This is a genomic window from Bifidobacterium castoris (assembly GCF_003952025.1).
Lineage (GTDB): Bacteria > Actinomycetota > Actinomycetes > Actinomycetales > Bifidobacteriaceae > Bifidobacterium > Bifidobacterium castoris.
On record NZ_QXGI01000009.1, the window covers coordinates 1 to 57,671 of the forward strand.

A 57,671-nucleotide genomic window follows, 5' to 3' on the forward strand; every position below is an offset into this window, starting at 1 on the left:
AAACGACCATCCGAATACCCATTCGTGACACCCACAGCCGCCAGCCACTCGATCTCATCATGGAACGCCACACCAGCCGGCACATCCGAGAACCGATCAGACGACGAACCGTTCTTCGACACCGTCAGCACAATCGAGGAATGCTTGTCGCCGGCCGTAGCCGTGATGACGGCCATGCCTTCGGCCTTCGCCGTGACCTTGCCATTGCCATCAACCGTCGCAACCGCCGTATCCGACGAATCCCACGTCACGGCACCGATCTGGGCGTTGGCAGGCGTCGCCGTCACCGACAACTGCACCGAGTTGTTCTGTGCCAGCGTCAGCTTGTTGCTCGACACGCCGGAGCCAGTGATCTGGATCGACTGCAGCGCCGGGCCGGCGTCCTCGACCGTCACGATGATGGAGGCGGACTTACCGCCGACGGTCGCCATGATGACGGCCATGCCGACCTTGACGCCACGGACGGCGCCCGTCGAGGAGACGGTCGCGATCGAATCATCGGAGGAGATCCACGTCACGTTCTGATCGGTGGCGTTCGACGGGGTGATGGCGGCGTTGAGGTTCAGGCCCGCGCCGACGTTGATCGACGCCTTGCCGTTCGCCACACCGGTACCCGAAATCGCAACCGACTGCACCGGGATGTCGACGATCTCCGGGGTCACCGTCACGTTGACCGTCGTCGACTTGCCGCCAGCCGTCGCCGTGATCGTCGCCGTGCCGGCCTTGACCGCCGTCACGTTACCCGAGGCATCCACCGTCGCCACCGACGCATCCGACGACTTCCACGAGACCGCACGATCCGTCGCGTTCGCCGGAGCCACCGTCGCCGACAGCTGCTTCGATGCACCCTCCTTGAGCTCGAAGTCGCCGCCCGCAATCGACACCGACGTGACGGGGACCACGGTCACGCACGGAGCGACCGAGCCGATCGTACCGTTCTCAACGACGATGTTCGCGCCGCTGGCCTTGTAGTTCTTCTCGCCGTTGTTGTCCCAAGTGCCCGAGCCGTTGGTGAACACGAACTCGACCTCGTCGCCTTCGGTGCCGGCGATCGTGTACTTGACGTAGCCGTCGCAGGCCGCCTCCATCTTGACGCCCGGAACGGTCGTCCAGGTGCCGGCCGCGCCGCCCTTGTTCACACGGTAGTGCAGATAGGTGGAGTTCGCGCCGAACTTGGAGGCCGGATAGTAGACGGTCGTGTCGTGGACGACCGGCGCCTCACCGGTGACGTTGACGGTCACGGTGTCCGACTTGCCGCCGACGGAGGCGGTGATCGTCGCTGTGCCCTTGGCGACGCCCTGCACGACGCCGTTCTTGACGACGGCGACGCGCTCGTCCGACGAGGTCCACTGGACCGGCTTGCCGGCGGCCGCGGCCGGTGCCACGGTGGCGGTCAGCTGAGCGGTGCCCCCGTCGGCGAGGTCGATGTTGACCGTGCCCGCCGGGCTGATCGTGACGGAGTCAACGGTCACGGCGAGGCAGGAGGCTTCCTCCCACTTGCCGCTCGTGACGTTGCCGTCCCAGACGTAGGAGCCGTCGATGAGCAGGCCCGCGGCGTCCACATGGTCGTCCGGATCGGTGACCGCGGAGTCAGCGGGGAACTTGTTGCCCGGGATCTCGCCGGCACCGCCGTTGTTGAAGATGACGCGGATCGGATCGTCACCGGCCTTGTCGATGATGTCCTCCGGAATCTCGTAGACCTGATCGGCGGTGCCGTCGCAGGCGCCGGATTCGGCCGTCATCAGCACGCCGGGCCAAGCGGCGTTCTCGATGACGGAGCCCGCAGCGGCGTTGTTGTCCACATACACATAGGCGTAGATCTTGTCCCATGCCACCGGCTTCTTCGCGTAAGCCGTGTAGGAGACGACCGCGTTCGGATCCTTCTTCGTGAAGGTCTCGGTCACGGTCAGCGACTTGCCGTCCTGATCAGTACCGGTCAGCGTGACGGTGATCTGCGTGTTCACAGGGCTCTTCGCACCGATCGTGATCGTCTGGCCGTCGGTGAACGAGCCGGCGTCGCCTTCGGTGGTGCTGTAGCGCGCGTTGTTGACGTTGCGCGCGGTGAGCGTCACCTGCGTCGTGTCGGTCTTGAAGGACTTCGCGCCGGTCGCGGCGAGCGAGGCGCGCGGCGTGTTCGACGCGTTGTAGAATACGTGGATCTTGCCGCTGTTGACCGAACCGGAGGTGATCTTCTTGCCGGAGACGGTGAGCTTGTTACCATACACCTGATCGACGTATTCGCCGTCGTCAAGCATCGTGTCCATACCGGCGAGGTTCTTGTCGCCGTCCATGTTCACGACGGTCACGCCGTCATTGTTGCTGTTGCCGTCGGTCTTGTAACGCTCGATCATCAGGCAGTTGTTGTTGCCGTTGCAGTTGCGCAGATATTCGGCGTTGCCTTCCATCGCATTGCGGAACTTGTTGACCGCGACGACCTCGGGATGCTTCCACTCGTCATCGCCAGCATCGCCAAGCGACGAGATCTCTGCGAATCGGGGATTGTTGCCGCCCGAACCCTGCGGACGGTTGAAGAACAGCGGCGCGCCGCCGGCACGGGAGGCGACGATGCCCCAGCCCATGCGGATCTGCCATGCCGTCAACTGGGACGAATACTCGTTCGTGTTCGCATAGGTGTCATGCGATTCGACCCATGTGACGAGCTGGTTGTCGTTCACACCGGTGCCCTGCAGGCTGCCGAGACGACCGGAGTTGATGTTCTTGTCCTGCAGTGCGGCACGGATCGTGTTGCCATAGTTGGACGCCGTGTTGCCGCCGCCGTTCGTCGAATACTTGTCGAACAGGGCCGGATACGCCGGGGCGTTCAGGCCCTGATCGCCCTGCAGGACCTCGCCGTACTGGTACTGCGCGCCATTCGGCAGGATCGTGTCATAATACGGCGAATACTGCGCGAATTCATTCGGGAGCTCGATGTGCTTCGCCGCATCATAACGGAAACCATCCACACCATCCGCGACCGCACGCGTCAGATAGTCCTTCATGCGATCGGCGACGGTCTGGCTCTGGGTGTTCAGATCGAGCAGGCTGAGCAGATGGCACTGCGTGACCTGCCAACGGTTGTCGTAATTGATTGCATCGCCACGAATGCTGTACTCATCGGAAGCGCCGCAAATACCCCAATCAGGATGGAAGTTGTTGGAATCCTTCCAGCTGGATTCAACCGCGTTCCAGTCGGCGGTGAAGTGGTTGATGACGGCGTCGGCAATGATGCGAATGCCGTGCTTGTGAGCCTCTTCGGTCATCGCCTTGATCTCGGCCTCGGTGCCAATGACCTTGTTGCCGATGCCGGTGCCGGACGGCTGGTACACGTAATACCAGTTCTCAGTGAACACGCCGCCATGTTCCGGCCCCTTGATTGTACTCATCGGCACCGTCTGGATCGAGGTGTAGCCGGCGTTCGCGATCTCCTCCATATGAGCCTTGATCGTATTCGCCGACCACATCCACGCATGCAGGATCGCGCCGTAATCCATCTCCTTGGACAGGCCGTAGGATTCGCGGGCCGCTTCGAACTGCGCGTTGCCGAGCGTGCGATCGTAGCTCGTCGTCGGCGCGTTCGCCGCGGACGCCGCCGGAGCGGTGACCATGCCGAGGGCCATGCCGCCGGCGAGCGTCGCGAGCGCCGAGACGCTGGCCACCGCCTTGGCGATGAGGCCGCGCCCTCCCGAGCGCTTGGTCTTCCCGAGCTGCTGCCCGGTCTCAGACAGAGGAACCATACCACTGTCTCCTTTTCTTCTCTAGAATAAGGTGCTTTCTTTCCTTATGACCACCCGTTCGCATAGCCGGATGGCACTGCACATGTCTGTCCGCCGCGAACATAAGGCATGTTCTCTGAGCGAACAGACACTTCAGTCGGCACAATCATTGTGCAACCGTTCGCATGCCGTCTATTATATGCAAAAACTTCCGCAGAACCAACACGATGCTTTCATATAGCAAACGCTGTCATCTGCATATTGAACGATACCATTCGACATATGCGGTTGATTCGCCCATCCCCCAACGACTTAACCGATTAAGTTCCCGGGCACAGCCGCCCCGCTACGGCAATGCGGAAACACGTCCCTCCGACACGCCGAAGGCGTCGGCGGCATATCACTCTGCCGCCGACGCCTTCGGTGTCCCGTCCGTCGGAATCGTTTACTTCGCCTCGCATTTCGGCGCGAGATAGGTGACGCCGTCGTCGGCCCAGCCCATCGGCGTCTGGTCGATTGTCAGCGGCGCCGTCGCCTTCTTCGAGACGCGCACATCGAAGGTGTAGGTTGCGAGCTGCCCCGGATTGATCTGCACGTAGGCCTGATAGGCCTTGACGCCGTCGATCGTCGTCTCCTGTGCGGCGTCGACCTTGCCGCCGAGCTGCATCAGATTGGTGATCGAGCCGCCTTCGGGCGCGTAGAACAGGATCTTCTCCATCGCCTTGCCGGTGTTGGCCTTGTTGTTGCCGGTGATGTACATCGGCAATGTCTTCGCCTCGTCCTCGGTCATCGTGTTGCGGATCGTGAACTCCACATGGTAAAGGTCGCCGTCATCGCAGTTCACCCGCTGGATCTTCGCCTCGCGCTTGATGTACCAGCCCATCTTCGACGGGTTCTGCTCGGTCAGGTAGATGCCGACGGACGGGTCAGTCTCGCTGTTCGGGGTCTGGCCGGTGAATCCTGCGGCGACGATGTCCTGCTCGATCTGCTCGTCGAAGGCGTACATCGTGAAATGGCGTCCTTTCGCCATCGTGCCCATCATCTCGCCGGTCCGGTACAGCTTGCCGATGCTCATATCGGAGAACATCGACTCCATCGCCTGGTTCGCGACGACGCCGAACAACGCATCGGTCTCGTTCTCCGGATACTTCTGGTAGACGGTGTTCATCAGGAACTCGGCGGTGTTGTCGCCGGTGAGCACGGTGCCGTCGGGCAGCGTCACGTCGCCGTTGATCGCGATGAGTTGCTGCAGGAACAGCGGATCGACCATGATGACGCCGTCGAGCGGCTGTTCCTTCCCCCACGGCGTGCGGTCCCAGATCGAACGCATCGCGACGGCCGAATCGGCGGTATTCGGGAACACGGCCAGATCGCGGATGTCGAAGGACATATGCAGCGGTCCTTCCTGCGTGAACACGCGGTCCATGTCCTGCGAGTGGTCGCCGATGCCGTAGGACAGGTAATCGCCGTTCGAACGGAATTCGCCGACATGGACGGTGCCGTCCGAGGTCGTCAGTTCACCGACCGAACCAATCAGACCGCCCGACGAACGCATTTCGGAGGGCGTCATCGCCATGACGGCGTAGGTGCGTGACTGGCCGTCGCCCAGCAACGCAGGCAGAACGCGAAACGCGTTCGACAACGCGTCGATGCGGTCGGCAAGGACGCTGAGTTTAGCAGCACCGTCGTCATAGGCGTTGCGGATCATGCCGATGTTTGGTTCCTTGAGATCGTCATAGGCGCTCACCTGCTCCTGGAACGATGCGTTCGCCTTGTCGAGCGGTTCGGACGCCGCGATGATCGGCTGCAGGTTGATGCCGTCGCCGCCATTGGCGATCTGCGCCTCGCTGAGCGTCTTCATGACGTCGACGAACTGCGGCATCGATTCCTGAACGATGCCGTCGATCGTCGTCGTCATGCCCTGGACGGTGGCGATGTCGTCGCCGACGAACGGCATCTTCGCGACGAAGTTCCATAGTCCCCCATGGGCGATGGCCGAGGCCTGCTTCGTCTCCTGCGCGATCTGCGGCAGCACATCGCCGGCGTCGGCGAGCTTGTCGGCGTCGGAGGAGGCGAGCTGCGACAGCATCGAGACCGCCTTCGATTCGTGGGCTTGCACCTGCTTCGCCTGACGGAACAGCTGGAAGCCGACGACGCCGCACGCAACGAGCGCGAGCACGAGAACTGTCAGCACGCCGACGACCCATGGCCAAATCCTGCGACGCCGATGATGGTGATGATGGTGATGGCGGTGTGGCTGCGCGTGCGTGTGCGACATGGCGCTCCTTAGGCCCAATGAAAAGCGCGGATTCCTTGAGGTTCAGGAATCCGCGGGACGAATCGGAATCGGTTACTTGAGCGAGAAGCGGCGCTTCTTGCGGTGGTCGGTGCTGCGGCTCGAATAGTAATAGTAATAGTTGGTGTGTTCGAGCGACTTCTTCGAGTCGCGCGCGCAGTTGAAGACGATGCCGGTCGTCGACAGGTCGAGCGTCGTGAGCTCCTCCGAGATGTCGCGCAGATCGCGCTTGAGCGTCTGGTCGCGGCGGCAGACCATGATCAGCGAGCCGCCACGGCGCACGAAGATGACGGCGTCGTTCGCGACGACCATCGGCGCCGTATCGATGAGCACGTAATCGTACTGCTCCATCGCGTTGTTGAGCAGCTCCTCCATGATCGGCGAGTTGAGCAGCGTCGACGCGTTCGGCGGTTTCGGGCCGGCCGGCATGACATGCAGGTTCGGCTTCCAGTAGCGCTGTACGACGTCCTTGACCGAAGCCTGGCCGGACAGGACGTGGGTCAGGCCAGCCGAACCGTCAAGGTCGAGTTTCTTCGCGACCGACGGATGGCGCAGATCGGCGTCGATGAGCAGGACCTTCGCGCCGTTCTCGGCGAGCGCGGCGGCGACGTTGACCGACATCGTCGTCTTGCCTTCGCTCGCACCGGTCGACGTGACGACGATGAGACGGCAGTTCGTGCCGTCCACCGGCGCCATGAAGGTCAGGTTCGTGCGCACGCGGCGGAAGTCCTCGGCGACCGGGCTGCCCGGTTCGCTGACGACGGCCGGCTTCGTGCCCTTGAGCAGCTCCTCCTCGGGGATGCGGCCGATGATCGGCGCATCGAGGTATTCGCCGACCTCATCGTCGTCCTGCACGCGCTTGGACAGCACATCCTTGAGCAATGCGGCGAAGACGCCGAGAATCAGTCCGCCGACAATGCCGATGAGGATGTTGAGCTTCCATTTCGGCGAGCTCGGCGAGCTCGGCGCCGTAGCCGGCTGCACAATCGAAAGCTTGACCGACGAACGTGAACCGGATGCGTACAGCGTGTTCTCGACGACGGAGCTGAGCGACTTCGCGACGGCGTTCGCGATGTCGGCGGCACGTGCGGGGTCGCCGTCGGTCACCGTGATGTTGACGAATGCGGTATTGGCCGGATTGGTGACGCTGATCTCGCCCTTCAGCTGGCCGACCGACATCTGCAGTCCGAGGTCCTCGATGACCGGCTGCAGCACCGACTGCGTCGTCGTCAGCGCCGGATACGACTTGATCTGGCTCATGATGTACGAGCTGCCATTGTTCTGCTCGGACGAGTTCGCAGTGCCGTCCGAAGCGTCGTTGTAGGTCGCGAACAGCTGGGACGTCGTCGAATACTTCACCGGGGACATCATCGTCATTCCGATCGCGGCACCGAGCACGACGGCGAAGGTGACGATGATCGTGATGACGTGCTTGCGTATGATGCCGAACAGGCCGGACAGCGTCATGCCGTCGCTTTCCGGTTTCGCGGCGACGGCACCGGGTGCCTGCTGCTCGATAATGTTTTCAGCCATCTAGGTTTGTTCCCCTCTGAGAGGTGAGACCGTACCACACCGGGCGCCCCTCACGGCACGGAACGCGGTCGTCGGCCTGTCTCGTAAAATCAGCTTCTTTATCGTATCTTTTGCGCTCGACGCAATTACAGACGCGCCACCTGCACGCCGAGCGTGTCGACGCCTAGATGCAGGACGCGCCAATGGCCGGAGGCGAGTTCGTCGGCCGCCACAGCGTCGATCTCGCCGGCGGCGTCGCCCGCATGGAGCACGATCACGCAGGGGCCGGCGCCGGAGACCATCGCCGCATAGCCGTTCATGCGCAGCTTCGCGATGAGGTCGGCGGAAGGCCGCATCAACGGGCCGCGGTACTGCTGGTGCAGCCGGTCCTCGGTCGCATCCATCAGCAACGTGTCGGCGTCATGCGCGGCGGTGAGCGCGCCCGGGTTCATCGCGCCGATGAGCAGCGCCGCGCGGGACACGTTGAACACGGCGTCCTTGAACGGCACGAGCGCCGGAAGCGCCTCGCGTGCCGCGCTCGTCGACAGTTCGAAATCGGGGATGAACACCGACGTCGTGATCGTCGGGTCGACGATGTAGTTGACGGTGCGGTAACCGGCGTTGATGACGGCGCCGTTCTCGAGCGTGCGCCGCATACCGTCCTCGGTCCAGGACACGGTCATGCCACCGTAGACGGCGGGCGCCACGTTGTCCGGATGGCCTTCAAGCTCCGCGGCGAGCGCGAAGATCGCGTCACGGTCGAGTTCGCCCTCATGGCTGAACGCGTAGGCCGCGCTGATGCCGGCAACGATCGCCTCGGCCGACGAGCCCATGCCGCGCGCCTGCGGGATGTTGTTGTGCGCCTCGAGGATGAAGCCGGTCTTGCTCAGTCCGAATCGCGAGCATGCGCGGCGGAACGTGGAGACGACGAGATGGGATTCGTCACGCGGCAGCGTGTCCTCGCCTTCGCCGTCGATGAGCACCTGGGCCGCCATGTTGAGCGGATCGGAGCTCAGTGTGAACTCCAGTTCGTCGTGATAGTCCAGCGCGAGCCCCACGGTGTCGAAACCGGAGCCGAGATTCGCGCTTGTCGCGGGCACACGGACGTGCACCTTACGCGTTACCGGATCCATCGGATATGTCCTGCCTTACTTCGTCTCTCCAAGTCCGCCGCCACATGCGACGCGCAGACCACCGCCCCGGCCAACGGCACGGACGGCAAACCATCGTTCATGATACACAGAAGGCTGGTCGCGTCCGTTGACGCGGCCAGCCTTCCATTGTCTTAAGCCGGGCCGGGAATCAGTCGAGCACGCGGATGATCGACGGTTCGCCGGTCACGCAGTCGAGTTCGCACACCTCGGCGACGGTCGCGCGCAGCGTCGTCTCGTCGGTCATGTGCGTCACGAGGCGCAGCTGCTGGATCTCGCCGTCGTATCCCGGATCCTTGAGCGTCGGCTTGAGGTCCTGGTTGACGCCGTTGATCGAAACGCCGTTCTTCGCGAAGACCGCCGAGATCTGCGCGAGGACGCCCGGATTGTCATGGATAAGGAAGCGCACGGCGAAGGCGGCCTTCGACGTGCTCAGCGGCGCGATCGGATAGTCGTTGTACATGCGGATCGCCGGGCCGGTGCAGCCGGACGCGATGTGGCGCGCGACGGTCACGATGTCGCCGACGACAGCGGACGCGGTCGGAGCGCCGCCGGCGCCGCGGCCGTAGAACATCAGATCGTCGGCGTATTCGGCGCGCACGAAGACGGCGTTGAAGGAGCCGCGCACCGACGCGAGCGGATGCTCGTTGCGGATGAGCGCCGGATAGACGCGAGCGGAGACGCCATGCTCGTCCTTGCTGACGACGGCGAGCAGCTTGACGACCTTGCCTTCGGCGGTCGCGGCGGCGATGTCGTCGGCCGTGATGTGCGTGATGCCCTCGACGGTCACGTCGTCGATGCCGACGTTCGTGTGGAAGCCGAGCGTCGCCATGATCGCGGCCTTGTTCGCCGCGTCGTGGCCTTCGATGTCGCCGGTCGGGTCGGCTTCGGCGTAGCCCTTCGCCTGCGCGTCCTTGAGCGCGATGTCGAAGTCGAGGCCCTTCGTCGTCATCTCGTCGAGAATGTAGTTCGTCGTGCCGTTGACGATGCCGAGCATATCCTTGACCTGGTCGCCGACGAGCGACTCGCGCAGCGGGCGCACGATCGGGATCGCGCCGCCGACGGCCGCCTCGAAGTAGATGTCGACGTCGTTGTCCTCGGCCGCCTTGTACAGCTCCGGGCCGTACTTCGCGAGCAGCGCCTTGTTGGCGGTGACGACGGACGCGCCGTTGTTCATCGCCTCGAGCACGAAGGTGCGCGCGACGCCGGTGCCGCCGATGAGTTCGACGACGATGTCCGCATTCTTGACGACGCTCATCGTGTCGCTCGTCAGCAGCGACTTGTCGATCCACGGGAAGTCGACCTCTTCCGGGTCGAGGCAGGCGATGCCGGACAGCTCGATCGGACGGCCGATGCGCTGCGCGAGCTCATCCTTCTGTTCGACGAGCAGGCGCGCGGTCTGCGAGCCCACCGTTCCTGCGCCAAGCAGACCGACTCGAATCGGTGCGTTCTGTTCTGCCACTGTCCGTTCCTTTCTTTGCGGCGGTCACTACGCGCCATATTGTACGGGCAAGTCGTGAACGGGACGGCCACGCTTCCCCTATATGAAATCGTCGGGGAATCACTCGCTCACGTCGTAGGAGAGCAGGTCGTCGACGCTCTCGCGGCGCATCATCAGATGCGCGCCGTGCGCGTCTACGCCGACGACGGCCGGGAAGAGCGCCATGTTGTAGTTGCTCGCCATCGTACGGCCGTAGGCTCCGGTCACCGGCACGGCAATCAGGTCACCGCGGCGCACGTCGCCGGGGAGCCGCACCTCGTCGACGACGATGTCGCCGGACTCGCAATGGATGCCGACGACACGCGACAGCCGCGCCGGCTCATCGGAGACGCGGTTGGCGAGGACCGCCGTGTACTGCGCGCCGTAGAGCGCCGGGCGGATGTTGTCGCTCATGCCGCCGTCGACAGCCACATAGCTGCGTTCGCCGATCGACTCGCCGGCGTGGTCCGTGAAGCCCTCCCCCAGATGCACGGTCTTGATCGCGCCGACCGTGTACAGCGTGACGCCCGCCGGGGCGACGATCCAGCGGCCGGGTTCGAAGGAGATGATCGGCGCGGGCATCCCGAGCAGACGGTTCGTCTTCGCGACGGCGTCGGCGAGGCGCGCGAGCTCCCTGTCCACGTCCATGCGGTCCTCGTCGTCGGTGTAGGCGACCGAATAGCCTCCGCCAAGATCGACTTCGGGCAGCGTGTAGCCGTTCGTCGCGTAGAAGGTCTTGCGCAGCAGCATCATGCGGCGCCCGGCCTGGATGAAGGCGCCGGCGTCATGGATGTTCGAGCCGATATGCGAATGGACGCCGACGAGTTCGAGATCGTCGTAGGTCGCGATGTCGCGCAGCACGGCGATCGCCGGGCCGTTCGCGACGAGCTCCATCGCCGCGGCGAGCCGGCGGTCGCCTTCGGTCACGTCGGCCGCGTTGAGATCGTAGGGGTACCGCACGTCGTAGCGCAGCCGACGATCGGCCTGCCGTGTCTCCTCGCCGGACTCCTCGAGCGTGTTCTCCTCCATCAGCGCGTTCGCGGCCGCCGGCGTGACGCCCTCGAGCGCGTCGATGCCGTCGACGATCGCCGTGTCCGCGCCGACGGGCAGCAGCGCGACGCCGAACTTCTGGTCCTCATGCGCCGTCGAGATGAATTCATGGCCGCCGGCGTGGATGCCCGAAGTCACGCGCAGCATGACGCGCGCGCGCTTGCCGAGCCGTGCGGCGATCTCGGCGATGCGCGCCGGCTCGTCGGGCGAATCGACGACGATCTTCGAGAAGCCCTCGTTGATCGCCAGCTCGATCTCCTCGTCGCTCTTGTTGTTGCCGTGCAGCACGAGACGGCGGCCGGGCACGCCGGCCGCGAGCGCGATCCGCATCTCGCCGAGCGTGCAGGTGTCCACGTACATGCCCTCCTCGGTGACGATGCGCGCCATCTCCTTGCTCAGGAACGCCTTCGCCGCGTAGCTGACATGCGTCGTGCTGGTGGAGAAGGCCTGCGCGGCGGCCTTGACGAAGTGGCGTGCGCGGGCGCGCACCTCGTCAAGGTCGTAGACGTAGAGCGGCGTGCCGTATTCGTCGGCGAGCGCGCTCGCCGTGATGCCGTGGAAGGTCAGTTCGCCTGCGGCGTCGCGCGCCGTGTCCTGCGGCCAGATCGGGCTGATGGCCATGTCGGTTCCTTTCGTCGTGTCGTCTCATGCTGCGCGTGCGGTCGTCGCAGCGTCTCGTGCGATATACGGCACGCCGGCGCCACCGTGTGGTGGTCGCCGGCGTGCGGAGGGTCACATCTTGTCCGGTGCGGAGACGCCGAGCAGGTCGAGACCGCTGGCGATGACGGTCTGCACGGCGTCGTTGAGCCGCAGGCGTGCGGCTGCGCGCGCAGGTTCCGGGCATTTCGCGATGCGCGTCGCCTCGCGGGTCGTCTCGTCGGCGCGTTCCTCGGCTTCGGTGAGCGCCATCGGCACGACGCGTTCGACGTTGTACCACTTGTGATAGGCGGCGGCGAGGTCCTCGAGGTAATGCGCGATGCGATGCGGCGCGCGCAGGTCGCCGGCCTGGGCGAGCACGGACGGCCACTGGGCGAGCATCGCGATGACCTCGCCGTCGGCCGCAGTGTCGAGCAGCCCCATGTCGGCGCCGTCGCGCGTGATGTTCGCGGCGGCCGCGTTGCGGTCGACGTTGCAGGAGCGCGCGTGCGCGTACTGCACGTAGTACACCGGGTTGTCGTTCGAATGCGACGCGAGCAGGTTGAGGTCGATGTCGACCGGCGAGTTGTAGTCGGTGCGGGCGAGCGAGTAGCGCGAGGCGTCCACGCCGATCGCGTCGATGAGGTCGTCGATCGTCACGACGTTGCCGGCGCGTTTGCTCATGCGCACGGCCTTGCCGTCCTTCATGACGTTGACGAGCTGGCCGATGAGGATCTGCATGTTCTCCCCCGGCTTGTCGCCGAAGGCGGCGCACATAGCCATCATGCGACCGATGTATCCGTGATGGTCGGCGCCGAGCATGTAGATCGCGACGTCGGCCGGATGGTCCTTGCGATGGCGCTTGTTGCGGTAGTAGGCGATGTCGGCGGCGAAGTACGCGTAGTTGCCGTCGGATTTGATGATGACGCGGTCCTTGTCATCGCCGTGCTTCGTCGATGCGAACCAGGTGGCGCCGTCCTTCTCGTAGATGTCGCCGCGTGCGCGCAGGTCGTCGATCGCCTTCTCGACCTCGCCGTCCTCGTACAGGCTGTTCTCATGGAACCAGACGTCGAAGCGGACGCGGAACTCCCTCATCGACTGCTGGATCTCCTCGAACATCATCGGCACGGCGCGCTTGCGGAACTCCTCGCGCTGTGCGGAGTCACCCTCGCCGAGCGGTTCGCCGTTGTCGTCCGTGCCGCCGTCGACGCGCGGCAGGTTGAGGATGTCGACGCCGTCGGCGTTCGCCTCGGCGATGACGCGGCGCGCGATCTCGTCGATGTAGGCGCCCTTGTAGCCGTCGATCGGCGTAGGCTCCTCATGCGCGGCCGCGACGAGCGACTTGGCGAAGCGGTTGATCTGCTCGCCGTGGTCGTTGAAGTAGTATTCGCGCACGACGTCGGCGCCGTTCGCCTCGAGCACGCGGGCCATCGAATCGCCGACGGCCGCCCAGCGCGTGCCGCCGATGTGGATCGGGCCGGTCGGGTTCGCGGAGACGAATTCGAGGTTGAGCGTGCGTCCGCTCAGATGGTCGTTGCGGCCGAAATCGGCGCCTTCTGCGAGCGCCTGGTCGACGATCTGCGCGGCCGAGGCCGAATCGAGCGTGATGTTGATGAAGCCGGGGCCCGCCACCTCGACGGTGTCGATGCCGTCGGCCTCATCGAGGCGCGCGGCGAAGAGCTCGGCCAGGTCGCGCGGCTTCATGCCGGCCTTCTTCGCGAGCTGCATCGCCGCGTTCGAGGCCCAGTCGCCGTGCGCGCGGTCCTTGGGACGCATGACCGCGAATTTGGATTCGTCGGGGATCAGATCGGCGGTCAGGTCGCCCGCCTGGCCGTCGGCAACAAGCTGCTGGGCGATGCCGTAGATAAGTTCACTTAACGCTTCAGGACTCATTCCACCAAGTCTACCGTCCAAGCAGACAGAATGGCGGCCTGCGACGCCTCACGGCGTGCGGACGGCGAGCTGCAGATCGGTGAGCGTCGTCAATGAGCGCGGCGGCAGCTGCACGGTCACGGCCCCGATGCGCAGCGGCGCCGGCGACTCATGTTCGTTCGTGACGACGGCGGCGATCGACCCGTCGGTCGTGCGGAACGCGGCCGCATGCAGGCCTGCGGCATGCTCCAGCCGGTGCTCGAGCACGACGGATCCGGGCTGCACGAAACGCGAGCAGTGCGCGAGGATGTAGTAGTCGGCGTTGCGCGTGACCGTATGCGTCCGCCCGTCGATCGTCAGCAGGCCGCGGTTCTGCGAGTGCCGGTGGTCGTTGCGCAGATAGTAGTAGTCGGGCCCTCCTCGCCCGTCGAGCGCGATGTTCCACAGCACGACCGACTGCGCCCAGTTGTTCAGCATCGCGATGACGCGCGCCGAGGTCTGCACGAGCGCGGCGTCCCAATTGCGCGGCCCCCATTCGCCGCCCGACGCTTCGGTCACCCAGATGCCCTTGTCCGGCCAGATGCGGTGGATGTCGCTCATCGTGCGCGATGCGCCGCCGTAGTAGTGCCATGCCGATCCGGCGACGGCGCGCAGCGCCCGCGGCCATGCGTACAGTTCGCGGACGAATCGGCCGTCGGGATAATGATCGGTCGAGTAATTGTGGTCCCAGCACAGGATGCGCACATCCCCCAAGCCGTGCCTGCGCAGGCGGGGCGCGAGGAAGTCGGCGATGAAACGCGCCTGCTGCGCCGGCGTCATCGCCATCGACGGCCAGCGCGACTGCGGATAGTCGGGTTCGTTCGTCGGCGTGACTCCGAAGACCTGCAGGCCGGCGTCGCGGTAATGCGCGATGAAACGCGCAAGATATTCGGCGTAGGCGCCGTACATGCGCGGCCGCAGATAGCCGGTCAGGCGCGTAAGCGGGCGTTTGCCGAGGATTGAGCGGTTCGTCTTCATCCATGCCGGGGCGCTCCACGGCGAGACGATGATCGCAAGCGGCGGGGCCGACGGATCGCCCGATGCGCGGATCGACTGCGCGACCTTGAGACACGGCATGATCATGCGCGTCTCTGGCGAGAAATCGAGGGAGCCGAGCCGCGGATCGGCGCGACGGCGCGTGAAGCGGTACGGGCGCGTCACATGGTCGGACGGTCCGATCGGCTGACGCAGCATCGAGATGCCTATGCCGTGGCGGACGCTGAACAGATCGGTCATCACGGCATGCCGCGCGGCGATGGGCAGCCGGCGGATCAGCGCGGCCGAGGCCTGCGTGAGCGAGGCGCCGAAACCGTCGATGCGTTGGCGGGGACGAGAAGCGTCGATCGCCAGCGCGGGGCCATCGTCCCCGGCGTCGGGCAGCAAGAAGCCGGACGGCGTGATCTCGCGCAGCGCTGCGGCGAGCGCGGTGTCGTCGGAGTTGGCGTAGCTGGTGAACATACGCATGAGCACACTGTATCGCGCGAGCGATGCGCAAGCGATGCAGTGTGCTCAGAGGGTATAGCGGGGCGTACGGTCCGGTCCGTTCAGGAGGCGTCCGGGCAGGCGGCGATGACGTCGATCTCGACGAGCGCGCCCTTCGGGATCATGTTGTTGCCGAACGCGACGCGCGCCGGCTTTACGGTGCCGGTGAAGGTCTTCGCGTAGACGGCGTCGACGGCGGCGAAGTCCTCGACGTTTCGCAGATAGATCGTCGCGCGGCAGACATGTTCGACGCCGCAGCCGGCGGCGGCGAGGATGTTCGTGATGTTCTTGAGCGCGCGGGCGGCCTGGTCGGCGGCCTCGACGCCGTCGAGCTCGCCGGTGGCCGGGTCGATGCCGAGCTGGCCGGAGACGAAGATGAATCCGTTCGCCTGCACGGCCTGGCTGTAGGCGCCGAGCGCGGCCGGCGCCTCCGTCGTCGCGATCGCCTTGAGATTTTCGTACATAACGGTTCCTTTCATCCAAGCGTCCCTGTGCGCCTGCTGCGACGTACGGGAACAGGTTATTCGGCATCATAACGGCGCCCATGGCACATGCGCCTTCAACGGTCACGTTGTGGTCAACGGCGTCGAGGCGTTTGCCGCCGGCATCGCGAACACGACCGTCGCGGAATGCACCCGAGGTATTCACGAGCGGAGACGGTTGCGAACGCCGCCGTCGCAGTCGACACCCGAATGGTTCGCCAACCCATCCGATTGCGAACATCGCGGCCATGTTGCGCACCGGTCATGTTCGCAAAGCGACGGGTTCGCGGACATGACCGGTGCGGAATACCTCCACGATGTTCGCAGATCAGGATTTCTGCGATCACGGATGCCGCACCTCGCGCACATGACGATCGCAGAACGCCGCAAAACAGCAGGAAACCCCGCCCTGAACAAATCAGGACGGGGCATCGGTGGGCTTAATGGGGTTCGAACCCACGACCTTTCGCTCCGGAGGCGAACGCTCTATCCACTGAGCTACAAGCCCGTTTGCACCTCTCTACTGTACACGAAAGCCGGACGTAGCGAAACCCGCCCTCCCCCGCAGCCGCCGTCCAGGCACCCGGACCGGATCCGCGCACTACACTGGGACTATGGATATGATGATGGATGGCATGCCGCTGCTCGACGAATACCAGTACGAGCGCCGCTTCTTCTGCAGGAACATGCCGGCGGAACTCGACGACGGCGACGCGCCGGAGCTCATCATCCAAAGCTATTTCGTACACGCCGACCGTTACGCGCTGCGCGTGCGCCTGACGACGCGAGCGCTGCGCGTCCCGATGGCCGCCGACCTCGACGCGCGCGCCGTGCTCGCCGAACACTGCGACGCGTTCCGCACGGCCACGCTCGGCGTCAAGGGACCGTCGGTGGGCGGCACGCGCTACGAGGCGTCGCGCGACATCGACGCGCAGATCGCGGCCTCGCTCGTGCTGCGCGGCGGCGACGTCATCATCAAGAACCGCTATACGGCGTGGATCGGCGCCGACGGCTGGAGCATCGACGTCTTCGGCGGTATGAACGCCCCGCTCGTCGTCGCCGCCGCGCAGCGCAGCACGCCGGTGACGAACCTGACCATCCCGCGCTTCTGCATCACCGAGATCACCGATGTGCCGCGATTCAGCAACGATGAGCTCTCATGGCGTCCGTTCGGGCAATGGTCCGACGACTTCGAACGTGAGCTCGAACGCAACGGGCCGTCGTTCCAACAGTCGTTCGGCAGGAACACGTTGGAATGACGGCCCGTACGGTCGACGCCGACGTCGGTCGGCGCCGGCTCAGTACATCAGCGTCGCGAGGCGGCGGCGTGCGCGCGCGACGCGTTCGTCGCCGGCGTCGGGGATGAGGAAGTACTCGAGCATGCGTTCGCGCGCCGGGTCCATCTGGTCGCGGTGCGCGGCGGCGAAGTCGAGCAGCCGGCCGAAGGCGTCGTCGATCTGTCCGCCGATCATGTCGACGTCGGCGACGGCGAGCTGCGCGTCAAGGTCGTCCGGGGCGTCGGCCGCCGCCTGACGCACGGCGCGCACATCGGCGTCGGCGGACCGGGCGAGCAGCAGCGCCTTCGCGCGTTCGCGGCGCGCGACGTCGTCGGACGCGTCGGCTTCGAGCACCTGCTCGTAGGCGGCCGCTGCGCCGGCGTAGTCGCCCTCCTGCGCGAGGCGGTGCGCTTCGGCGTGCGCGGGCGGCACCTGCATGGCCGCCGGCTGCGCGGCGTCGTCGGCGCCGGCGGCCGGCTCGATGTACGGGGCCGTGCCGGTCACGCCGGCCTGCGCGGCCACCTGCACGAGCTGCGGCAGCACATGCGTCGTGATCTGCTGGAGTTCGTCGTCGGTCGGCAGCCCCTCGAGGATCGGCATCGGGCGGCCGGCGATGAGCGCGAACAGCGCCGGGGCGCCCTGCACGCCGAAGGCCTGCGCGATCGCCGGATCCTTCGCGACGTCGACGCGCGCAAGCTGCAGCTGGCCGTTCATGCCGTTGACCGCGTCGCCGAGCGCACGCGCCATCGCGAAGCAGCGGTCGTCCGTCTCGACCCACATGAGCAGCACGACCGGGAACGTCGCCGACGATTCGACCATCGCCTGGAAGTTGCGTTCCGTCACGTCGATGACGTAGCCGCCGGCCGCGGGCGCGCCGCCCGCCTGCCCCGGTTCGGCCTTCGTCTGGTGCTTGAGCCCTTCAAGGTCGACCGCCCCCGCGAGCGAGATGCCCGGCTTGAAATCCTGTGCCATGATTGTTTGCCTCTTTTCGTATGTCTATGTCCTGCCGTGGCCGCGTGCGCGCCTCGGACGTCAGACGGCCTCGACCTTGACGACCTGTCGTTCGGCGCCGACGGCCTGCACCTTCTGCCCCGATTTCGCCGGCGGCACGTAGAGGGCGACGACGTTGACGTATGTCGCCTTCATCGTGCTCGTCGCCTTGCCGTCGGCGAAGATCGCGCGTTCGGCGTCGGAAGCCGGCTGCGATTCGCGGCCTTCGCCGGCGGTGCGAGTCCACACCGAGTTGATCTGCGCGACGACGAGGTCGCCGCCGTCCGCCGAACGCATGATCTGCATCTGCCCGTCGACCGGCGTGAAGGTCTGCTGCTGCGTGCCCTTGTTGCGTTCCATGCCCTCCTGCACGGTCGCGGACAGCTGCGCGAGGTTGTCGCGGAAGTAGTCGTCCTCGAAATCGTTCGCGTACTGGCTCTTCGAGCCGTTCTGCAGCACGTCGGCGTAGCGCGTCACGGCCTCTTTCGGCGTCATGACGAGGTTGCCGTCGTCATCATGCCCCATCTGCGAGCCGATCGACGGCACCGTGAACTTCGGCATCTTCGCGCCCTGGAACAGGCGCGTGACTCCCCACAGCCGGTAGTTCTCGCGCGCGTCGCCCTGCGTGAACACTAGCAGGCGCTCCGACTGCTGGTCCTCGGTCGTCGTCGTGATCGAGAACACGGCGCGCGGCCAGCCGTTGTCGGTCGGGATGACCGTCTGCGTCAGATCGTCCGGGATCGTCGTCTTCGGATCGAGCTTGCCGGTCTTCTGCGCGACCTTGAGTTCGCTCGTGCGGATCTCGAGTTCCGGACCGCTCATCGCCTGCGCGAGGTTCGCCGGATCCTTCGCGTCGTTGCATTCCTTGATCGTGGCGAGCAGATCGGCGCGGATGCGCTGCTCCTGCGCTTCGGTCAGGTCCGGCGTCGCGGACGCGGCCGATGTCGGCGCGTTCACCGTCGGCACCGTTCCCTCGCATGCACCGAGCGCACATGCCATGCCGAGTGCGAGCGCGGCCGCCGTGACTGCGGTCAGTGAACGTCGTGTCATCAGTCGTTCTCCTTGTCCTTCGCGTCCGCGTCCGCGTCGGCGTCGTCGGTGTCCTTGTCGTCCGGCTCGCCGTTCGCCGGCGGCGCCGCATCGTCCGTGTCGTCGGCGGCGTCCGTGTCGACATCCGCGACATCGTCGGTTTCCTCGCCGCTGTCGGCCGATTCGACGGTCACCGAGGCCTGCTCCGCGCCGTCGTCCACCGTCTCCATCGTCGTTGTCGTCTCTATCGTCGTTGTCGTCGTTGCGCCGTCGGTCGTCTCCGGCGCCGTGTCCGCGGACACGGCCGGGATCGAGCCGGTCTCCTCGCTCACGAGGCGCGCGAAGTAGGCCTGCAGCTCGTCCGGCGTGATGACGGACGTCGTCTCGTCGGACGAGGCCGACGGCGCCGCGCCGTGCGGCGTATCGGAGGCGTCCGCGTGGCGCGCCTGCTCGGCGACGAGGTTGCGCGACGTCGGATCGATGATCTGCGGCGTCTCGCTCGTCTCGTCCGCGGCGGCGCCCGCATGGCGTCCGTGGCGTCCGCGCGGCTTGCCGTTCGCGGTCTTCGGGCGCTTGCGCGGCTTCATGCTCGCGAAGGTGCCGGCGACGGCGGCCGCGATCGTCGTCGTCTCCTCGACCCGTTCCTTTTCCTTGCGCGGCTTGATGACCTTGGCGAAGCGATGGCGGCGCGTCTCCGGGTCCATCGCGAAGACCGACGCCGACAGGATCGCCAGGATGACGCACAGGCCGCCGGCGAAGTACCACGGCAGCGAGAAGTCCGGCACGCTCTGGCGCACCCAGTGCATGCGGATCGTGGCGTCCGACGCCTTGCCGCCGAAATCGACGACCGCGACCTGCGTCGCCTTCGCGTCGTTCAGCTGCAGCGCCGCGCTCGTCTTGCCGCATGCCGTGCTCGCCCACATGTCCGAATCGGCGAAGGCGACCTGCTGGTCGGAGGTGGAGGCGCTGCCGTTCGCCTTCTCGGTGACCGTCGACAGCGTGCTCCAACTATCGAGCCCGGTCACGCGCGTGTACGATTCGCCGGAAAGCCAACCGGAGGCGTCCTTCGGGCTGCCGATCGCGATGCAGGTCGACGGTTCGGCCGCCGCGTCGTTCGCGGCCGCATCCTTCGTGTCCGTCGACGGCGTGGCCGTCGCGTCGGCGGACGGTTCGACGGAGGCGGCGTCCACGCGGATCTGCACGCTCTTGTCGACCAGATCGAGCACGCCGGGGTCGATGACCGCATACCGCGTGCCGTCCAGATGCGCGACCGCGGTGACGTCCTGGCTCGGCTTCCAGATCGTCTGGTTGAGGATGCCGAAGACGATGCAGGTCACGGCGAGCAGGCCGAAAATCGGCGTCACGATGCCGCGCATGATCTTCGCATGCCGGGAAGGCACCGGATGCCTGCGCGGCACATGCGTTTCTTCTTCTTGACCGTCGTTCATCACGTATCCATTCTACAAGTCGCGGCCCTTCACAACTCCCTCACCTTCCTGACGAATAAATCGGGCAGAGGCGTTACTGTGGTGGCTATGCAACATACTTCTCTAGTAACTTCTATCACACGCGCCGCATCAGTAGTCAGCGCGCTCGCTTTATGCGTAAGCATGGCGGCCTGCGGGTCGGGTTCGTCGGACGGATCCGCGAGCGCCTCGTCGAGCGCGAGCGCGACGCTGCCGAAGCTCGAAGGCGTCAAAGTGACCGGCACTCCGGGCGAGAAGCCGAAGGTCGAGTTCAAGAAGGGGCTCAAGATCGAGAACAACAGCGTCGCAGTGCTGCAGGAAGGTGACGGCGACGCGATGAAGAGCGGCGACCGCATCTGCGCGCAGCTCACACAGTACAGCGCGAGCTCCGGCGAGGAGGTCGCCACGACGTGGGAGCAGAACGTGCCCGACTGCTCGCTCGTCTTCAATCCCGAGGACGGCGTCGCCAACGTGGAGAGCGCGACGCTCGCGCAGATCGCGAACACGACGCTCAAAGGCAAGAAGCTCAACACGACGATCGGCATCGGCATCAACGACGGTTCCGGCGACGACAACGCGTACATGCTCATCATGACGCCGGTCTCGCAGTCGACGGACTACACGCAGGCGCAGGGCGAGAAGGTCAAGGACATCCCGTCCGATCTGCCGAAGGTCACGTTGGACGCCTCCGGCAAGCCGTCGATCGACATGAACGGCTACAAGGGTTCGGACAAGCTCGTCGTGCAGCCGCTCATCAAGGGCGACGGTCCGAAGATCGACGAGAACACCTACGCGGCCGTCGTCAACTACACCGGCTGGCTGCTCGACGGCACGCAGTTCGATTCGTCATGGGACCGCAACCAGACCTTCGACGCCGTGCTCAGCAACATGATCAAGGGCTGGCAGGAGGGCCTCGTCGGCCAGACGGTCGGCTCGCAGGTGCTGCTCATCGTGCCGCCGGACCTCGGCTACGGCGATCAGGAGAGCGGCTCGATCCCGGCGAATTCGACGCTCGTCTTCGTCGTCGACATCCTCGCGAAGTACTGACGCGCGCGTCATCACATCAGATACGGCGGTGGCCGCCATCCCCCGAATGGGATGGCGGCCACCGCCGTTTTCGTCCTGTCTGCGGCGCATGCCGCGGCGGGACGCTAGAACAGCCGCAGCGAGTCGTCGTCGGAGCCGCGCATGTCGTCGTAGTCGAGGATCAGGCATTCGAATCCGCGGTCGACGGCGAGCGTGCGCGCCTGCGGGGCGATCGTCTGCGCCGCGAAGATGCCGCGCACCGGCGCGATGAGCGGGTCGCGGTTGAGCAGTTCGCAGTAGCGCGTGAGCTGTTCGACGCCGTCGATGCCGCCGTGCCGTTTGATCTCGATCGCCACATGGGTGCCTTCGGCGTCGACGGCCATGATGTCGACCGGGCCGATCGGCGTCGGATATTCGCGCCGCACGAGCTTGGCCCCTTTGCCGATGCGTTCGATCTGTTCGGCGAGGTAACGCTGCAGATGGTCCTCGACGCCGTCCTTCTTCAGCCCCGGATCCTCGCCGAGGTCGTAGGTCTCGTCGGAGTAGATGTGCTGCAACGTGACCTCGAGGACGTCGTTCGACTTCGTCGCGCACGCGCGGATGACCTTCTGCGGTGCCGCCGTCTCGACGTCATCGTCGGCGTCCGTCGGCGTGATGTCCTTGATCGTGCACGGCGCCGCCATCCAGTTGAGCGGCTTGTACGAGCCGAGCTCGGAGAAGATGAGCAGGCTGTCGTCCGCCTTGATCAGCAGGACGCGACGCGCGAGCGGCAGCGTCGCCTGAAGTCGTCCGGTGTATTCCGCGCTGCAGTCGGCAACAATGATTCGCATGAGGCACCACGATACCGCGTGCCGCGCCCGGGCACAACGCGACGGAACAGCGGCCGACTGCGGCACGCGGCGCCCGCGGATATGCGAAGGGCTCCAGGTTCCACGTGATTCGTGGGACCCGGAGCCCTTGCGACGTGAAGGTCGCCGGCGGTCACTGGATGCCGGTCTCGTCGATCGGCTGGTTCGCCATCGTGCGGCCGTGCTCGACGACGACGGTCAGCTTGTTCGAGTCGAAGGAGATGAATCCGTCGGTCACCTCGAAGGAATGCTTCGCGCCGTCCGGTTCGGTGACGACGAGCGGACCCTCCTGGATGACGGAGAGCACCGGCTCGTGTCCGGGCAGGATGCCCATGCCGCCCGCATAGGCGGGCACGAGCACGGACTTCGCCACGCCGCTCCAGACCGGATGGTCAGCGGAGACGATATTCACGTCCATCGTCGCGCCGGCCATGATCACTCACCGTATTCCTTCTGCATCTTGTGCCACTTCTTCTCGAGGTCGTCGATGCCGCCGATGCCCGAGAACGCCTGCTCCGGGACGGAGTCGTAGACGCCGTCGCAGATGCGAGTGAACGCCTCGATCGTCTCCTCCGCCGGCACATAGGATCCCGGGACGCCGGTGAACTTCTCGGCGACGTAGAAGTTCTGGCCGAGGAACTGCTCGATCTTACGCGCGCGGTTGACGATCATCTTGTCCTCTTCGCCGAGCTCGTCGATGCCGATGAGGGCGATGATGTCCTGCAGTTCCTTGTTGCGCTGCAGGATCGCCTTGACGCGGTTCGCGCAGTCGTAGTGCGCCTGACCGACATAACGCGGGTCGAGGATGCGGGAGGAGGAGGACAGCGGGTCCACGGCCGGGTAGATGCCCTTCGACGCGATGTCGCGCGAGAGCTCGGTCGTCGCGTCGAGGTGGGCGAAGGTCGTCGCCGGTGCCGGGTCGGTGTAGTCGTCGGCGGGGACGTAGATCGCCTGCAGCGACGTGATCGAATGGCCGCGCGTCGACGTGATGCGCTCCTGAAGCGCACCCATCTCGTCGGCGAGGTTCGGCTGGTAGCCGACCGCGGACGGCATGCGGCCGAGCAGCGTCGAGACCTCGGAGCCCGCCTGCGTGAAGCGGAAGATGTTGTCGATGAACAGCAGCACGTCCTGGTTCTCGACGTCGCGGAAGTACTCCGCCATCGTCAGCGCGGTCAGCGGGACGCGCAGACGCGTGCCCGGCTGTTCGTCCATCTGGCCGAAGACGAGCGCGGTCTTCTCGAGCACGCCGGCCTCGTCCATCTCGCCGATCAGATCGTTGCCCTCACGGGTGCGTTCGCCGACGCCGGCGAACACGGATACGCCGCCGTGGTTCTGCGCGACGCGCTGGATCATCTCCTGGATGAGGACGGTCTTGCCGACGCCCGCGCCGCCGAACAGGCCGATCTTGCCGCCCTGCACGTACGGCGTGAGCAGATCGATGACCTTGATGCCCGTTTCGAACATCTGCGTCTTCGATTCGAGCTGGTCGAAGGCCGGCGGGTTGCGGTGGATCGGCCAACGCTCCTTGATGACGATCTTCTCGCCCGGCTTCTTGTTGAGGATGTTGCCGGCGACGTCGAAGACATGGCCCTTCGTCACATCGCCGACCGGCACCTCGATCGGGCCGCCGGTGTCACGCACCTCGGTGCCGCGCACAAGGCCGTCGGTCGACTTGAGGGCCACGCAGCGCGCCGTCGAATCGCCCAGATGCTGTTCGACCTCGAGGGTGATGACGGCGTCCTTGATCTCGCCCTCTTCCTCCTGGCCCATCTGCTTGATCTCGACCTGCAGCGCGTTGTAGATGTCCGGCATGTGACCGACAGGGAACTCAACGTCGATGACCGATCCCTGAATACGCGTCACATGACCGACGATTGGCTCCGCGGCGGTGTCGGCGGCCGCAGTGGTCTGTTTCTCAGCCATTTCGCGTTCCTACTCTTCCTTCTTGTTCAATGCATCGGCGCTGCCGATGATTTCGGTAAGTTCCTGGGTGATCGATGCCTGGCGCGATGCGTTGAGCTTGCGGGTCAGGTCGTTCATCAGTTCGCGCGCGTTCTCCGTGGCCGTGTGCATCGCGTTCTGCCGGCACGCCACCTCGGAGGCGGCCGCCTCAAGCAGGCACTCGTGGATGCGCGAGCGCACGTACTTCGGCAGCACGGCGTCGAGCACCTCGTCGAGGCTCGGCTCGAAGGCGTACAGCGGCATCGCCGTCGTCGCCGTCGGATCGGGACGCTGCGCGTCCTTGTCCTCGATGATCTCGACCGGCAGCATGCGCAGCACGCGCACCTTCTGCACGACCATGTTGATGAACTCGGTGTAGACGATGTACAGCTCGGATACGCCGCCCTGGTCGGCGGGAAGCATATACGCGTCCAGCAGCGCGCGGGAGATCGCGTCGGCGACTTCGACGCCAGGCCTCTCGGTATCGCCTTCCCAGGTCTGTGCGAGCGGGCGGTTGCGGTACTTGTAGTACGAAACACCGCGGCGACCATAGACGAACAGTTCCGGCTCCTTGCCGGCCTCGTCGAGACGCGCCAGCAGATCCTCGGTTTCGCGGATGATCGATGAAGTGTACGCTCCGGCCATGCCACGGTCCGCCGTCAAGGCGAGGACGGCAACACGGGGGTTGTCGCCCTCCTTCTTGACGATCGGGTGTGAGATATGGGAGTGGGATACCAGTGTCTGGACGGCATCGAAAATCGCATCGGTGTACGGCTTCGCGTTGAGCGCCACCTCACGGGCCTGCGCGATATGCGAAGCCGCGATCATCTCCTGGGCGTTGAAGATCTTCTCCAACGAACCCGTGGAGGCGATCCTGCCCTTTAATGCGAGTTGCGATCCCATAGGTTACTTCTTTTCCTGCGCTTCGGCGTCCTTGGCCTTGCGGCCCTGGGCCTTGATCTGCTCCTGATCGACCGGCGTGACGCCCTTCGGCGTCGGCTTCTTGTCGATCAGCGGTTTGCCGGCCTTCGTCACATAGGTCTCACGGAAGGCGTCCACGGCCTTGTCCAGCGCCTCTTCGGTCTGATCGGTGAAGTCGCCGGTGTCGTGGATCGTCTTGAGGATGTCGGTGTTGCGGTCGAGGTACTCGAGCAGGCCCTTCTCGAAGGGCAGCACGTCGGCGACCTCGAGGTCGTCGAGCTTGCCATGGGTGCCGGCCCACACGGAGACGACCTCCTGCTCCATCGAGAACGGGGAGAACTGCGGCTGCTTGAGCAGCTCGGTCAGGCGTGCGCCGCGGTTGAGCTGGGCCTTCGACGCGGCGTCCAGATCGGACGCGAACATCGCGAAGGACTCGAGCGAGCGGTAGCGCGCCAGCGAGATCTTCAGCGTGCCGGAGACCTTCTTGAGCGCCTTCGTCTGCGCCGCGCCGCCGACGCGGGAGACGGAGATGCCGACGTCCACGGCGGGACGCTGGCCGGCGTTGAAGAGGTCGGACTGCAGGAAGATCTGTCCGTCGGTGATCGAGATCACGTTCGTCGGAATGTACGCGGAGACGTCGTTCGCCTTCGTCTCGACGATCGGCAGACCGGTCATCGAGCCGCCGCCCAGATCGTCGGAGACGCGTGCGCAGCGTTCGAGCAGGCGGGAGTGGAGGTAGAAGACGTCGCCAGGATACGCCTCACGTCCCGGCGGGCGGCGCAGCAGCAGCGAGATCGAACGGTACGCCTCGGCCTGCTTCGACAGGTCGTCGAAGACGATGAGGACGTCCTTGCCGTTGTACATCCAGTGCTGGCCGATGGCCGAGCCGGTGTACGGCGCGATGTACTTGAAGCCCGCGGAATCCGACGCCGGGGACGCGACGATCGTCGTGTACTCCATAGCGCCGGCCTCTTCGAGGCTCTGCCTGACGGAGGCGATAGTCGAACCCTTCTGGCCGATGGCCACGTAGATGCAGCGCACCTGCTTCTTCGGATCGCCCGACTCCCAGTTCTCCTTCTGGTTGATGATCGTGTCGATCGCGATGGCCGTCTTGCCGGTCTGGCGGTCTCCGATGATGAGCTGGCGCTGGCCGCGGCCGATCGGCGTCATCGCGTCGATCGCCTTGAGGCCGGTGGACATCGGCTCGTCGACCGGGTGGCGGTGCATGACGTCGGGGGCCTGCGCCTCGAGAATACGGCGTCCTTCGCTCTTGATCTCGCCCAGACCGTCGATCGGGTTGCCCAGCGGGTCCACGACGCGGCCGAGGAATCCATCGCCGACCGGCACGGAAAGCACCTCGCCGGTACGGCGGACCTCCTGGCCTTCCTCGATGCCGACGAAGTCGCCGAGGATAACCACGCCGATCTCGCGGGCGTCAAGGTTGAACGCCAGGCCAAGGGTGCCGTCCTCGAAGGTCAGCAGCTCGTTGGCCATGCAACCAGGCAGTCCCGTCACATGCGCAATGCCGTCGCCGGCCGTCGCGACGTGGCCGACCTCCTGGGTCGGCGTCTCCGACGGCGTGTACGCCTCGACGAAATCATCGAGCGCCTTGCGTATCGTGGCGGGATCAATGGTCAGTTCTGCCATGATCACTCCTTATTGTTGTGTATACATTCGTGTGGGTCCTCTTCGCGGACCCGTGGGACGTGGGGGCGTGGAGCCTCCTCGCGTCACTCGGCGGTGCCCGCCTTCACCTTGCGCCTGAGCGCCTGCAGCTGCGCGACGACGGTGTTGTCGGTCACCTCGTCGCCGACCTGCACGCGCATGCCGCCGATGACGTTCCTGTCCACGACGAGGTGGATGTGCACCGGCCGGCCGACCTTCTTCGTGTAGATCTTCGCGAGGCGTTGGATCTGCTCCTCGCTCAGCTCGGTCGCCGCCGTCACCGTGACCATCGACTCCCCCATATGGCGGGAGAACTTGTTGATGAGCCACTGGATCGTCTCGAGGTACCGGCGGTTGCGCGGATTGCGCGTGCTGTGTTCGGCGAGACGCACGGTGATGCGGTTGAAGTGGGCGTCGTCGATGAGGGCGTGCAGCAGGTCGTAGCGCGCCTCGAGCGGTCCGTCGTCGTCGGAAAGGTCCGCACGGACGACGGGCAGGTTGAGCAGGGCCGACTGCAGCTGCGCGAGTTCGATCGACACCTGCAGCGTCTTGCCGTCCTTGTCCGCCTGGTACATCATGGCGTCCACCGCGAAGTCCTCCACGGCGTTGTCGATGTCACGGGCGCGGCTCCAGCTGCGGCCGACGAGATCGACGAGGATCGCCATCGTCATGTCCAGGACCTTGCCGCCGAACAGCTCGTTGAGCAGGCGGACCTTGTCCTCGGTCGGACGGCCCGGATCGGTCAGAGCGCGCTGCAGGCGCGGGTTCTTGTCGAGCACGTACGTGATCGTGAACAGTTCGTTGCCGATCTCCCACGCGTCGTCGCCCGACGCGCTGAGCCGCTTGGCGAACGAGTCACGCGATTCGCGATCGGCCACTCGTGATGCTTCTCCTTGCAACTGTCACCTCCCTCCTTGCAGATACGTGCTACTTGTTGTCTTCGGACTGTTCCAGATCGGCGATCATCTTGTCGAGCATGTCCGACTGGACCGTCGGATCCTGAAGCTGCGTCTGCAGGATCTTGCCGGCAAGCGACGTGGCGATCGTGCCGACTTCGCCCTTGAGGCTGACCATCGCCTTCTGCTGCTGCGATTCGAGCGAGCGTTCGGCGTTGGCGGTGATCTGCGCGGCCTCGGTCTCGGCGCGCGAACGCGCGTCGGCGATGATGTGCGACGCCTCGGCGCGCGCGTCGTCGCGGATCTTCGACGCCTCGACGCGGGCGGTGCTCAGCTGCGCCTGATACTTCTTCTTGGCTTCCTCGGCGTCTTTCTGAGCCTGTTCCGCCTTGGCGAGGCCACCCTCGATCTTGGCGGCGCGCTCATCGAACACGGACTGGAACTTCGGCAGGAAGAACTTGTAGAAGAACGCGGCCACGATGACCAGGATGATCAGCGACCAGACGATGTCATAGATCTCGGGAAGGAACAGCTGGATGCCGTCGTTTTCCGCCATGTCCATGATTCGTTCTCCTCCTTTCATGTCCTCAAGTGATGATTCGTGTCGCTACTCGACCCGGATCACTGGAAGATGAACGCCGCGACGAAGCCGAGCAGCGCGAGGACCTCGACGAACGCCAGACCCAGGAACATCAGCGTCTGCAGACGGCCACCCAGCTCGGGCTGGCGCGCGGTGCTCTCGATCGTCTTGCCAATCAGGATGCCCAGACCGATGCCGGGTCCGATGGCGGCAAGACCGTAGCCGACGACGTTCAGGTTGCCCGCAACCTCAGCGAGGGTAACGATATCCATGGTTGTTTCCTTTCTGGTTCATTGCTTGATGCAACAAAATCATGCCGGCGGTCAGTCGATCTCCGGATAGCTCATATTGATGTACGCGGTCGTCAGGATCGCGAAGATGTACGCCTGCAGCGCCGCGACGAGGATCTCGAAGAGATACATGAACATGCCGGCTGCGAAGGTCACGACGCCGAAGGGCATCATCACCTTGTTCACGACGTCGATGAGGAAGTACTGCGTCGCCGACAGGCACAGCGCGAGGATGAGATGGCCGGAGACCATGTTCGCGAAGAGTCGGATCGTCAGCGAGAACGGGCGGATGACGAGCAGCTCGAGCAGCTGGATCGGCGAAAGCAGGATGTAGATCGGCCACGGGACGCCCTTCGGGAACAGCTCGTCGCGCAGAAAGTGGCCGAGGCCCTTCTCGCGGATGCCGGCGATCCAGTACTGGAAGAAGCACCACATCGCGAACACGAGCGGCAACGTGATCGTCGCGCTCGCCGCGATGTTCATGCCCGGGACCTCGCCGCACAGGTTGAAGACGAGCAGCGTGAGGAACACGGTCGTGATCATCGGCACGTAACGCTTGCCGCGCGCCTCGCCCATGACCTGATAGACGATGTCCGTCTTCGTGAAGTTGACGATCCATTCGACGGCGCTCTGCCAACGTCCCGGCACGAGTTTCGCGCGCGCCGCCGTGATGCCCAGCACGAGCATCAGGATGATCGCGGCGAGGATGCGCACGAAGATGATGCGGTTGATCGCGAACGGAGTGCCCTGGAACAGGATCTCCGGAGGAAGGAAGTCGTCGATGCTCGGCATATGCATCGACGACTCTGCGAGCGTGACGGCGCCTGCGGCGAATGCATCAACCATTCATGCCTCCTGATGTTACGAATTGTCTGATGACAGTGTAATCCGACTGATGTCCAGTACGTACCGCGTATGTGACGGCGAGATTACCGCACCGGCGATGTTCCACCGATGTGCCGACGTCAGGTTCAGCAGCGTGCGAACATGCGCGTCATGCGCTATCGCGCCCGCCCTGAGGCGTCCTCTCTCCTCGTCTTCCTCATGCGCCGTTTCTCATGTGCCGGGGTGGTGACCGCCTCGGCGCCGTGAAGCGTATTGGGACCTTATCTTTCCACTGACGGCGATTATTGGCCTGATAGTGGACATCGACGATCCGCGCGCGTCGCCGCGTCCCGTTCGCGTCCGAACGCCGGCGTTTCGTACGGATCAGTCGTGCGGGACGATGAGGCCGTAGCCGTCGTCGAGGAACGGGCGGAAGCCGTCCTCGCGCGGCGAGCTCGGCGCGTGGCGCACGACGTGGTCGGTGCCGGGGCGGCGCTGCGCGCGCAGCTGCGGCACCTCGGTCAGGTCGTACGGCGTCATCTGGTAGACCCAGTTGAGCCAGTTGCGCCACAGCAGGTTCGCGTGCGCGCGCCACGAGAACAGCGGTTCGATCGTCGGGTCGTCGTTCGGGAAGTAGTTGGTCGGGAACGGCACGTTGTCGAGGCCGCGCTCCATGTCGCGGCGGTACTCCTCGGCGAGCGTGTATTTGCCGTACTCCCAGTGACCGAGCGCGAACACCTCGGAGAAGTCGCGCGTCGCGATGAGGCCCGGGCCCGAGCGCGGCCCCCAGGTCAGGACCTGCAGGTCCGGGTTCGCGGCCACATCCTGCTCGCTGACGGCGGCGACGCGCGAATGCGGCTGCAGCGCGATCTCGTCGAAGCCGTTCGTCAGGAAGCAGTATTCGTCCTGCAGATACTGCGGGAAGACGCCGAAGATCTTCTCGGGAAGGCCGATCTTGCGCACGCCGTAGCGGTGGTTGAGCGCGCCCATCGCGCCCCAGCACAGATACATCGTCGAGAACACATGGCTCGCGGCCCAGTCGAGGATGCGCCTGAACTCGTCCCAGTAGTCGACCTGCTCGAAGGGAAGGTGCTCGACCGGCGCGCCGGTGACGATGAGGCCGTCGTAGTAGTTGTCGGCGAAGGACTCCGGCGGCTCGTAGAACTTGACGAGATGGTCGGCGCTCACATGCGTCGACTCGTGCGTGCCCGTCTTCATGAAGTCGATGTCCACCTGCAGCGGCGATTTCGAGATCAGCCGCAGCAGCTGCGTCTCCGTCTCGATCTTCTTCGGCATCAGGTTGAGGATGACCATCTTGAGCGGACGCACGCGCTGCCGCTCCGCCTCGGGCTTCTCGAGCGCGAAGATGCGCTCGGAGTCGAGGATGTCACGCGCCGGGAGGCCTCCGGGAATTTTGATAGGCATGGTTTCCTATTATGTGCGCACGGCATAACAAAAGCCGATCCTCACGACGCAAGCATCACGACACGCCGATGATTGACATTTGGATTCATGCGTGTATATTGGTGAGAGCTGTGCAAAACAGCCGACGCGGGGTGGAGCAGCTCGGTAGCTCGCTGGGCTCATAACCCAGAGGTCCATGGTTCAAATCCATGCCCCGCTACCAACAAGGCCGGAGATCTACGGATCTTCGGCCTTCTGCGTTGCGCCGGCGGCCCGCTCTGCGACGCCGCCGCAACAGACGCCATAGCAAAATCGTCCACTGGCGGAACCCTTGCGACCAGTAGCTGAATCAACGGAAAAGCACAAACGCGGCCGCGTATATTGAATGCACCATCGGCTACATAACAACAACAAGGAGGCCATATGGCTGAGGCAACCAACACCGCGCCGCTCGCAGGCATCAAGGTCATCGATTGGACGCAGGTGCAGTCGGGTCCGTCCTGCACGCAGATCCTTGCATGGCTCGGCGCAGAGGTCATCAAGCTGGAGAAGGTCCATGGCGGCGACCCGACCCGCAACGAGATGAACGACGTCGACGGCTCCTACTCGCTGTACTTCCTGCAGCTCAACGCCAACAAGAAGTCGATCACCCTCGACATGAAGGATCCGGAAGGCAAGAAGATCCTCACCGATCTGCTCAAGGACGCCGATGTCTTCGTCGAGAACATCGGCCCGGGCGATGTGGAGAAGCTCGGCTTCGGCTGGGATGAGGTCCACAAGATCAACCCCAAGTGCATCATGGCATCCCTGAAGGGCTTCAACCAGGGCAGCCGCTTCGAACACGTCAAGGCCTTCGAGCCGGTCGCGCAGTGCGCCGGTGGCGCCGCTTCGACGACCGGCTGGTGGGAAGGCGACGAGAACATCCCGACCCAGTCCGGCGCCGCGCTCGGCGACTCGAACACCGGCATGCATCTGACGATCGCGATCCTCGCCGCGCTGATGCAGCGCGAGCGCACCGGCGAAGGCGTCTTCGTCTACCAGTCGATGCAGAACGCCGTGCTCAACCTGTGCCGCATCAAGCTGCGCGACCAGCTCATCCTCGACCACCTGCATCAGCTGTCCTACTACGACTGCTATCCGGGCTACAAGTTCGGCAAGGCGATCCCGCGCGCGGCCAACGCCGAAGGCGGCCTCGTGCTTGGCTGGTGCTACCGCGCGAAGGGCTGGGAGACCGATCCGAACGCCTACGTGTACATCGTCATCCAGCAGTCCGAGAAGGGCTTCGAGGAGTTCTGCAACGCGATGGGCTTCCAGGACTGGCTCACCGATCCGCGCTTCAACACCGCGAACGCCCGCGACGAGCACAAGCAGGAAGTGTACAAGCGCGTCGAGGAATACACGATGCAGTACGACAAGCACACGCTGACGGAGGAACTCGGCGCCAAGGGCGTCCCGGTCGGCCCGGTGCTCGACTGGAACGAGCTCGAGAACGACCCCGACCTCAACGAGGACGGCACGTTGGTCACGATCGACCAGGGTGACGCCCGCGGCACGTTCAAGACGATCGGTCTGCCGTTCACGATGAGCAACTACACGCCCGACTACCAGCGCGCGCCGAAGCTCGGCGAGAACAACGAGGAGATCCTCACCGCCCTCGGCTACACCGAGGACCAGATCAAGGACCTCGCGACGAAGGGCGTCATCGGCTCCAACGACGGCGTCAAGGCCGACCTGACCGCCGCTTCTGAAGCCTGAGCCACACCACGGCCCATGAATGACGAGGGGGCGGCAACCGGACACCGGTTGCCGCCCCCTCGCTGCATCTCGGTCACGTTTCCACGTACTCTTCCGGAGCCATCGCCCGGGAAGGGTCCGAGGGGGGGGCGCTTGCACATCAGATCCTTCGCCGGCACCGATCGGGGACGCCGAGCGAAGAGGAGGCCTTCCCTAATCCACCGATCCCGCATCCCTCAACAGCACCTCGGCCAAGGCGGAGATCACCGGCTGCGGTACATGCGAAGTGACTATGGAGGGGGCGCCGCCCGTTTGCACATCCAGCGCATGCAACGATGCGAGCGCACCCGCCCCGCCCCTTCGGATGGCGTCGAAGGCGAGGTCCTTGCCTACGTTCGGCATCTGCGCGTCGAGCAGGATGCGGCGGCAGTCCTCGACGAAGGGGCTGTCCGCGACGCATGCCCCTTCCACGCTGAGTTCCATCGTCTGGTCGACCGGGACATCGTGCGCCGTGATGCTCAGCGACAGCGCATGGTCGTCATATCCCGTGACGCAAGCGTGGCCGACGCCCCCGATGGATGCGTGCACATCCTTCCCGGGATCCTTGAGCGGAGCCACACCGCGAATGGTGAAGGTCCAGTCGCGCAACCGCGGCACGCAGCCGGCCTCGCCGGATGCCGGCTCGACGATGAGCCGCATGCCGCGCCTATCCCATTGCTGCGAGATGACGGTCCGGGCGCATCGGCCGTCGCGGACATGGGCCCATACACCGTCGTCCTCGATAAGCGTGAACGTCCCATCGCCCGGGAACGCCAGCACTTGCATATGCCGCGGATTGGCTATGGTGTTGAGCGCCGGTCCATCACCGACCTCTTGCATCGGGATGATCGCCCCCGCTTTGGCGAACACCGGCGTCGCGTCGATCGTCCTCCAAACGCTCAGGCGGCGGCCACCGGAACCGGCCGTGTACCGCCTTCCGTCGAAGAAATCGAACCACTCCCCCTGCGGCAGCCAAAGATCCGCACGCCCGCGTCGGCTTTCCGGGTCATTGCGCCGGGTGATGGGCGCCGCGACCAGTTCCGTGCCGAAACGGTATTCGTTCGGATACCAGTAGGCCGCATCCTGTTGGGGGTGTTGCCAGTACATCGGTTCGACCAGCGGCCGTCCGTCGCGCGCCGCGCGGTGGTTCATGGTGTAGAGGTAAGGGATCAGCGCCTGACGCAGACGCAGCGATCGGACCATCGCCGACCGCACCGGTTCCGGGAAGTTCCACGGCTCCTTGCCCGAGAACGGGGAGCTGCTCGAATGCAGCCTGTTGATGGGGCTGAACACGCCGTATTGGTACCAGCGGGCCTCCAGCTCGTCGTCGCGGTAGCCGAGCATGTGGCCGCCTATATCATGGCTCCACCAGCCGTAGCCGATGTTGGAGGCCGTTGCGGTGAAGCGCGGCTGGAAATCGAGCGACTCCCAGGTCATCACCGTGTCGCCCGAGAACCCTATCGGGTAACGATGCGAGCCGGGGCCGGCATAGCGGCTGAAGGTGAGGGGCCAGTGGCCGTCACGGCCCGAATCGAGGTAGCGGCTGTGGTTGAGCATCCATAACGGATCGAGGCCGCGCTGTCTGGTGACGCCGCCCTGTTGCCAGTCGACCCACCAGAAGTCGACTCCGTCGCGGCTCAGACGCTCCATCATCGTCAGGTAGGCGTCCATGAACCGTGGACTGGATGGGTCGAACTCCACCGGATCGCCGGAAGCCGGGTCGATGCGCATGTCCCGCGCCACCTGCGGATACTCGTCCTCGAAGGCGCGGATGCCGTCGCGCGGATGCTCGTTGAGCGTCACATGCAGCCCACGCCCATGCAGTTCGCGCAGGAACCCCCGGCGGTCCGGGAAGAGGTCCGTGTTCCAGCTATAGCCGGTCCAGCCCGAACCATACTTCGGGTCCGGGTCCGTGATGTGCCAATCCATGTCGATGACGGACACGGTGAACGGGATGCCCTCCGCGGCGAAGCGGTCCATGAGGTCAAGGTATTCCCGCTGGCCATAGCGGTAGAACCTGCTCCACCAATTGCCGAGCGCGAACCTCGGGATCAGCGGGGTGGGCCCGGTGAGCCGGTGGAAGTCCTCGACGGCTTCGGTGAAACGCAGGCCATAGCCGAAGAAATACAGATCGCGGCGGTCGGCGTCGCGAACGCGTGCGGTGGGCCAGGTGCCGAACGGGTTGTCGACGCCGTTGACCTGCGCACGTTCGGCGATCACGTTGTCATCGGTGTCGTCAAGCACCGCCCAACCGTCGCGGGAGAGCACTCCGTCGCCCAACGGTATCGCGCCGTCCGCCTCGTCGAGGGTCTTCGCCGTGCCCTTGAGGTTGCCTTTCGGCTCATCCCCGTAATGCCAGGTGTTGAACTGGCTGCCGGGAACGCCTTTGACGATGACGCTCAGCCCTTCCTTGCTGAACGGCTTGCCGTCGTATTCGAGCCGCAGCGCGGGCGTGTCGATCCGCACACCGCCATCAAGCCGGGTGATGCGGGCATGTATCTCCCGGCCCAATGCGCGATTGAGCACCGTCTGCGTCGGACGGTCCTCGAACTCCCCGTCCGCTGACCATTCGAGGCGGATCAGGGAGTCGGTGAGCACCGAAATGCGCCAATGCCCGCCTTGAACGATCTGATCAGCCGGGGCCATCGGATGAAGGGTATCGGCAAACCCGCGGAATGCGTCGTAGGTCATCGTGGTCTCGCTTTCATGTTCACTTGCCGCTGCCTGCGGCCACACCGGCTATGAACTGCTTCTGGAAGATGAGGTAGATAATGATAACCGGCACGATGGCCAGGCTCGTGGCCGCGAACAGGCCGCCGTAATCGGTGCCGTACTGGCCGTTGAACAGCTTGAGGCCCACGGCGAGGAGCTGCTTTTTCTCGTCGGTGATCATGAGGAACGGCCACAGGTAGTCCTCCCAGTTCCACAGGAATGTGAAGATGGCGAGCGCGGCTATCGTGTTGTGGCTCATCGGCAGGATGATGCGGTGGAAGATGCGCGTGTCGGAGGCGCCGTCGAGTTTGGCGGCCTCGATGAGCTCATCGGGGATGACCGAGATCGACTGGCGGAACATGAAGATGCCGAACGCGCTGATGAGGCTGGGCACGATGAGCGACGTGTACGTGTCGAGCCAACCGAACTGCGTCATCATCTCGTACTGCGGGATGATCGTGACGGCCCAGGGCACCATCATCGTGCTCATGACGACGCCGAACAGCAGGTTGCGGCCGCGGAAGCGCATCTTCGCGAAGACGAAGCCGAGGGCCGCGCTCGTGTAGATGACGATGACCGTCTTGACGGTGGCGATGAACAGCGAGTTGGCGAACAGCCGCAGGAAGTCGAACTTCTGCTGGATGCCCACATAGTTGCCGACGGTGGACGGGGCCGGGAACAGACCGCCGGCGACCTTGACGATCTCGCTGTTGGGGGCGAAAGACGACAGCAGCATCCATATGAAAGGCACCACCGTGACGAAGGCCACGACGAACAACAGGATGGTGAGGATGACCGAACCGATCTTGCGACGCGTTTTCATGACAGCCCCTCCGTGTCTCCGGAGACCTTGAACATGATGATCGTGAGGATGCCGGTGAACAGGAAGAGCACGACGCTCATCGCCGAGGCGACCCCGAAATTGTACTTCTGGAAGGCCTGATCGAAGATCAGGTAGCTGATGGTGTAGGTGGAGGTGCCCGGGCCGCCGTCCGTCATCACGAGGATCTGCACATATGCCTGCAGGTAGCTGATCAGCGAGGTGATGACGACGAACAGCGTGGTGGGCTTGAGCAGCGGCAGCGTGATCCTGAAGAAGGTCTGCACGCCGTTCGCGCCGTCGATCGCGGCGCCCTCGTACACGTCACGCGGCAGATTCATCAATCCGGCGAGGTACAGGACGGTGGCGTAGCCGAAGTCCTTCCATATCGTCATCAATATGATGGCCGGCAACGCCCATTTGGGGTCGTGCAGCCAGTTGATGTTGAGGCCGGTGACGCGGTCGATCATGCCGAACTGCGGGTCGAACATCCACATCCACACGAAACTCACGGCCACCAGAGGCGTGATCGTGGGCATGTAGAACAGGCCACGCAGCGTGTCGCGGCATTTAACGAGCCTCGAGTTAAGCAATAGGGCGAGGCCGAGGCCCAGAACCACGCGGAACACGGTGGCGAACACGCAGAAGACGGCGGTGTGCCACATCGAGTCCCAGAACAGGCCGTCGGTGAGGATCTGCCTGAAGTTCTCGAAGCCCACCCAGTCGTAGGTGCCCACGAGAGGATTCCAGTCGTGCAGGCTGCCGACGAACGCCTTGTAGATGGGGTACGCCAGGAAGATGGCGAAGTAGATGATGAGCAACGTGACGGCGACGTTGCGGAACGTGAAGATGCGGGATCCCACGCTTTCGTACCCGCGGTTCCTGCGGCGGCGCCAGCGTGGACGGGAATTTTCGGAGTCCGGGACGGATTCGGGCTCCGGTGCGATCTCCCATTGCGAAGGAAGGGTCGTGTCGGACATGGTGTACTCGATTCGGCTGGACAGCCGCGCTCAGGTGCGGGGCGGCCGTTGTTGGTGGGGTTCATGCGCAATGGAGCGGGCGGCGGCAAGGAAAGGAAGAAGGAAGCCGCCGCCCATCCTGACGCGGTGACGAGGAACGGTGCGGGCGCTCAGCTGCGCTCGTCGTAGAACGCGTACTTGTTTTCCGCGGAGACGAAGTCGGAGTTCTTCATATCCGTCTCCATCTGCTTTTGCGCCTCGGCCAGCGACTCGTCGATGGACTTGCCGTTGTGGAACACGTTCTCGAAAGCCGTGGTGGCGCTCGTCTCCATCGTCGCGGGCATCGAGCCGGGCCAGATCAGGCGTTCGATGCGCGGCTTGATGGCGGCCATGACGGGCCGGGACAGGATCTCCGTGTCATTCTGCAGGCTCTTTTTGGCCGGGAACGAGTTCATCTCCTTGACGGCTGCACGGATGTAGTCGTCATTGGCGAGCAGGTACTTCACGAAGTCCTGGGCCACGGCCTGCTGTTCCTGGGAGGCATGCGAGTTGACGCCCGGCGTGGATTCGCCGTTGTAGCGGTCGTAGGCGAAGGGCGTCTCGGCGGAGGGGGTGGGCGTGGCAAAGACGCCGTAATCGACGTCCGGGTACTTCTCCTTCATCGTGGCATCGAGCCAGCCCCAGGCGTAGATCATCGCGGATTGGCCGTTGCCGAAGCTTTGCGCGTAGTCGTTGCCGAAATCGGTGGCGCCCACCTTGTCCTTGTCATACAGATCCTTGAGGAACTGCAGGTTCTCGGCGGTCTCCTTGTTGTCATAGTCGGGCTTCCTGCCGTCGTCGGAGAAGAGCACCTGGCCTTTCTGGTAGTTGAGGCCCTCGTAGATGGCGCTGTACGCGGCGCCGTTGAAGTTGAAGCCCGCCTGCACCATCTTGCCGCCGTCCCACTTGGCCAGCTTCTTGGCCACCTCGCGGAACTCGTCCCATGTCTTCGGGACGTCGCCGTCCGTGAGGCCGGCCTCCTTCCACAGCGTCTTATTGTAATAGATGTTGCCGGTGTTGATGACGGAGTCGATGTACTTGACGTTGCCGTCCGCCACATGCACGGATGCCGTCGTGTAGGCGTCCTCAAGCGCCTTGACGTCGACATCGTAGTCCGCGGCATAGGGGCGGATGAGCGCGTCGTAGGAGTTGTGGATGTTGAACACGGCCGGCCCGTTCTTGCCCTGGAGCACGAGCGGCAGCTTCGTCCAGTAATCCTCCCAGCTCACGTTCACGGTCTTGATCGTGACGTTCGGATGGATTTTCGTGTATGGCTCGATCATGTCGATGACCGGGTCGGCGCCTTTGCTGTTCCAGCTCCAGTATTCGAGCTGGATGGGCTTGCCGTCGTTGACGAGATGGTTCGGGTCGTACGTGACGCCCTCACCGATGACGCTCAGCCCCTTGTCCGCCTTCGTGTCCGTGACGCCGGTGGTCTTCGTGGACCCGCATCCCGCCACCATCGCAAAAATGCAAGCGGTTGCAACCGCGGACACCACAATGCTTGTTCTTTTCATTGCTTTACTTCCTTACCTCGTTGTAAGATTTAAAGACATGATAAGCATAACATCGACACAACACGTTTGCAAACTGTAACCGATTTCATATGTAAACGGTTACACCCCAAGGTCTCCACGGCACGTCGCATCCGGAAACCGCCGCGATGCATGCGCAGACCGGGCATATGCTATGCATCTATAATGCAAGCAGTCATCCGAAAGGGGGAGCTTCGATGAAGGAGAATCCGTCAAAGGCGAGCATCGACGATGTGGCCTCGCTCGCCGGCGTATCCACCGCCACCGTTTCCCGGACGTTCTCCAAGCCCGAAATGGTGTCGAGCAAGACACGCCAACGCGTGCAGAAGGCCGCCGATCAACTCGGCTTCTATGTGTCGCGCACAGCCGCCGTCCTCAAATCCGGGCGCACCCACCGCATCGCGTTCCTGTTCGGCGGCGCCGAAATCGACTGGTTCACCGCCAAGATCATCGAGGGCCTCAACGCGGCGTTGCGTGACGCCGGCTACGATTTGGTGGTCTATCCCCTGGGACGCAGCGAGACGCCGAAGGACTTCATCGGCAACACCCCGTTGCGAGGCAACGCGGACGCCCTCATCGTGTCGTCGCTGCTCGTCGAACGCGAGCAATGCGAGCACCTCAACAAAGCCGGCCTTCCCATCGTGGGCATCAATTCGGCCTCCCCCGGCATGAACGCATCCGTGGCTATCGACGACACGAGGGCCACAGCCACGGCGCTCCGCTACCTCACCGACCTCGGGCACACGGACATCTGCTACGTCTACGAGCATTTCCACTCCGACCACCTGTTCTCATCCTACGAGCGCATCAACACCTTCCGCGAGTTCTTCGACCTCAACCCGCACATCAACGGTCGGCTCATCCACCTCACCCCCGGCACCGACTCGCGCGGCGACGTGATCGGCTCAATGCTCGCGATGGACCCGCGCCCCACCGCCCTGCTCTTCCATCAGGACTCACTGGCCATCCCGTTCTTCTTCACGATGCAGCAGACGGGCCTGAGCATCCCGCAGGACATCTCGGTAATGGGCTTCGACGACAGTGAGTTCTCCGACGCCGTCGGCCTGACGACGACCCGTCAGGAGCCGGCGGCGATGGCCCGTCTCGCCGCGCGGAAAACAATCGCGCTCATCGAGAAGGGCGCCGTGGACGATCCCTACGAAACGGCGGAGACGCAGCTCGTCATCCGCAATTCAGTCATCCGCCACGCCGAATGACATGCGCCCGGAGCTGCGCCCGGCGCGCATCCCGATGGACCTTCCGCACCGGTGACCGGCATGACGGCGCGAAAGACGGCACAAAAAAAGGGAACCCGCCGAAGCAGGTTCCCTGACAGCGCGTCAGCGGACGGCCACACACATGCGGCGCGTCAGTGGCAGCACAGCGGCACGAGCCAGATCCACAGCAGGCAGGTGACGGCGAAGACGACGGTGGAGACCGCGGTCGTCGAGGCGCCTTCCTTGACGTAGATGTTGTAACGGCTCGAGATGATGATGCCGGAGAAGGCCGGCGGCAGCGCGACGGCGAGCACGAGCATCGAGAGCTTGTTCACATTGGAGCCCATGCCGCACAGCAGGCCCACGCCGAGGAACGCGGCAGGGGTCAGGATGAGGCGGTAGAACGTGTTCCAGATCGTCTCCAAGCCAAGCGAGAACTTCACGGTGGACAGCGCGAGGCCGGCGGCGAGCACCGCGACGCCGGAGTTGGCCTTCGCGATGAGGTCGAAGGTCGGCGCGGCCGCATCCGGGATGCGGATGCCGACGAGCACGATGACGATGGCGAGCAGCGGGGCCCAGCAGACCGGCTGCTTGAGCGCGTTGATGAGCGCCTCGAGGTTCTGGTTCTTCTTCTTGCCCTTGTTCGAGGACTTCGAGACCATGACCTCGGCGTTGCGGTCCTTCGTCGCGTCCTTCGCCGGATCGACGGCCTCGTCGTCCTTCGTGGCGACGATGGACGGCGTCTTCGCGGATGCGGAGGCGACCTTGACGTCGCCCTTCGAGTTGGCGACGGTCGCGGCGGACAGTCGCGCGCGGTCCTTCGCCTGGCCGACGTTGATCAGGTACATGCCGATCGGGATCGTGACGGCGTTGACGACGATCGAGATGATCGCGATGACGAGGTTCGTCGAGACGGTGTCGCCGTAGATCGGGTCGAGCACGGCGAATCCGAGGAAGCCGATCGTCGGCGAGCCGGCGATCAACGCGCACACCGCCGCCTCCTGGATGCTGCGATGGAACATCAGGCGGCACAGATAGTAGCTGAGCATGAACATCACGATGATGCCCACGAAGCCGAGCACGGTCAGGACGGCGTCCTGCGCGAGCATTTCGCGCGTCGCCTTGACGATCGAGATGAACAATGCGGCCGGCAGCGCGATGTTCAGCACGAGCTTGTTGAGGCCCTGGCGCTGATCGTCGTCGAAGTAGCTGAATTTGCCGCAGACATAGCCCAACGCCATGATGACGATGATCGGGATGATGTCATCGATGAGTATTTTTCCCATGATGGATGCTTTCCTCTCTTGGTATGCCGATGCGATGCGCGGCGTGCACGCCGACGGCGGCACCGGATACGGCTGGTGGGGGGAGACGCCGGGTGCCGGCCGGGTGCGCCGGCCGCCGAACCCGTGAGGAGGGACGGCGGCCGGCGCACCCGGCCGGCGGTGACGTCATCGGTCACATATGTGCGCCTTCGATGTACGGGTTCGCCGTCATTTCGGAGGTCGCGAGCGGTCCGACGACCGGCTTCGGATTCAGGTTGCTGATGTGGCCCGATTCCTTGCCCGCGTAGTCGGCGAGCTGCACGTGGACGAAGCTCGGCTTGCCGGAGGCGACGGCCTCGCCGACCATCTGCTCGACCTCGTCCGGCGTCGTGGCGTAGTAGCCGGTGCCGCCGAAGGCCTCGATCATCTTCTCGTAGTGCGCGTCGTAGGTGAGCGTCAGCGGCGACGGATCGCCGTCGTCACCGAGGTTCTCGAAGTCGCCGCGGTAGATGCCGCCGTTGTTGAGCACGACGAAGGTGATCGGCAGGTGGTAGCGGCAGGCGACCTCGACCTCCATGCCGTCGAATCCGAATCCGGAGTCGCCGCCGATGTACAGGACCGGCTTGCCGGTGGCGACGGCGGCGCCGATCGAGTAGCCGACCGCGCAGCCCATGACGCCCCACGTGCCGCAGTCGAGACGATGGCGCGGCTGGTAGATGTCGATGATGTTGCGGCAGTCGTCAAGCGTGTTCGCGCCCTCGTTCGTCAGGATGAGGTCCTTGTTCTTGTCGTAGACCTTCTTGATCGCGCCGAGCGCGTCGTAGTGGCCCATCGGCACCTTGCCGGAGTCGACGCGGGCGGCGAACTTCTCGTCGTTCTTCTGCGCGTCGGCCTGCAGCATGCCGAGCCATGCGGAGGTGGCCTTGAACGGCGTCTTGCCGAGGCCCGCGTTGAGCATCGCCATCGCGGACTTGATGTCGCCGACGATCGGGCAGGCGATCGGACGCGCATTCTCGATCTCGGCCGGATCGATGTCGATCTGGATGAACTTGACGTCCGGGTTCCATTCCTTGCCCTGGCCGAAGTTGAGCATCCAGTTGAGGCGCGCGCCGACGACGAGCACGACGTCGGCCGTGCGCAGCGCGAGGCCACGGCAGCTTGCCGTGCAGTGCGGATCGTCGTCCGGGATGAGGCCCTTGGCCATCGACATCGGCTGGAACGGGATGTCGGTCTTCTCGACGAACGCGCGGATCTCGTCCTCGGCCTGCGCGAGCGCCGCGCCCTTGCCGACGATCATCAGCGGGTTCTTCGCCTCGCCCAGCAGCTTGAGCGCGTCGTCGATCGAAGACTGCGCCGGCGGCATCGCCGGAGCCGGGTTGTTCGCGACCCACAGCTTGGCCGCGGCCTCGTCCTTGTCCATCGTCTGGGCGACGGCGTCGTCCGGGAAGTCGATGTAGACGGCGCCCGGACGGCCCGAGCATGCGATGTGCATCGCGCGCGCGACGGCGAGCGGGATGTCCTCGATCTTGTCGATGCGGAACGATTCCTTGCAGAACGCCTTTGCATAGTTCATCTGGTCGAGGCCCTCGTATTCGCCCTCGTGCATGTCCACGACATGACGCGTCGAGGAGCCTCCGATCATGATGACCGGGTAACCGTTTTCGGTGGCCTCGAGCAGCGCGGCGAGGCCGTTGAGGAAGCCGGGCGCCGAGACGGTCAGCGCGACGGCCGGACGGCCGGTCAGGAATCCTTCCGCGGCGGCCGCGTTCACCGCGTCCTCCTCGTGGCGCATGCCGATGTAGCGCATGCCCATGCCCTGGGCGATACGCGCGAAATCGGTGACCGGGATGCCGACGACGCCGTACATGTTCTTGACGCCGTTCTTCATGAGCGCCTCGGCAAGATAGTGAGGCGAGTCCGTCAGGCTCTGCGTCGATGCGGCCGCGGCCTGAGTTGTGGAATCCGTCATGCCTTCCTCCAATCAGAATATGGTTCTCGGAATATGAGTACCACCGATTCTAAGGTCGCATGTCTCATATGCTGAGAAGGCTTGCGCTCAGCGTATTTGTTCGCTAATCGCTATTTCCGCGACCTTTGCGGTCCCCGCCATGCCATTGCCTGACATTGCGGCGCCACTGCTCGCCCTCCCTGCGCGCCGCCTGCTGCGCCGTCGACGCGACCTGCCGGATCTGCGTTCCCGCCGCGACCGCGAAGTCGATGAACCCCGCGTTCCTCTCGTGCTCATCGCGCAACGCGCTTTGGCGCATGCCGCGGAAGAACTGCTTCCAGCCGGAGCGGGCGAGCAGGTCGATGCCCGAACCGTAGATGCCGACCGGATATCCGAACATGAACGCGACGCACACGCCGATCGCGAGGAACGGCGCGGCAGCCCATCCGAAGATCTCGCAGCCGAGCAGGAACGCGGAGACCGGGCAGCGGTTGAACGCGGCGAGGAAGCAGATCGAACCGACCGCCGCGCCGAACAGCGCGTCGCCGCCGGTCATCGCGAACGACGCCGAGCCGATCATGCCGCCGATGCACAGCGACGGCATGATCTCGCCGCCCTTGAACCAGAATCCGAGGCACAGGATCGTCAGCAGCATCTTGATGAGGAAGTCGAAGGAGACGTTCGGCGTCCGGAGCACCTCGTTGAGCATCATGCCGCCCGAACCGGTGAAGCGCATCCATCCGCACGCCGTCACGAGCACGGCGACAAGCAGGCCTCCGACGACGACCCACAGATAGCAGTTGCGCCGGATGCGTTTCGTGACGCCCTGCACGAGGCGGATCGCGATCGCGAACAGGCTGCCGAACAGCGCCGCCGCCACGCCGATGACGACGCACATGCCGACGCCATGCCAGCTCAGCTGCGGCACGCCGACCCTCGTGATGACGTCGCCGATGCCGAAGTGGCGCGCGACGGCGAATCCGGCGAAGCAGGCGACGAGCATCGAGCACACGTAGCGCAGCCCGGCGAAGCGCATGAGCTCGAGGACGAGCATGCACGAGCCGAGCGGCGCGAAGAACAGCGCGGAGAACGTCGCGGCCATGCCGGTCGCCGCGACGTACAGATGCATGTCCTGAGTGTCGTCGTGGTTCGGGCGGCGCACGACGTTGTGCAGCCCGAAGGGCCGCGCGATCGTCGTGCCGAGGCTCGCGCCCATCTGCATCGCGCCGGCCTCCTTGCCGACGGTGCCGCCGGCGAGGATCGTCATCGCGTTCGCGATGAGGATGCCGGGTGCGAGCAGCCCGCTGATCCTGTGGCCGGCGCGCATCCGTTCGATGACGGCGTCGGTCGTCAGGTCGAGCGGCAGCTTCCACCAGCGGTACAGCAGCAGCTGCGCGACGCCGATGGCCGGCAGCAGCCAGATGAGCCACGGCAGGCCTTCGAAGACACGCCGTGCGCCGTCGACGACGAGGCACAGCGTGATCGATCCGAATCCGCACAGCACGCCGCATACGAGCGCATAGAGCAGATGCCGGGCCGCCTGCCCGACGTTGAACCGCAGTACCCACTTCGACGCGGGCGCCGGCGGCGCGCCGTCGTCCGTCCTGCGCTGCGGATGCCCTGTGCTCACTGTCCGTTCTCCTCCACGCCGTTGACCGCGTCCGGCGCGGCCGCCGTTGTACATCGGTATCGTACAGTCCGGCGACGCGTGCCGGCGCCGATTCCATCCGACAGCGTGCACATGCGCGGTGCGGGCCCGGCGCCATGGCCGCCCCGCACCGCACGCGTCACACGCGCCGCGCAGTGTCCACGGGGTGTCCGCTCAGCGTCCGCGGGGTGTCCGCTTCGCGCCGCGGCGCAGCCTGATCGCGACGACGCCGGCAGCCGCGCACAGGATGCACGTCACCGTCAGCGGCGCCGCCGCGGCCACGCCGGTCGCCGCGAGCGCGGGCTTTGTCTCCTGCGCCTGCTGCTCCTTCGGCTGTTCGCGACTGGGCGCCGGCGGCTGTTCGACGACTTCGACGACCTCTCCGGGCGCGCCGATCTCATGCGTCGCGAGGACGTCGCCGTCACGGCTGAGCAACGTCGCCTTCCAGTACACGAGGCCGGCCGTCGGCGAACGCGTCTCCTCGCTCGTCACCTGCTGCGATGTCAGCGTCGGGTCGAGCGGATGCCGGCCGCCGGAGAGCAGCAGCCGGTTCGTCCCGGGCTGCGCGTCATCGCCGACGGCCTCGTAGGCTTCGAAGACGACGACGGCGCCTTCGGGCACCGGCCCGCGCACGCTCGCCACGTCGTGGAACGGCTCGCCGACCTTGACCTTCGCGTGGTCGACCTGCGTCGTCAGCGTCGGCGTCTCGACCGGCTCCTCGGTCACGCGCACGCGCTCCCAGCCGTCCGCGTACGAGCTGGCCGCCGGCGCGACGCGGTCGTCGCCGGCGAAGCTCCAGACGAAGACGTACCAGCCGGGTGCGTCGGCGACGATCTCGACCGCTTCGCCGTGCGCGTCGGGCGCGCCGCCGCCGACGCGCAGCTCGCCGTTGACGGCCGCGTAGTCCCAGACGCCGATGAGTCGGTGATGCTCGTCGGGCTGCGGCTGCCCGTCCCCTTCGGGACGCCATGCATCGTCGTCGCCGTCGCCTCCGGCCCACCATACGTTCACCTGCGCGTACGCCTCGTCAGCGCCGACGCCGATGGCCTCGTCGCCTTCCCAACGTCCGTGGTCGTCGGGGAATCCGGAGACCCAGATCGTGTCCATGAGCTGCGAGCCGACGTGGGCCGTGTGTTCGTGCGCCTCGGAGCGCACTTCGACGGTGTCGCGGCGGGTGACGTTCGTCTCGGCGCCGTCGACGATCGCCGTGACGATGTCCTGCGCGAGGTATTCGCCCATCGATCCGCGCTGCCGGTCGCGTCTGGCCGCCCACAGCCAGGTGCCGAAGCCGCTCGCGTCCGTCGCGTGGTAGTCGCCGTCCTCGTCGCACGCGACGGCCGTCTGCTCGCCGCCGGGGGCGTCGAAGACGAGCTGCGCGGTCGCGACGGGTTGGCGGCCGAGCGCCTGCGCGACGCGGTTGACGAAGTCGTCGGCGTCGTCGCCGTCCTGACGGTCGATGCGACGCGTGACGGCGTCGGCGTCGAGGCCGTCGAAGTACCAGCCGTCGACGGTGAGTGTCTCGCCGCGCGGCCACACGTCGTCGGGACCGGCCATGCCGACGGCGACGGCGTCGGTGACGCGGTCCCCCGCTTTGACGACCGTCGGCGTGGTGACGGTGCGGATCGTCGGCGTGAAGGTCTTCCTCGCCGGGAAGCGGATCTCGTCGAATGCCTTCGCCTGCCCTTCGCCGACGCGCACGAGGCGTTGCGACGACGCGATGACGTCGACCGACGGCACGACGGCCGCGCCGGAGACGCGCACGTCGCCGTCGCCGGTCGAGGTCCATGGGACGACGGCGGCCTTGGCGCCGGAGACGGCGCGCCAGGTCCGTGTGCCGTCGGGGAAGACGGCCGGTCCGTCGAGCGTCAACGTGTAGGCGATGCCGGGCACCGGCTCGCCGCGCGCGTTGTCGATCGAGACGGTCACGGCGCCGTTGCGCCGCCCCTCGTCATAGGACAGCGTCGTGGCGAGCCTCGTCGGCGTGGCCGCGTCGGCTTCGGCGAGCAGTTCGTCGACGCGCACGAAAATCTGCGGATACCGCTGCTCGAGCCGTGCGCGCGCCGACGGCCATCCGTGCGATCCGGTGCTCGTGTCGAAGAAATCGTGCAGGATGACGGCGATCGCCGCGTGCGTGACGTCCTCCTTGACCTCGCTGTGCGGGTACCGGCTGATGAGCACGGCCGCCTTGCGCGCGTTGACCGAATCCTGCATCGTCGCCGCCGCGCCGACCGTGTAGTTCGTGTTCTTGTCCTGCTGGATGCAGTAGTAGTCGAGTCCCGCGCCGTCATAGCCGACCGGGCCGATCTCATAGGCGATGCCCTCGTTGAGGTACGAGAAGTTGTAGGGCGTCGCGGCCGTGAGCTTCTCGCCCTCGGCGGCCGAGGCACCCGCCGCGGCGCCGAAGATCGTCGCGACGGCCGCCGCGGCCGCGGCCACCTTGCGCCGGATCGATGTGGATCGCGTCATTGCAGTTCCTTTCGCTTGGGTTGCGTCCTGGCCGTCGCCGCTGCGACGGCTGGCTCGACCTTCGCATCGGCGGCTGCGCCGACGCAAACGCGTACGGGTCATGTGACCGGAAGGCGGGCTCGGCGGCCATTTGTGGACGACACGACCCGGTATCCACATCGGAGCTTGTCCACAGTCCGTCCACATCGGTGCATCGAACCGCCGATTCATCCACATTTCCACATCGCTTCGCGCCCGGTTTGACAACACGGCGTGGGATGCCCCGCAACGCCATGCCACGCCGTGTCTCATCAATATGTCCAGATCCGCCCCCTGTTCACATCATGCCCATACAATAAAAGGCATGAGCGAAGCACAACACACTCAGGACACAGCACCCAGCACGACCAACCGCACGCGCAAGCCGCGCGCGGCGAAGAAGCAGCCGCAGTTCACGGGGGATGCGCCTGCGCTGCCCATCGCAACCAAGGAAGCCGGCCAGTTCGGCCGCGTCGCGATCACGAACGTCACCCCCTCGAGCGCCGACGGCGCCTTCACGCCACGCGTCGAACTCGGCGAGCCGTTCACGGTGACGGCCCGCGTCTTCATCGAAGGAAGCGGCCATGTAGGCGCCACCGGCGTCCTCAAGAGCCAGCGCGGCCGCATCATGGCGCGCAAGCCGATGATGCCCGCCGACGCCACCCTCGAATCGTACGCCGTCACGCTGCAGGCCGGCGAGCACACCGACGTCGCACCGTGGGACGAGGCCTTCGCCGAGACGGCCAAGCAGCTCGGCAACTGGAAGTTCGCCGTCGAAGGATGGGCCGACACCTTCGCCGACTGGCTGCAGCTCGCCGACGAGGAGCCCGCCTCGGAACGCATCGCGCAGCAGGGCTCCGAGATCCTCAGCCGCTGGGCCGGCACGCGCGACGCCGCCCTCGACGCGCAGCAGCGCAAGATGCTGCGCGACACCGCCAAGGAGATGCTCGACGAGACCGTCGACGCCGCCGACCGCATCGCGATCGCGCACGCCGCCGAGATCCTTGCGCTGCATGGGACGAACCCGCTGCGCGACGGCCTGACCGCGAGCGCCGACCGTCCGCTGCGCGTCGAACGCCCGAAATCGAGCTTCAGCGCCTGGTACCAGTTCTTCCCGCGTTCCGAAGGCGCCGTCGGCAACGAGGACGGCACCGTCACGCCGGGCGACCTGCATACGGCGGTGAGGGGCCTCGAACGCGCGAAGAAGGAAGGCTTCGGCATCGTCTGCCTGCCGCAGATCCTGCCGACCGACGCCGCCGGCGCCGTCACCGACCACACGTCGGTCGACCCGGCGCTCGGCACCGTCGACGACCTGCGCGCCTTCATCGGCCGCGCCCACGAGCTCGGCCTCGAGGTCGCGATCGACTTCACGCTCGCCTTCGCCGCCGACCATGCATGGAAGGCCGTGCACCCGCAATGGTTCCGCGCCGACGGCACGATCGACTACGACAACGACTTCGCCGGCATCGGGAAGGCCGTCATGGAGGCCCTCGACGGCTGGATCGACCTGGGCGTCACCGCCTTCCGCGTCGGCGCTCCCGGGGACACGCCGCTGCGCCTGTGGCAGGACGTCATCGCCGAGGTCACGAAGGCGCATCCGCAGGCGCTGTTCCTCGCCGAGGACGGCGACCGGCCGTCGATGACGCGCGCGCTCGCATGCGCCGGATTCACGCAATCCTACGGCACCTTCGCATGGCGCAACACGAAGGAGGAGGTCGACGGGTTCCTGACGGCCACGAACTCGGACGCCGCGTTCTGGCAGCGCAACGCGTTCTGGCCGACGACGCCGGATTCGCTGAGCAACTACCTGCGCGACAACGACATCGCCGGCTATGCGGTGCGCGCCGTGCTCGCCGCGATGGGTTCGCCGGCGTGGGGCGTGTGCAGCGGCTACGAACTCGTCGAGAACGCGCAGCTCGCAGGCGCCGAACGCCCGGCCGTAAGCGAGCCCGACGAGGTCCGCGTGCGCGACTGGGGCACGAGCGACGACTACGGCATCGCCGAGCTCGTCGCCTCGCTCAACACGATCCGCCTCGCGCATCCGGCCGCGCGCAGCTACCACAACCTCACGGTGCTGCCGAGCGCGAACCCGAGCGTCCTCGCCTTCGCGCGCCACACGCCGGCCGCATGCACCGGCACCGGCAAGCCGGACACGCTCATCGTCGTCGTCAACCTCGACGGCTACCACGAGCAGCAGTCGAACATCCACGTCGACCTCGAGGCGTTCGGGCTGCCGACCGACGGCACCTACCGCGTCAGGGACGAGCTGACCGGCCGCGAATTCGACTGGAGCTGGGACAACTTCGTCGCGCTCGCCCCGTGGGCGGACGTCGCGCACATCCTCAGCGTCGAATACTGAAGCGCAAACGGCGATGGCGGCGGCCGGGGCGCGGTTCACGGGCGTCCCGGCCGCCGCCGTACGCCCGGCCCGGTCCGGCGCCCGCGGCGAAGCCCCGTTCGTGCACGGCGTGCGCGCCCCGCCGCTTGGGCGCGCGCGGTGTATGGTGGTAGCGGGTTTCAACACTCACCAACCAAGGAGAACTACCATGGCAGAAACTTTCAACGTCGTTGTGGAGATCCCGCGCGGATCGAAGAACAAGTACGAGGTCGACCAGGCCTCGGGCCGCGTCTTCCTCGACCGCACGCTGTTCACGGCGATGGGCTATCCGGATGACTACGGCTACATCGACGGCACGCTCGGCGAGGACGGCGATCCGCTCGACGCGCTCGTCATGATCCCGGATTCGGTGTTCCCGGGCTGCATCATCGAGTGCCGCGCCGTCGGCCTGTACCACATGGTGGACGAAGAGGGCGGCGACGACAAGGTGCTGTGCGTGCCGGACGACGTGCGCTATGAAGGCATCAAGGACATCTCCGACGTCTCCGAGTTCCACAAGGCCGAGATCAAGCACTTCTTCGAGCAGTACAAGGCGCTCGAGCCGGGCAAGGACGTCATGCCTGGCGACTACTGGGCGGACGCCGCCACCGCGGACAAGGAGATCAAGGCCGCGCGCGAACGCCTCGCCGCCAAGCAGAAGGCCGAGCACGACGCCGACCTCGACGACTGACCCGCGCGGCCCCGCGCCCCACGCGCGGCCATATGACGCGATCATGCGAAAGGTGAACCCCCGCCATCATGGCGGGGGTTCATCGTTCCTATTCTAGAGAAAGCGACGGCGCCCTATCCGCCATCACACGAGCAACAGTACCAAAACCGCGATACCAACGGCGGCGCCGGTGAGCATCACCGGCATCATCCCCATCCCGACCCACGGCGAGCGCGCGGTCGCGAGCGGATGCGCATCGCGCGTCCACAGGCACGACACCGCTCCGAGCGCGAGCGCGACGACGGCCACGGCGGCGAGCGCGGCGGCACGTGCCGCCGGATGCACGCCGCCGACGTGCATCAGCATCGGCAGGAAGCACCATCCGGCCGCGGCGATGCAGCACACGCCGTCCATGACCATATGCGACATCTGCACGATCATGTTCGGGCGCGGGTTGCGCGCCATCTGGCGGATGAAGGACACGACGAGCAACGCAACGAGCAGCGTCGCGCAGCCGGCGAGCCACGCGGACACGGACAGGTAGACCGAGCCTTCGACGACGTCGGGGCGCACGCCGAAGACGAGTTCGCCGAGGAACGGCGTCGCCGCGCAGATCATCGAGCAAAAACCGAGCACGCACGCCGTGATGCGGCCGGCCAATCCGTCGCGCAACGGCGTGAAGAACTCGGACAGCATGATGAGGACGCCGACCGCGAACAGCAGCAGCGAGTAGACGGCACCGCCGACGTTCGCGCTGCCGGGCAGGCATGCGACCGACACGAGGACGATGTATGCGACCATCTGCACGAGCAGCGGCCGGATCACGGACCGGGACGGCCGCGTCAGCGGCGCGTCGCCCTGCAGGGCGTCGGCGTTCTTCAAATCGGTCATGGCACTCACCTCGGGTCGTCTCGTCCGCGCGCGGCCGCGCCCGCGTCGGCGCGCCGGGCTCGCATATGTCGTCGATCGATGACCAATCTAGTCGCCGCCGCGCACATTCGCGGCGCGCATGCCGGCGCACGCGCATGAGAGCGGCCCGCGGACGCGACCACGGGGCCTCTCTCATGCTGGAACGCCCCGCCCGCTGGTACCGTGCCTGCCGTTACAATGTGAGGCAGCGCGCCGAATGCGCACAACCGCATGAGACCATCCGAATAAGGGGCACATTGTGACGGATCTGACACTGATGACCTTCTCACACGATCCGGCTTCCGTATTGCCCTCGCTCGCGCTGCTCTCCCACCGTGTGCGCGTGCTGCCGATGGACGCCGCGAGCCTCGTCAAGATGCCGGAGAACACGATCCTGTTCCTCGACGGCCGTGACGACCTCGCCACCGCGAAGACGCTGTGCCGCCTCATCCACGCCTCGGGGCTGTCGACGCCGATCGTCCTGATCCTCACCGAAGGCGGCTTCACCGTCGTCAACGCCGAATGGGGCGTCACCGACGTAGTCGTCGCCACCGCCTCGCCCGCCGAGGTCGAGGGGCGTCTGCGGCTCGTCGCCGAACGCGGAGCCGCGACCGTCGTCGCCGCCGGCGCCGCTCCGGCGAACGACGAGCAGGAGGACGGCCTGATCCGTTCCGGCGACCTCGTCGTCGACACGAACGGGTACACGGCGAACCTGCGCGGCATCCCGATCGACCTCGCCTACAAGGAGTTCGAGCTGCTCAAATACCTCGTGCAGCATCCCGGACGCGTGTTCACGCGCGCACAGCTGCTGCAGGAGGTGTGGGGCTACGACTACTACGGCGGCACGCGCACCGTCGACGTGCACATCCGCCGTCTGCGCGCGAAGCTCGGCGGCGAATACGAACACGTCATCGGCACCGTGCGCAACGTCGGATACCGCTTCGACCCGCCCGAGGAAGACGAGGAACGCGCGCAGGCGCAGGAGGCCGCCGGCCACGGGACGCCGCAGCGGCCATGACGTCGCCCTTCCCGTCCGTCCGCGGCAAGGGTAGGCTCGAAGGATGGCGGCGCCGCATCCGGCGACGCGACGGACGGGAGGTGCGGCGATGGCCGCGAAACGGGAATCGAAACGGGCGCGTGCCACGCGCATGCGCCGCGAATACGATCAGCTGTGCGAGTTCATCCCGGTCACGAAATGCCAGCTCGACTACCGCACGCCCTTCGAACTGATCGTCGCGACGGTGCTCAGCGCGCAGACGACCGACCGGCGCGTCAACGGCGTCACGCCGGAGCTGTTCGCACGCTATCCGGACGCGGACGCGCTCGCGCGGGCGAACATCGCCGACGTCGAGTCGATCATCCGCGTCCTGGGCTTCTACCGGATGAAAAGCAAGCACATCATCGAGCTCGCGCAGGCGCTCGTGACGCGCTTCGGCGGCACCGTGCCGCAAACGATGGAGGAGCTGACGTCTCTGCCCGGCGTCGGCCGCAAGACCGCGAACGTCGTGCTCGGCAACGCGTTCCACAGCCCCGGCTTCCCGGTGGACACGCATGTCATCCGCGTCACCGGCCGCCTCGGCTGGCGCGACGCCGACGAGACCGCCCCCGAGGCCATCGAACGCGACGTGACCGCCGTCTTCCCTCCCCGCGAATGGACCGACCTGTCGCACCGCCTCATCATCTTCGGGCGCACGGTGTGCACGGCGCGCGCGCCGCAATGCGCCTGGTGCCCGCTCAACGACTCGTGCCCGAGCGCCGGCGACTTCCTCGACCTCCCCTCGGCGCGCACCGGCACGAGGCGGCCGGCGAAGCGCAGGACGACGAAGACGACGGCGAAACCGACGCGCGCCGCGGCGTCCCGTACGCGCAAGACCGCCGCGGACGACGCCGGAGCACGGTAGCCGTCTGCCGCTATACTGCACAGTCATGCACACCCGGGAATCACGCGACGCGCGCGTCGCACCATGGATCGTGTTCGCCGCGATCATCGCCGTCGCGGCCATCGTCGCGACGTTCCTGTTCATGCGCGGACGCGACGGCGGCGCGCCGTGGGGCGGCGGGGGCTCGAGCGAGCTCACGGTCGGCCTGACCGACCAGCCGACGTCGCTCGACATCCGCACGAACGACGAGCGCGGCGTCGAGCAGGCGCTCGTCGGCAACGTCTACGAGACGCTGCTGACGGAAGGCGACGACGCCTCGGTCGCCGCGAACCTCGTCGCGCGCTGGGTGCCGTCGACCGACGGCCTGCACTATTCGTTCATCCTGCACGACGGGCTGACCTTCGCCGACGGCAGCGCGCTCGACGCGAGCGCCGTCGTCGCGTCGCTGCAGCGGACGATCACCGACCACCACGTCGGCTACGAGGAGCTCGGCGACGTCGCCACCGTGAGCAACACAAGCGACTCGCAGTTCACGATCGACCTGCACAAGCCGAATCCGCGGCTGCTGTGGGCGCTCACCGGCCGCGCCGGCATCGTCTACAACGTCGCGGCCGCCGAACGCGCCGGCGACGACTACGCGCGCCACGCCTACGGTTCGGGCCCCTTCGACGTCGCGGCGACCGACGGCTCGTCGATCACGCTCACGCGCAACGACCACTATTGGGGACGCAAGGCGTCGGCCTCGCGCATCCGCCTCGCCTACTACAAGGACGAGGCGGCGCTCGCCGACGCGGCCGAGGCCGGCTCGCTCGACGCGGCGCTGCCGCGCGAGGCGGCGACGGCACAGCGGCTTGCGAAGCACGACGGGCTGCGCGTCGACGACGGCCTCGCGATGCGCCAGACGATGCTCGCGCTCAACAACGCGCAGGAGAGCCCGTTCTCGGACGTGCAGGTGCGCCAGCTCACGCGCTACGCGATCGACGCGGCCGGCATCGCGAAGACGCAGCCGGAGTCGGCGGCGCAGCTGTCCGGGCCGCTCGGGCGCCTGCAGCCGGGCTATGTCGACCTCGACGACCTGTTCCCCTACGACGAGGCGAAGGCCGCGTCGATGCGCGCCTACTTCCCCTCCGCCTACTTCCATGAGTTCACCGTGCTCACCGACGAGACGCACCGCGCGGTCGCCGAGCAGATCACGGCCACGTTCAACGACGTGCTGTCAATGCCGGCGACGCTCGAGGTCGTCGACGCGGACGAACTGGCGAAGCGCGTCGCCGACGGCGACTACGTCTGCGCGCTCGTCACGCTCGAAGGCGTCGACGACTACCGCCGCTTCGTCGACGGCTCACCGATGTTCCATTATCAGAACGGCGAGGCGCAACGCGTCTACGAGGACGCGCTCGCCAAGACCGACTACAACGGGTACCGCGAGCGCATGCGCGACTTCGACCGCATCGTCAGCCAGGACGCGGCGAGCGCATGGCTGTACGAGAACAAGGACTTCGTCGTCGCGAAGAGCTCGGTCGACGGCGTCGACGCCGAGAATTCGTCATGGCGGCTGCGGCTCGCCGACCTCTCGACGCGCCGCTGAAAACAGCGGATGCGCGCATGGTCCGGCACGTCGGGAAACGTGTGCGGCGACCCGTGCGCGCGGCGGCGACGATGTCATAGACGCTTTTTACACTGACGGTTATGACTGATAGCGAAGACATCTCCATCAGCGCCAATCTCACCCCCCTCCCCGACCGCGTAGGCGTGGACGGCCTCGAGGACAAGTGGCGCAGCGTCTGGGACGAAGACGGCACCTATACATTCCACAACCCCGGCGAGCGCAGCGCCGTCTATTCGATCGACACACCGCCGCCCACCGTCTCCGGCCATCTGCACGTCGGCCACGTGTTCTCGTACACGCACACCGACATCATCGCGCGCTACAAGCGCATGAACGGCTTCGAGGTCCTCTACCCGATGGGCTGGGACGACAACGGCCTGCCGACCGAGCGCCGCGTGCAGAACTACTACGGCGTGCGCGTCGACACTTCGCTGCCCTACGACCCTGACTTCAAGCCGCCGTTCGAAGGCACCGAAGGCAAGAAGATCCAGGCGAAGGACCAGGTGCCGTGCTCGCGTCGCAACTTCATCGAGCTGTGCGAGCGCCTCACCGCGCAGGACGAGAAGCTCTTCGAGAACCTGTGGCGCCGTCTCGGCCTGTCGATCGACTGGTCGCAGACCTACCACACGATCGGCGAGCATCCGCGCCGCGTCGCGCAGAAGGCGTTCCTGCGCAACCTCGCCCGCGGCGAGGCCTATCAGAAGGACGCGCCGGGTCTGTGGGACGTCACGTTCCAGACGGCCGTCGCGCAGGCGGAGCTCGAATCGCGCGAATACCCGGGCTTCTACCACCGCATCGCGTTCCGTTTCGAGGACGGCACGCCGATCTACATCGAGACGACGCGCCCCGAGCTGCTCTCCGCATGCGTCGCGCTCATCGCGCATCCGGACGACGAACGCTACAAGCCGTACTTCGGCAAGATGGTGACGTCGCCGCTCTACCACGTCGAGGTCCCGGTGCTCGCCCACCCGGCCGCCGAGATGGACAAGGGCGCCGGCATCGCGATGTGCTGCACCTTCGGCGACATGACCGACGTCGAATGGTGGCGAGACCTGCATCTGCCGACCCGTTCGATCATCCAGCGCAACGGCCGCATCATCATGGACACGCCGGATTGGATCCGCGACGAGCAGGGCCGCGAACGCTTCGCCGCGATCGAAGGCAAGACGACGTTCTCGGCGCGCAAGGAGGTCGTCGAGCAGCTGCAGGCCGCCGGCGACATGGATGGCGAACCGAAGCCGACGATGCGTATGACGAACTTCTACGAGAAAGGCGACAAGCCGCTCGAGATCGTCACCTCCCGCCAGTGGTACCTCGAGAACGGCGGCACGAACAAGCGTCTCAACGCCGAACTCATCGAACGCGGCAAGGAGCTCAACTTCTACCCCGACTTCATGCGCGTGCGCTACGAGAACTGGGTGCACGGCCTCAACGGCGACTGGCTGATCTCGCGCCAGCGCTTCTTCGGCGTCCCGTTCCCGCTGTGGTACGCGCTCGACGAGCACGGCGAGCCGGACTACGCGAACCCGCTGACGCCGAGCGAGGACCGTCTGCCGATCGACCCGTCGATCGACGTGCCGGAAGGCTACAGCGAGGAGCAGCGCAACCAGCCGAACGGCTTCATGGCCGAGCCGGACATCATGGACACGTGGGCGACGTCGTCGCTGACGCCGCAGATCGTCACGAAGTGGGCGGAACCGGGCGAGGAGAACGAGGCGTTCTTCAAGTCGACGTTCCCGATGGACCTGCGCCCCCAGGGACAGGACATCATCCGCACCTGGCTGTTCAGCACGATCGACCGCGCCGACCTCGAGAACCACTGCCTGCCGTGGGCGAACGCGACGCTTTCGGGCTGGATCCTCGACCCCGACCACAAGAAGATGTCGAAGTCGAAGGGCAACGTCGTCGTCCCGAACGAGCCGATCGAGAAGTTCGGCGCCGACGCCGTGCGCTACTGGGCGGCCTCGGCGCGACTCGGTCTCGACGCGACCTACGACGAAGGCCAGATGAAGATCGGCCGCAGGCTCGCGATCAAGCTGCTCAACGCGACGAAGTTCGCGCTCGCGATCGGCCGTGAGGACGAGAACCACCATGTCGGCGAGGCGACGACGGCCACGTGGAATCCGCAGGACGTCACCGAACCGCTCGACCGCGCCGCGATGGCAAAGATGGCGAAGGTCGTCTACGACGCGACCGAATCGCTCGAGAACTACGAGCATTCGAAGGCGCTCGAGGCGATCGAGGACTTCTTCTGGCAGTTCTGCGACGACTACATCGAACTCGTCAAGAACCGCGCCTACGGCACCGCCGAGTCGACGGGCAGCACGCCGAGCCCGCAGGCCGTCAAGTCGGCGCGCACGACGCTCGGCCTCGGCCTGGACGCCTTCGCGCGTCTGCTCGCGCCGTTCCTGCCGTACACGACCGAAGAGGTGTGGAGCTGGATGCACGCCGGCGAAGGCTCGGTGCACCGCGCGCCGTGGCCGAAGCCGCTGACCTACGCGGCGGCCGCGTTCAAGGCGTCGCCGGACCTGCTCGCGCAGGCCGGACAGGCGCTCACGGCGCTGCGCGGCATCAAGTCGAAGGCGAAGGTCTCGATGAAGACGCCGATCCTGTCCGTCATGCTCAACGTCAACGACGAGCTGCACGACGCGCTCATGCCGGCGCTCGGCGACATCGCCGAGGCGGCGCGCGTGACCGGACGGATCACGCTGCGCAAGGCGAGCGACCTGATGGAGAAGTACGCGCGTCCGAAGGACGGCGCCTCCGATGACGCCGCCCAGGCCGAAACGACCGAGGAGGAGACGATCATCGTCGCCGACAGCGAGCTCGGCGAGCCGCCGGCCAAGAAGCCGAAGCAGTGACGATCCCGATCAGCAGCATCTAGGAAGGCCCCGGACCGAACAGGTCCGGGGCCTTCCCGTTGGTCGCGTCCCTGATGAGGTCCCCTGCGTGGTC

42 protein-coding genes and 2 tRNA genes are annotated in these 57,671 nt (G+C 65.7%); 12 read left to right on the top strand and 32 right to left on the bottom strand.

Annotated elements, in window-relative coordinates:
- From D2E22_RS08750 to D2E22_RS08795, 10 genes are all read right to left on the bottom strand, one after another.
- A partial coding sequence (locus D2E22_RS08750; RefSeq protein WP_126032734.1) for an Ig-like domain-containing protein occupies positions 1-3,734 on the bottom strand: 3,734 nt, incomplete at its 3' end.
- A 424-nt stretch (positions 3,735-4,158) separates the two neighbouring features.
- A complete protein-coding gene (locus tag D2E22_RS08755) occupies positions 4,159-5,991 on the bottom strand; it encodes a DUF4012 domain-containing protein (protein WP_126032735.1) in 1,833 nt (610 codons plus the stop codon).
- 72 nt (positions 5,992-6,063) lie between these two features.
- Positions 6,064-7,542 (bottom strand): tyrosine-protein kinase domain-containing protein, encoded by a 1,479-nt coding sequence (locus tag D2E22_RS08760; protein WP_126032736.1) that lies wholly within the window; start codon positions 7,540-7,542, stop codon positions 6,064-6,066.
- A gap of 125 nt (positions 7,543-7,667) precedes the next feature.
- Positions 7,668-8,654 (bottom strand): homoserine kinase, encoded by a 987-nt coding sequence (thrB, locus tag D2E22_RS08765; RefSeq protein WP_126032737.1) that lies wholly within the window; start codon positions 8,652-8,654, stop codon positions 7,668-7,670.
- Between the two features lie 169 nt (positions 8,655-8,823).
- Positions 8,824-10,134, bottom strand: coding sequence for a homoserine dehydrogenase (locus D2E22_RS08770; protein ID WP_126032738.1), 1,311 nt, complete (start codon positions 10,132-10,134; stop codon positions 8,824-8,826).
- A gap of 99 nt (positions 10,135-10,233) precedes the next feature.
- A complete protein-coding gene (locus D2E22_RS08775; protein ID WP_126032739.1) occupies positions 10,234-11,823 on the bottom strand; it encodes a diaminopimelate decarboxylase family protein in 1,590 nt (529 codons plus the stop codon).
- Positions 11,824-11,934: 111 nt separating this feature from the next.
- Positions 11,935-13,731 carry an arginine--tRNA ligase gene (argS, locus tag D2E22_RS08780; protein WP_126032740.1) on the bottom strand — a complete coding sequence of 599 codons (1,797 nt, stop codon included), beginning with the start codon at positions 13,729-13,731 and terminating at the stop codon, positions 11,935-11,937.
- 48 nt (positions 13,732-13,779) lie between these two features.
- Positions 13,780-15,213, bottom strand: coding sequence for a glycoside hydrolase family 30 protein (locus tag D2E22_RS08785; RefSeq protein WP_126032741.1), 1,434 nt, complete (start codon positions 15,211-15,213; stop codon positions 13,780-13,782).
- A gap of 80 nt (positions 15,214-15,293) precedes the next feature.
- Positions 15,294-15,695, bottom strand: coding sequence for a Rid family detoxifying hydrolase (locus D2E22_RS08790; protein ID WP_126032742.1), 402 nt, complete (start codon positions 15,693-15,695; stop codon positions 15,294-15,296).
- Between the two features lie 453 nt (positions 15,696-16,148).
- Positions 16,149-16,221, bottom strand: a tRNA-Arg gene (locus tag D2E22_RS08795).
- 112 nt (positions 16,222-16,333) lie between these two features.
- Between D2E22_RS08795 and D2E22_RS08800 the strand changes: the two genes are divergently transcribed.
- Positions 16,334-16,972: a CYTH domain-containing protein gene (locus D2E22_RS08800; RefSeq protein ID WP_420897255.1), complete on the top strand. Its 639-nt coding sequence runs from the start codon at positions 16,334-16,336 to the stop codon at positions 16,970-16,972.
- A 39-nt stretch (positions 16,973-17,011) separates the two neighbouring features.
- On the opposite strand, the gene D2E22_RS08805 is transcribed toward D2E22_RS08800, so the two are convergent.
- From D2E22_RS08805 to D2E22_RS08815, 3 genes are read right to left on the bottom strand one after another with little or no spacing between them, the layout of a single operon-like run.
- Positions 17,012-17,962: a tetratricopeptide repeat protein gene (locus tag D2E22_RS08805; RefSeq protein WP_126032743.1), complete on the bottom strand. Its 951-nt coding sequence runs from the start codon at positions 17,960-17,962 to the stop codon at positions 17,012-17,014.
- A 60-nt stretch (positions 17,963-18,022) separates the two neighbouring features.
- On the bottom strand, positions 18,023-19,030 hold the full coding sequence (locus tag D2E22_RS08810) for a DUF8094 domain-containing protein (protein WP_126032744.1): 1,008 nt from the start codon (positions 19,028-19,030) through the stop codon (positions 18,023-18,025).
- Positions 19,030-20,457 (bottom strand): GTPase, encoded by a 1,428-nt coding sequence (locus tag D2E22_RS08815; protein ID WP_126032745.1) that lies wholly within the window; start codon positions 20,455-20,457, stop codon positions 19,030-19,032. Before D2E22_RS08815 ends, D2E22_RS08810 begins: the two co-directional genes overlap by 1 nt.
- A gap of 87 nt (positions 20,458-20,544) precedes the next feature.
- Between D2E22_RS08815 and D2E22_RS08820 the strand changes: the two genes are divergently transcribed.
- Entirely contained in the window at positions 20,545-21,522 is a 978-nt protein-coding gene (locus D2E22_RS08820; RefSeq protein WP_126032804.1) for an FKBP-type peptidyl-prolyl cis-trans isomerase, read from the top strand.
- 104 nt (positions 21,523-21,626) lie between these two features.
- On the opposite strand, the gene nucS is transcribed toward D2E22_RS08820, so the two are convergent.
- The 10 genes from nucS to D2E22_RS08870 form a co-directional block, all read right to left on the bottom strand.
- Positions 21,627-22,331, bottom strand: a complete 705-nt coding sequence (gene nucS / locus D2E22_RS08825; protein ID WP_126032746.1) for an endonuclease NucS — start codon at positions 22,329-22,331, stop codon at positions 21,627-21,629.
- Positions 22,332-22,482: 151 nt separating this feature from the next.
- Entirely contained in the window at positions 22,483-22,782 is a 300-nt protein-coding gene (locus D2E22_RS08830) for a F0F1 ATP synthase subunit epsilon (RefSeq protein WP_095613354.1), read from the bottom strand.
- Positions 22,783-22,784: 2 nt separating this feature from the next.
- The gene (atpD, locus tag D2E22_RS08835) at positions 22,785-24,272 is read right to left on the bottom strand and encodes a F0F1 ATP synthase subunit beta (RefSeq protein ID WP_126032747.1); all 1,488 of its coding nucleotides are present in this window, start codon (positions 24,270-24,272) and stop codon (positions 22,785-22,787) included.
- Positions 24,273-24,281: 9 nt separating this feature from the next.
- Entirely contained in the window at positions 24,282-25,193 is a 912-nt protein-coding gene (locus D2E22_RS08840; protein ID WP_126032748.1) for a F0F1 ATP synthase subunit gamma, read from the bottom strand.
- A 3-nt stretch (positions 25,194-25,196) separates the two neighbouring features.
- Entirely contained in the window at positions 25,197-26,858 is a 1,662-nt protein-coding gene (atpA, locus tag D2E22_RS08845) for a F0F1 ATP synthase subunit alpha (protein WP_126032749.1), read from the bottom strand.
- Positions 26,859-26,941: 83 nt separating this feature from the next.
- On the bottom strand, positions 26,942-27,775 hold the full coding sequence (locus D2E22_RS08850; RefSeq protein ID WP_126032750.1) for a F0F1 ATP synthase subunit delta: 834 nt from the start codon (positions 27,773-27,775) through the stop codon (positions 26,942-26,944).
- A gap of 28 nt (positions 27,776-27,803) precedes the next feature.
- Positions 27,804-28,334, bottom strand: coding sequence for a F0F1 ATP synthase subunit B (locus tag D2E22_RS08855; protein ID WP_126032751.1), 531 nt, complete (start codon positions 28,332-28,334; stop codon positions 27,804-27,806).
- A 59-nt stretch (positions 28,335-28,393) separates the two neighbouring features.
- On the bottom strand, positions 28,394-28,624 hold the full coding sequence (atpE, locus tag D2E22_RS08860) for an ATP synthase F0 subunit C (protein WP_004219171.1): 231 nt from the start codon (positions 28,622-28,624) through the stop codon (positions 28,394-28,396).
- Positions 28,625-28,675: 51 nt separating this feature from the next.
- A complete protein-coding gene (gene atpB / locus D2E22_RS08865) occupies positions 28,676-29,488 on the bottom strand; it encodes a F0F1 ATP synthase subunit A (RefSeq protein WP_126032752.1) in 813 nt (270 codons plus the stop codon).
- Positions 29,489-29,851: 363 nt separating this feature from the next.
- On the bottom strand, positions 29,852-30,892 hold the full coding sequence (locus tag D2E22_RS08870) for a homoserine O-succinyltransferase (RefSeq protein WP_126032753.1): 1,041 nt from the start codon (positions 30,890-30,892) through the stop codon (positions 29,852-29,854).
- Positions 30,893-31,017: 125 nt separating this feature from the next.
- Between D2E22_RS08870 and D2E22_RS08875 the strand changes: the two genes are divergently transcribed.
- Together D2E22_RS08875 and frc are read left to right on the top strand one after the other, a co-directional pair.
- Positions 31,018-31,094, top strand: a tRNA-Met gene (locus D2E22_RS08875).
- A 200-nt stretch (positions 31,095-31,294) separates the two neighbouring features.
- Entirely contained in the window at positions 31,295-32,626 is a 1,332-nt protein-coding gene (gene frc, locus D2E22_RS08880; RefSeq protein WP_126032754.1) for a formyl-CoA transferase, read from the top strand.
- Positions 32,627-32,818: 192 nt separating this feature from the next.
- Here frc and D2E22_RS08885 read toward each other — a convergent pair whose 3' ends face one another.
- The 4 genes from D2E22_RS08885 to D2E22_RS08900 form a co-directional block, all read right to left on the bottom strand.
- On the bottom strand, positions 32,819-35,335 hold the full coding sequence (locus tag D2E22_RS08885) for a glycoside hydrolase family 31 protein (RefSeq protein WP_420897254.1): 2,517 nt from the start codon (positions 35,333-35,335) through the stop codon (positions 32,819-32,821).
- Between the two features lie 19 nt (positions 35,336-35,354).
- Positions 35,355-36,179 carry a carbohydrate ABC transporter permease gene (locus tag D2E22_RS08890; RefSeq protein WP_126032756.1) on the bottom strand — a complete coding sequence of 275 codons (825 nt, stop codon included), beginning with the start codon at positions 36,177-36,179 and terminating at the stop codon, positions 35,355-35,357.
- On the bottom strand, positions 36,176-37,039 hold the full coding sequence (locus tag D2E22_RS08895) for a carbohydrate ABC transporter permease (RefSeq protein ID WP_241218355.1): 864 nt from the start codon (positions 37,037-37,039) through the stop codon (positions 36,176-36,178). The genes D2E22_RS08890 and D2E22_RS08895 overlap by 4 nt, the downstream gene beginning before the upstream one ends.
- Positions 37,040-37,305: 266 nt before the next feature.
- Positions 37,306-38,691 carry an extracellular solute-binding protein gene (locus D2E22_RS08900; protein ID WP_126032758.1) on the bottom strand — a complete coding sequence of 462 codons (1,386 nt, stop codon included), beginning with the start codon at positions 38,689-38,691 and terminating at the stop codon, positions 37,306-37,308.
- Positions 38,692-38,906: 215 nt separating this feature from the next.
- Here D2E22_RS08900 and D2E22_RS08905 point away from each other — a divergent pair, with 215 nt between their 5' ends.
- Positions 38,907-39,926, top strand: coding sequence for a LacI family DNA-binding transcriptional regulator (locus D2E22_RS08905; protein ID WP_126032759.1), 1,020 nt, complete (start codon positions 38,907-38,909; stop codon positions 39,924-39,926).
- A 152-nt stretch (positions 39,927-40,078) separates the two neighbouring features.
- Here the strand turns inward: D2E22_RS08905 and D2E22_RS08910 are convergent, their stop codons facing one another.
- The gene (locus tag D2E22_RS08910; protein WP_126032760.1) at positions 40,079-41,212 is read right to left on the bottom strand and encodes an AEC family transporter; all 1,134 of its coding nucleotides are present in this window, start codon (positions 41,210-41,212) and stop codon (positions 40,079-40,081) included.
- On the opposite strand from D2E22_RS08910, the gene D2E22_RS10895 reads away from it, so the two are divergent.
- Complete coding sequence (locus tag D2E22_RS10895; RefSeq protein WP_277600020.1) at positions 41,211-41,339, top strand: hypothetical protein; 129 nt, start codon at positions 41,211-41,213, stop codon at positions 41,337-41,339. The two genes, D2E22_RS08910 and D2E22_RS10895, sit on opposite strands and share 2 nt — an antisense overlap.
- Positions 41,340-41,384: 45 nt before the next feature.
- Here the strand turns inward: D2E22_RS10895 and oxc are convergent, their stop codons facing one another.
- The 3 genes from oxc to D2E22_RS08925 all read right to left on the bottom strand — a co-directional run bounded on the left by oxc (position 41,385) and on the right by D2E22_RS08925 (position 47,253).
- The gene (gene oxc / locus D2E22_RS08915; protein ID WP_126032761.1) at positions 41,385-43,160 is read right to left on the bottom strand and encodes an oxalyl-CoA decarboxylase; all 1,776 of its coding nucleotides are present in this window, start codon (positions 43,158-43,160) and stop codon (positions 41,385-41,387) included.
- Positions 43,161-43,263: 103 nt separating this feature from the next.
- Positions 43,264-44,769, bottom strand: coding sequence for a chloride channel protein (locus D2E22_RS08920; protein ID WP_241218358.1), 1,506 nt, complete (start codon positions 44,767-44,769; stop codon positions 43,264-43,266).
- Positions 44,770-44,961: 192 nt separating this feature from the next.
- The gene (locus tag D2E22_RS08925) at positions 44,962-47,253 is read right to left on the bottom strand and encodes a peptidase (protein WP_126032763.1); all 2,292 of its coding nucleotides are present in this window, start codon (positions 47,251-47,253) and stop codon (positions 44,962-44,964) included.
- A gap of 343 nt (positions 47,254-47,596) precedes the next feature.
- Here D2E22_RS08925 and D2E22_RS08930 point away from each other — a divergent pair, with 343 nt between their 5' ends.
- Both D2E22_RS08930 and D2E22_RS08935 read left to right on the top strand, forming a co-directional pair.
- Positions 47,597-49,630, top strand: a complete 2,034-nt coding sequence (locus D2E22_RS08930; protein WP_126032764.1) for a maltotransferase domain-containing protein — start codon at positions 47,597-47,599, stop codon at positions 49,628-49,630.
- Between the two features lie 187 nt (positions 49,631-49,817).
- The gene (locus D2E22_RS08935; protein ID WP_126032765.1) at positions 49,818-50,339 is read left to right on the top strand and encodes an inorganic diphosphatase; all 522 of its coding nucleotides are present in this window, start codon (positions 49,818-49,820) and stop codon (positions 50,337-50,339) included.
- Between the two features lie 123 nt (positions 50,340-50,462).
- On the opposite strand, the gene D2E22_RS08940 is transcribed toward D2E22_RS08935, so the two are convergent.
- Positions 50,463-51,209 carry a transporter gene (locus D2E22_RS08940; protein ID WP_126032766.1) on the bottom strand — a complete coding sequence of 249 codons (747 nt, stop codon included), beginning with the start codon at positions 51,207-51,209 and terminating at the stop codon, positions 50,463-50,465.
- 277 nt (positions 51,210-51,486) lie between these two features.
- On the opposite strand from D2E22_RS08940, the gene D2E22_RS08945 reads away from it, so the two are divergent.
- From D2E22_RS08945 to valS, 4 genes are all read left to right on the top strand, one after another.
- Positions 51,487-52,245: a winged helix-turn-helix transcriptional regulator gene (locus D2E22_RS08945; protein WP_126032767.1), complete on the top strand. Its 759-nt coding sequence runs from the start codon at positions 51,487-51,489 to the stop codon at positions 52,243-52,245.
- Between the two features lie 88 nt (positions 52,246-52,333).
- The gene (gene nth, locus D2E22_RS08950; RefSeq protein WP_126032768.1) at positions 52,334-53,128 is read left to right on the top strand and encodes an endonuclease III; all 795 of its coding nucleotides are present in this window, start codon (positions 52,334-52,336) and stop codon (positions 53,126-53,128) included.
- Positions 53,129-53,153: 25 nt separating this feature from the next.
- Complete coding sequence (locus D2E22_RS08955) at positions 53,154-54,695, top strand: ABC transporter substrate-binding protein (RefSeq protein ID WP_126032769.1); 1,542 nt, start codon at positions 53,154-53,156, stop codon at positions 54,693-54,695.
- A 101-nt stretch (positions 54,696-54,796) separates the two neighbouring features.
- On the top strand, positions 54,797-57,577 hold the full coding sequence (gene valS, locus D2E22_RS08960) for a valine--tRNA ligase (protein ID WP_126032770.1): 2,781 nt from the start codon (positions 54,797-54,799) through the stop codon (positions 57,575-57,577).
- The last annotated feature ends 94 nt before the right edge of the window (positions 57,578-57,671 follow it).

Coding starts and splice junctions, on each gene's coding strand:
- D2E22_RS08755 (WP_126032735.1), bottom strand. CDS start 5,991: ATGTCGCACACGCACGCGCAGCCACACCGCCATCACCATCATCACCAT.
- D2E22_RS08760 (WP_126032736.1), bottom strand. CDS start 7,542: ATGGCTGAAAACATTATCGAGCAGCAGGCACCCGGTGCCGTCGCCGCG.
- thrB (WP_126032737.1), bottom strand. CDS start 8,654: ATGGATCCGGTAACGCGTAAGGTGCACGTCCGTGTGCCCGCGACAAGC.
- D2E22_RS08775 (WP_126032739.1), bottom strand. CDS start 11,823: ATGGCCATCAGCCCGATCTGGCCGCAGGACACGGCGCGCGACGCCGCA.
- argS (WP_126032740.1), bottom strand. CDS start 13,731: ATGAGTCCTGAAGCGTTAAGTGAACTTATCTACGGCATCGCCCAGCAG.
- D2E22_RS08785 (WP_126032741.1), bottom strand. CDS start 15,213: ATGCGTATGTTCACCAGCTACGCCAACTCCGACGACACCGCGCTCGCC.
- D2E22_RS08790 (WP_126032742.1), bottom strand. CDS start 15,695: ATGTACGAAAATCTCAAGGCGATCGCGACGACGGAGGCGCCGGCCGCG.
- D2E22_RS08800 (WP_420897255.1), top strand. CDS start 16,334: ATGATGATGGATGGCATGCCGCTGCTCGACGAATACCAGTACGAGCGC.
- D2E22_RS08805 (WP_126032743.1), bottom strand. CDS start 17,962: ATGGCACAGGATTTCAAGCCGGGCATCTCGCTCGCGGGGGCGGTCGAC.
- D2E22_RS08810 (WP_126032744.1), bottom strand. CDS start 19,030: ATGACACGACGTTCACTGACCGCAGTCACGGCGGCCGCGCTCGCACTC.
- D2E22_RS08815 (WP_126032745.1), bottom strand. CDS start 20,457: ATGAACGACGGTCAAGAAGAAGAAACGCATGTGCCGCGCAGGCATCCG.
- D2E22_RS08820 (WP_126032804.1), top strand. CDS start 20,545: ATGCAACATACTTCTCTAGTAACTTCTATCACACGCGCCGCATCAGTA.
- nucS (WP_126032746.1), bottom strand. CDS start 22,331: ATGCGAATCATTGTTGCCGACTGCAGCGCGGAATACACCGGACGACTT.
- D2E22_RS08830 (WP_095613354.1), bottom strand. CDS start 22,782: ATGGCCGGCGCGACGATGGACGTGAATATCGTCTCCGCTGACCATCCG.
- atpD (WP_126032747.1), bottom strand. CDS start 24,272: ATGGCTGAGAAACAGACCACTGCGGCCGCCGACACCGCCGCGGAGCCA.
- D2E22_RS08840 (WP_126032748.1), bottom strand. CDS start 25,193: ATGGGATCGCAACTCGCATTAAAGGGCAGGATCGCCTCCACGGGTTCG.
- atpA (WP_126032749.1), bottom strand. CDS start 26,858: ATGGCAGAACTGACCATTGATCCCGCCACGATACGCAAGGCGCTCGAT.
- D2E22_RS08855 (WP_126032751.1), bottom strand. CDS start 28,334: ATGGACATGGCGGAAAACGACGGCATCCAGCTGTTCCTTCCCGAGATC.
- atpE (WP_004219171.1), bottom strand. CDS start 28,624: ATGGATATCGTTACCCTCGCTGAGGTTGCGGGCAACCTGAACGTCGTC.
- atpB (WP_126032752.1), bottom strand. CDS start 29,488: ATGGTTGATGCATTCGCCGCAGGCGCCGTCACGCTCGCAGAGTCGTCG.
- D2E22_RS08870 (WP_126032753.1), bottom strand. CDS start 30,892: ATGCCTATCAAAATTCCCGGAGGCCTCCCGGCGCGTGACATCCTCGAC.
- frc (WP_126032754.1), top strand. CDS start 31,295: ATGGCTGAGGCAACCAACACCGCGCCGCTCGCAGGCATCAAGGTCATC.
- D2E22_RS08885 (WP_420897254.1), bottom strand. CDS start 35,335: ATGACCTACGACGCATTCCGCGGGTTTGCCGATACCCTTCATCCGATG.
- D2E22_RS08890 (WP_126032756.1), bottom strand. CDS start 36,179: ATGAAAACGCGTCGCAAGATCGGTTCGGTCATCCTCACCATCCTGTTG.
- D2E22_RS08900 (WP_126032758.1), bottom strand. CDS start 38,691: ATGAAAAGAACAAGCATTGTGGTGTCCGCGGTTGCAACCGCTTGCATT.
- D2E22_RS08905 (WP_126032759.1), top strand. CDS start 38,907: ATGAAGGAGAATCCGTCAAAGGCGAGCATCGACGATGTGGCCTCGCTC.
- D2E22_RS10895 (WP_277600020.1), top strand. CDS start 41,211: ATGATGGATGCTTTCCTCTCTTGGTATGCCGATGCGATGCGCGGCGTG.
- D2E22_RS08910 (WP_126032760.1), bottom strand. CDS start 41,212: ATGGGAAAAATACTCATCGATGACATCATCCCGATCATCGTCATCATG.
- oxc (WP_126032761.1), bottom strand. CDS start 43,160: ATGACGGATTCCACAACTCAGGCCGCGGCCGCATCGACGCAGAGCCTG.
- D2E22_RS08925 (WP_126032763.1), bottom strand. CDS start 47,253: ATGACGCGATCCACATCGATCCGGCGCAAGGTGGCCGCGGCCGCGGCG.
- D2E22_RS08930 (WP_126032764.1), top strand. CDS start 47,597: ATGAGCGAAGCACAACACACTCAGGACACAGCACCCAGCACGACCAAC.
- D2E22_RS08935 (WP_126032765.1), top strand. CDS start 49,818: ATGGCAGAAACTTTCAACGTCGTTGTGGAGATCCCGCGCGGATCGAAG.
- D2E22_RS08940 (WP_126032766.1), bottom strand. CDS start 51,209: ATGACCGATTTGAAGAACGCCGACGCCCTGCAGGGCGACGCGCCGCTG.
- nth (WP_126032768.1), top strand. CDS start 52,334: ATGGCCGCGAAACGGGAATCGAAACGGGCGCGTGCCACGCGCATGCGC.
- D2E22_RS08955 (WP_126032769.1), top strand. CDS start 53,154: ATGCACACCCGGGAATCACGCGACGCGCGCGTCGCACCATGGATCGTG.
- valS (WP_126032770.1), top strand. CDS start 54,797: ATGACTGATAGCGAAGACATCTCCATCAGCGCCAATCTCACCCCCCTC.